55 protein-coding genes and 1 pseudogene are annotated in these 54,940 nt (G+C 71.3%); 43 read left to right on the top strand and 13 right to left on the bottom strand.

What is annotated here, in order from left to right; genetic code table 11:
* Positions 1–152: 152 nt before the first annotated feature.
* Positions 153–1,259, top strand: coding sequence for a substrate-binding domain-containing protein (locus AB0L56_RS05475; RefSeq protein WP_365419269.1), 1,107 nt, complete (start codon positions 153–155; stop codon positions 1,257–1,259).
* 221 nt (positions 1,260–1,480) lie between these two features.
* Complete coding sequence (locus tag AB0L56_RS05470) at positions 1,481–2,497, top strand: helix-turn-helix transcriptional regulator (RefSeq protein WP_365419267.1); 1,017 nt, start codon at positions 1,481–1,483, stop codon at positions 2,495–2,497.
* On the opposite strand, the gene AB0L56_RS05465 is transcribed toward AB0L56_RS05470, so the two are convergent.
* Positions 2,460–2,690 carry a hypothetical protein gene (locus AB0L56_RS05465; RefSeq protein WP_365419264.1) on the bottom strand — a complete coding sequence of 77 codons (231 nt, stop codon included), beginning with the start codon at positions 2,688–2,690 and terminating at the stop codon, positions 2,460–2,462. The two genes, AB0L56_RS05470 and AB0L56_RS05465, sit on opposite strands and share 38 nt — an antisense overlap.
* A 15-nt stretch (positions 2,691–2,705) precedes the next feature.
* Positions 2,706–3,650, bottom strand: a complete 945-nt coding sequence (locus AB0L56_RS05460) for a helix-turn-helix transcriptional regulator (RefSeq protein WP_365419261.1) — start codon at positions 3,648–3,650, stop codon at positions 2,706–2,708.
* A gap of 182 nt (positions 3,651–3,832) precedes the next feature.
* Between AB0L56_RS05460 and AB0L56_RS05455 the strand changes: the two genes are divergently transcribed.
* Positions 3,833–4,027 carry a hypothetical protein gene (locus AB0L56_RS05455; RefSeq protein ID WP_361036403.1) on the top strand — a complete coding sequence of 65 codons (195 nt, stop codon included), beginning with the start codon at positions 3,833–3,835 and terminating at the stop codon, positions 4,025–4,027.
* Positions 4,028–4,067: 40 nt separating this feature from the next.
* Positions 4,068–4,364, top strand: a complete 297-nt coding sequence (locus AB0L56_RS05450) for a (2Fe-2S)-binding protein (RefSeq protein ID WP_361036400.1) — start codon at positions 4,068–4,070, stop codon at positions 4,362–4,364.
* Between the two features lie 169 nt (positions 4,365–4,533).
* Here AB0L56_RS05450 and AB0L56_RS05445 read toward each other — a convergent pair whose 3' ends face one another.
* Positions 4,534–4,950, bottom strand: a complete 417-nt coding sequence (locus AB0L56_RS05445; protein WP_365419258.1) for a pyridoxamine 5'-phosphate oxidase family protein — start codon at positions 4,948–4,950, stop codon at positions 4,534–4,536.
* Positions 4,951–5,099: 149 nt separating this feature from the next.
* Here AB0L56_RS05445 and clpB point away from each other — a divergent pair, with 149 nt between their 5' ends.
* The 3 genes from clpB (at position 5,100) to AB0L56_RS05430 (ending at position 9,755) form a co-directional block, all read left to right on the top strand.
* Positions 5,100–7,697 carry an ATP-dependent chaperone ClpB gene (gene clpB, locus AB0L56_RS05440; protein ID WP_365419255.1) on the top strand — a complete coding sequence of 866 codons (2,598 nt, stop codon included), beginning with the start codon at positions 5,100–5,102 and terminating at the stop codon, positions 7,695–7,697.
* Positions 7,698–7,873: 176 nt separating this feature from the next.
* Positions 7,874–8,404, top strand: coding sequence for a YbjN domain-containing protein (locus AB0L56_RS05435; RefSeq protein WP_361036356.1), 531 nt, complete (start codon positions 7,874–7,876; stop codon positions 8,402–8,404).
* A 499-nt stretch (positions 8,405–8,903) separates the two neighbouring features.
* The gene (locus AB0L56_RS05430) at positions 8,904–9,755 is read left to right on the top strand and encodes a hypothetical protein (protein ID WP_365419252.1); all 852 of its coding nucleotides are present in this window, start codon (positions 8,904–8,906) and stop codon (positions 9,753–9,755) included.
* Between the two features lie 2 nt (positions 9,756–9,757).
* Here AB0L56_RS05430 and AB0L56_RS05425 read toward each other — a convergent pair whose 3' ends face one another.
* Together AB0L56_RS05425 and AB0L56_RS05420 are read right to left on the bottom strand one after the other, a co-directional pair.
* Positions 9,758–10,948 (bottom strand): pyridoxal phosphate-dependent aminotransferase, encoded by a 1,191-nt coding sequence (locus AB0L56_RS05425; protein ID WP_365419249.1) that lies wholly within the window; start codon positions 10,946–10,948, stop codon positions 9,758–9,760.
* A 65-nt stretch (positions 10,949–11,013) separates the two neighbouring features.
* Positions 11,014–11,229: a hypothetical protein gene (locus AB0L56_RS05420; protein ID WP_361036344.1), complete on the bottom strand. Its 216-nt coding sequence runs from the start codon at positions 11,227–11,229 to the stop codon at positions 11,014–11,016.
* Between the two features lie 972 nt (positions 11,230–12,201).
* On the opposite strand from AB0L56_RS05420, the gene AB0L56_RS05415 reads away from it, so the two are divergent.
* The 19 genes and pseudogenes from AB0L56_RS05415 (at position 12,202) to AB0L56_RS05325 (ending at position 32,543) form a co-directional block, all read left to right on the top strand.
* Complete coding sequence (locus AB0L56_RS05415) at positions 12,202–12,735, top strand: DUF2617 family protein (RefSeq protein ID WP_361036341.1); 534 nt, start codon at positions 12,202–12,204, stop codon at positions 12,733–12,735.
* A 59-nt stretch (positions 12,736–12,794) separates the two neighbouring features.
* Positions 12,795–14,462: a polyamine aminopropyltransferase gene (locus AB0L56_RS05410; RefSeq protein ID WP_365419246.1), complete on the top strand. Its 1,668-nt coding sequence runs from the start codon at positions 12,795–12,797 to the stop codon at positions 14,460–14,462.
* A gap of 86 nt (positions 14,463–14,548) precedes the next feature.
* Positions 14,549–15,397 carry an SRPBCC domain-containing protein gene (locus AB0L56_RS05405; RefSeq protein WP_365419243.1) on the top strand — a complete coding sequence of 283 codons (849 nt, stop codon included), beginning with the start codon at positions 14,549–14,551 and terminating at the stop codon, positions 15,395–15,397.
* A gap of 425 nt (positions 15,398–15,822) precedes the next feature.
* Positions 15,823–16,611, top strand: a complete 789-nt coding sequence (locus tag AB0L56_RS05400) for an aldose 1-epimerase (RefSeq protein WP_361036332.1) — start codon at positions 15,823–15,825, stop codon at positions 16,609–16,611.
* 10 nt (positions 16,612–16,621) lie between these two features.
* A complete protein-coding gene (gene pyrE, locus AB0L56_RS05395) occupies positions 16,622–17,170 on the top strand; it encodes an orotate phosphoribosyltransferase (protein ID WP_361036329.1) in 549 nt (182 codons plus the stop codon).
* Positions 17,171–17,351: 181 nt separating this feature from the next.
* Positions 17,352–18,383 carry a class II fructose-bisphosphate aldolase gene (gene fbaA, locus AB0L56_RS05390; RefSeq protein ID WP_361036326.1) on the top strand — a complete coding sequence of 344 codons (1,032 nt, stop codon included), beginning with the start codon at positions 17,352–17,354 and terminating at the stop codon, positions 18,381–18,383.
* A 62-nt stretch (positions 18,384–18,445) separates the two neighbouring features.
* Positions 18,446–19,915 (top strand): MFS transporter, encoded by a 1,470-nt coding sequence (locus AB0L56_RS05385; protein ID WP_365419240.1) that lies wholly within the window; start codon positions 18,446–18,448, stop codon positions 19,913–19,915.
* A 17-nt stretch (positions 19,916–19,932) separates the two neighbouring features.
* The gene (locus AB0L56_RS05380; protein WP_365419238.1) at positions 19,933–20,346 is read left to right on the top strand and encodes a DUF3151 domain-containing protein; all 414 of its coding nucleotides are present in this window, start codon (positions 19,933–19,935) and stop codon (positions 20,344–20,346) included.
* 147 nt (positions 20,347–20,493) lie between these two features.
* On the top strand, positions 20,494–21,324 hold the full coding sequence (locus tag AB0L56_RS05375) for a tryptophan 2,3-dioxygenase family protein (protein ID WP_361036316.1): 831 nt from the start codon (positions 20,494–20,496) through the stop codon (positions 21,322–21,324).
* The gene (gene kynU / locus AB0L56_RS05370) at positions 21,317–22,531 is read left to right on the top strand and encodes a kynureninase (protein WP_365419234.1); all 1,215 of its coding nucleotides are present in this window, start codon (positions 21,317–21,319) and stop codon (positions 22,529–22,531) included. The genes AB0L56_RS05375 and kynU overlap by 8 nt, the downstream gene beginning before the upstream one ends.
* Before the next feature lie 161 nt (positions 22,532–22,692).
* Positions 22,693–23,559: an alpha/beta hydrolase gene (locus AB0L56_RS05365; RefSeq protein ID WP_365419231.1), complete on the top strand. Its 867-nt coding sequence runs from the start codon at positions 22,693–22,695 to the stop codon at positions 23,557–23,559.
* 92 nt (positions 23,560–23,651) lie between these two features.
* Entirely contained in the window at positions 23,652–24,227 is a 576-nt protein-coding gene (locus AB0L56_RS05360) for an IS607 family transposase (RefSeq protein WP_365419228.1), read from the top strand.
* Positions 24,220–25,848, top strand: a complete 1,629-nt coding sequence (locus AB0L56_RS05355; protein WP_365419226.1) for an IS200/IS605 family accessory protein TnpB-related protein — start codon at positions 24,220–24,222, stop codon at positions 25,846–25,848. Before AB0L56_RS05360 ends, AB0L56_RS05355 begins: the two co-directional genes overlap by 8 nt.
* Positions 25,849–26,341: 493 nt before the next feature.
* Positions 26,342–27,073: pseudogene (locus AB0L56_RS05350) on the top strand (alpha/beta hydrolase); the annotation flags it as partial.
* Between the two features lie 185 nt (positions 27,074–27,258).
* Positions 27,259–28,665, top strand: a complete 1,407-nt coding sequence (locus AB0L56_RS05345) for a histidine kinase (protein WP_365419223.1) — start codon at positions 27,259–27,261, stop codon at positions 28,663–28,665.
* Positions 28,662–29,327, top strand: a complete 666-nt coding sequence (locus tag AB0L56_RS05340) for a response regulator transcription factor (RefSeq protein ID WP_361036292.1) — start codon at positions 28,662–28,664, stop codon at positions 29,325–29,327. Before AB0L56_RS05345 ends, AB0L56_RS05340 begins: the two co-directional genes overlap by 4 nt.
* Before the next feature lie 41 nt (positions 29,328–29,368).
* Positions 29,369–30,592: a cytochrome P450 gene (locus tag AB0L56_RS05335; protein WP_365419220.1), complete on the top strand. Its 1,224-nt coding sequence runs from the start codon at positions 29,369–29,371 to the stop codon at positions 30,590–30,592.
* Between the two features lie 118 nt (positions 30,593–30,710).
* Positions 30,711–31,910: a transposase gene (locus AB0L56_RS05330; protein WP_365419217.1), complete on the top strand. Its 1,200-nt coding sequence runs from the start codon at positions 30,711–30,713 to the stop codon at positions 31,908–31,910.
* 42 nt (positions 31,911–31,952) lie between these two features.
* Complete coding sequence (locus AB0L56_RS05325) at positions 31,953–32,543, top strand: Uma2 family endonuclease (protein ID WP_365419214.1); 591 nt, start codon at positions 31,953–31,955, stop codon at positions 32,541–32,543.
* A gap of 18 nt (positions 32,544–32,561) precedes the next feature.
* Here AB0L56_RS05325 and AB0L56_RS05320 read toward each other — a convergent pair whose 3' ends face one another.
* Together AB0L56_RS05320 and AB0L56_RS05315 are read right to left on the bottom strand one after the other, a co-directional pair.
* Positions 32,562–34,166 (bottom strand): ABC transporter permease, encoded by a 1,605-nt coding sequence (locus tag AB0L56_RS05320; RefSeq protein ID WP_365419211.1) that lies wholly within the window; start codon positions 34,164–34,166, stop codon positions 32,562–32,564.
* Positions 34,163–35,059: an ABC transporter ATP-binding protein gene (locus AB0L56_RS05315; RefSeq protein WP_365419210.1), complete on the bottom strand. Its 897-nt coding sequence runs from the start codon at positions 35,057–35,059 to the stop codon at positions 34,163–34,165. Before AB0L56_RS05315 ends, AB0L56_RS05320 begins: the two co-directional genes overlap by 4 nt.
* 114 nt (positions 35,060–35,173) lie before the next feature.
* Between AB0L56_RS05315 and AB0L56_RS05310 the strand changes: the two genes are divergently transcribed.
* A complete protein-coding gene (locus AB0L56_RS05310; RefSeq protein WP_365419207.1) occupies positions 35,174–35,671 on the top strand; it encodes a MarR family transcriptional regulator in 498 nt (165 codons plus the stop codon).
* 77 nt (positions 35,672–35,748) lie between these two features.
* Entirely contained in the window at positions 35,749–36,339 is a 591-nt protein-coding gene (locus AB0L56_RS05305; RefSeq protein ID WP_365419204.1) for a Uma2 family endonuclease, read from the top strand.
* Positions 36,340–36,357: 18 nt separating this feature from the next.
* On the opposite strand, the gene AB0L56_RS05300 is transcribed toward AB0L56_RS05305, so the two are convergent.
* On the bottom strand, positions 36,358–37,230 hold the full coding sequence (locus AB0L56_RS05300; RefSeq protein WP_365419201.1) for a diacylglycerol kinase family protein: 873 nt from the start codon (positions 37,228–37,230) through the stop codon (positions 36,358–36,360).
* Between the two features lie 185 nt (positions 37,231–37,415).
* Here AB0L56_RS05300 and AB0L56_RS05295 point away from each other — a divergent pair, with 185 nt between their 5' ends.
* Together AB0L56_RS05295 and AB0L56_RS05290 are read left to right on the top strand one after the other, a co-directional pair.
* A complete protein-coding gene (locus AB0L56_RS05295; RefSeq protein ID WP_361036268.1) occupies positions 37,416–38,699 on the top strand; it encodes an adenylosuccinate synthase in 1,284 nt (427 codons plus the stop codon).
* Between the two features lie 101 nt (positions 38,700–38,800).
* The gene (locus tag AB0L56_RS05290; protein WP_361036266.1) at positions 38,801–39,091 is read left to right on the top strand and encodes a hypothetical protein; all 291 of its coding nucleotides are present in this window, start codon (positions 38,801–38,803) and stop codon (positions 39,089–39,091) included.
* A gap of 15 nt (positions 39,092–39,106) precedes the next feature.
* On the opposite strand, the gene AB0L56_RS05285 is transcribed toward AB0L56_RS05290, so the two are convergent.
* From AB0L56_RS05285 to AB0L56_RS05275, 3 genes are all read right to left on the bottom strand, one after another.
* A complete protein-coding gene (locus tag AB0L56_RS05285; RefSeq protein ID WP_365419197.1) occupies positions 39,107–39,757 on the bottom strand; it encodes a hypothetical protein in 651 nt (216 codons plus the stop codon).
* A gap of 128 nt (positions 39,758–39,885) precedes the next feature.
* A complete protein-coding gene (locus tag AB0L56_RS05280) occupies positions 39,886–40,587 on the bottom strand; it encodes a GntR family transcriptional regulator (RefSeq protein ID WP_365419194.1) in 702 nt (233 codons plus the stop codon).
* Between the two features lie 159 nt (positions 40,588–40,746).
* A complete protein-coding gene (locus AB0L56_RS05275) occupies positions 40,747–42,102 on the bottom strand; it encodes an aspartate aminotransferase family protein (RefSeq protein WP_365419192.1) in 1,356 nt (451 codons plus the stop codon).
* 184 nt (positions 42,103–42,286) lie between these two features.
* Here AB0L56_RS05275 and AB0L56_RS05270 point away from each other — a divergent pair, with 184 nt between their 5' ends.
* The 3 genes from AB0L56_RS05270 to AB0L56_RS05260 all read left to right on the top strand — a co-directional run bounded on the left by AB0L56_RS05270 (position 42,287) and on the right by AB0L56_RS05260 (position 45,771).
* Positions 42,287–42,892: a type 1 glutamine amidotransferase family protein gene (locus AB0L56_RS05270; RefSeq protein WP_365419189.1), complete on the top strand. Its 606-nt coding sequence runs from the start codon at positions 42,287–42,289 to the stop codon at positions 42,890–42,892.
* Positions 42,889–43,359, top strand: coding sequence for a MarR family transcriptional regulator (locus AB0L56_RS05265; RefSeq protein ID WP_365419186.1), 471 nt, complete (start codon positions 42,889–42,891; stop codon positions 43,357–43,359). The genes AB0L56_RS05270 and AB0L56_RS05265 overlap by 4 nt, the downstream gene beginning before the upstream one ends.
* Before the next feature lie 105 nt (positions 43,360–43,464).
* Positions 43,465–45,771, top strand: coding sequence for a protein kinase (locus tag AB0L56_RS05260; protein WP_365419939.1), 2,307 nt, complete (start codon positions 43,465–43,467; stop codon positions 45,769–45,771).
* A gap of 176 nt (positions 45,772–45,947) precedes the next feature.
* On the opposite strand, the gene AB0L56_RS05255 is transcribed toward AB0L56_RS05260, so the two are convergent.
* The gene (locus AB0L56_RS05255) at positions 45,948–46,694 is read right to left on the bottom strand and encodes an SLATT domain-containing protein (RefSeq protein WP_365419184.1); all 747 of its coding nucleotides are present in this window, start codon (positions 46,692–46,694) and stop codon (positions 45,948–45,950) included.
* A gap of 307 nt (positions 46,695–47,001) precedes the next feature.
* Between AB0L56_RS05255 and AB0L56_RS05250 the strand changes: the two genes are divergently transcribed.
* The 3 genes from AB0L56_RS05250 to AB0L56_RS05240 all read left to right on the top strand — a co-directional run bounded on the left by AB0L56_RS05250 (position 47,002) and on the right by AB0L56_RS05240 (position 48,663).
* Positions 47,002–47,343, top strand: a complete 342-nt coding sequence (locus AB0L56_RS05250; RefSeq protein ID WP_361036243.1) for a YbaB/EbfC family nucleoid-associated protein — start codon at positions 47,002–47,004, stop codon at positions 47,341–47,343.
* 68 nt (positions 47,344–47,411) lie between these two features.
* Positions 47,412–48,011 carry a recombination mediator RecR gene (gene recR / locus AB0L56_RS05245; protein ID WP_365419181.1) on the top strand — a complete coding sequence of 200 codons (600 nt, stop codon included), beginning with the start codon at positions 47,412–47,414 and terminating at the stop codon, positions 48,009–48,011.
* The gene (locus AB0L56_RS05240) at positions 48,004–48,663 is read left to right on the top strand and encodes a DUF5063 domain-containing protein (protein ID WP_361036240.1); all 660 of its coding nucleotides are present in this window, start codon (positions 48,004–48,006) and stop codon (positions 48,661–48,663) included. Before recR ends, AB0L56_RS05240 begins: the two co-directional genes overlap by 8 nt.
* Positions 48,664–48,685: 22 nt before the next feature.
* Here AB0L56_RS05240 and AB0L56_RS05235 read toward each other — a convergent pair whose 3' ends face one another.
* Positions 48,686–49,090, bottom strand: coding sequence for a hypothetical protein (locus AB0L56_RS05235; protein ID WP_365419178.1), 405 nt, complete (start codon positions 49,088–49,090; stop codon positions 48,686–48,688).
* Positions 49,091–49,174: 84 nt separating this feature from the next.
* On the opposite strand from AB0L56_RS05235, the gene AB0L56_RS05230 reads away from it, so the two are divergent.
* From AB0L56_RS05230 to AB0L56_RS05200, 7 genes are all read left to right on the top strand, one after another.
* Positions 49,175–49,489: a helix-turn-helix transcriptional regulator gene (locus AB0L56_RS05230; protein WP_365419176.1), complete on the top strand. Its 315-nt coding sequence runs from the start codon at positions 49,175–49,177 to the stop codon at positions 49,487–49,489.
* Between the two features lie 12 nt (positions 49,490–49,501).
* Complete coding sequence (locus tag AB0L56_RS05225) at positions 49,502–49,984, top strand: DUF5753 domain-containing protein (RefSeq protein ID WP_365419936.1); 483 nt, start codon at positions 49,502–49,504, stop codon at positions 49,982–49,984.
* Positions 49,981–50,226 (top strand): DUF397 domain-containing protein, encoded by a 246-nt coding sequence (locus AB0L56_RS05220; protein ID WP_361036230.1) that lies wholly within the window; start codon positions 49,981–49,983, stop codon positions 50,224–50,226. Before AB0L56_RS05225 ends, AB0L56_RS05220 begins: the two co-directional genes overlap by 4 nt.
* Positions 50,227–50,511: 285 nt before the next feature.
* Positions 50,512–51,561: a hypothetical protein gene (locus AB0L56_RS05215; protein ID WP_365419173.1), complete on the top strand. Its 1,050-nt coding sequence runs from the start codon at positions 50,512–50,514 to the stop codon at positions 51,559–51,561.
* A gap of 50 nt (positions 51,562–51,611) precedes the next feature.
* Positions 51,612–52,190, top strand: coding sequence for a Uma2 family endonuclease (locus AB0L56_RS05210; protein WP_365419171.1), 579 nt, complete (start codon positions 51,612–51,614; stop codon positions 52,188–52,190).
* Positions 52,191–52,384: 194 nt separating this feature from the next.
* Entirely contained in the window at positions 52,385–53,662 is a 1,278-nt protein-coding gene (locus AB0L56_RS05205) for an aspartate kinase (protein WP_361036221.1), read from the top strand.
* The gene (locus AB0L56_RS05200) at positions 53,662–54,744 is read left to right on the top strand and encodes an aspartate-semialdehyde dehydrogenase (protein ID WP_361036218.1); all 1,083 of its coding nucleotides are present in this window, start codon (positions 53,662–53,664) and stop codon (positions 54,742–54,744) included. Before AB0L56_RS05205 ends, AB0L56_RS05200 begins: the two co-directional genes overlap by 1 nt.
* The last annotated feature ends 196 nt before the right edge of the window (positions 54,745–54,940 follow it).

Raw genomic sequence — 54,940 nt, 5'->3', positions numbered from 1 at the left:
CGCAGGGCCTGCACGAGTTAGCGCACCGTGCCGTGTCCCTCTCGTTAAGTGGCCGCCCTTGACTCCGATGGGGGCGGAAGCGTTGGCTTTTCAGGTCACATGGGTCGCAAAGCTGTGCCCACGTCCAAAACGCACCTGAAGTGAGCCCTCGCATGCGTCGTATCGCCATATCCGTGGCCGCCACCTCGATGTCCGTCATGCTCGCCGGCTGCGGCATGCTCAACGCGACGGAGAGCAGCGACGACGCAAGCCCGGCCAAGGGCAACGACATCACCCTCGGACTGCTGCTCCCGGAGAAGGCCAACACGCGGTACGAGGAGTTCGACTACCCCATCTTCAAGGCGAAGGTGGAGTCCCTCACCAACAGCAAGGGCAAGGTCGAGTACGCCAACGCGGAGGCGGACGCCGGCAAGCAGGCGAACCAGCTGCAGCGGATGATCGACGACAAGGTCGACGTCATCGTGCTGGACGCGGTCGACTCCCACGCCATCGCGGACGGTGTGCAGAAGGCCAAGGACGCGGGCATCCCGGTCATCGCCTACGACCGGCTGGCCGAGGGCCCGATCGACGCGTACATCTCCTTCGACAACGAGCTGGTCGGCGAGGTGCAGGCCCGTTCCCTGCTGGAGGTGTTCGGCGACGAGCTCAGCATCAGCGACAAGATCGTGATGATGAACGGCTCGTCGACCGACCCCAACGCCAAGCAGTTCAAGGCGGGCGCGCTCTCCGAGCTCAAGGGCAAGGTGACGATCGCCAAGTCCTACGACACCAAGGACTGGAAGCCGGAGAACGCCCAGGCCAACATGACCGAGGCGATCAACGCGATCGGCGCGGAGAACATCGAGGCGGTCTACTCCGCCAACGACGGCATGGCGGGCGGCATCGTCAAGGCCCTTGAGGCGGCCGGCGTGACCGACCTGCCCCCGATCACCGGCCAGGACGCCGAACTCGCGGCGGTGCAGCGCATCATCACCGGCGACCAGTACATGAGCGTGTACAAGTCCTACCCGGACGAGGCCGAGAGTGCCGCGGAGATGGCCGTGGCGAAGGTCCAGGGCCGGGACATCCAGTTCGACGCGCTGACCCGCGAACGGGTGGACAGCCCCACCGACAAGGACATCCCCGCGCAGCTCGTCCCCGTGGTCGCCCTGACGAAGGACAACATCAAGGACACCGTCATCGCGGACAACATCTACGAGGTGTCCGACATCTGCACGGCAGAGCTGAAGGCGGCCTGCGCGGAACTCAAGCTGAACTAGCCCCGCCCATCGCCTTCCAGCCACCCCCGGTCCCCGGACCGGCGGGTGGCTTTTTCACGCCATCAGCACCTCACCGCACACATCCAGCCGTGGTATTCCGGGGCGTGGGGCGGGTGCGGTCACGTTGCGGGAGCGGGGACGGTCCGCGCATAGTTGCGCCTGCGGAAAGCGCTGGCACTTGAGGCGGGCCGACCGACCGAGGAGCTGGAACCGGGGGTGGGATGGACGGGCATCCACACGGTGCTGACCGACTGTGCGAGGCCGGGGATCGCGTGTACTCCCGGGCCGTACGGCGCGGACGGCTGCCGCGCCGGGAGGCGGAACCGGTGCCGTGCCTGCTGGAGCTGGCCCTGCTGCACCCGGACCCGGACGACATGGACTGGCTCGTGCCGACCGCACCGCAGGAGGTCATGACCCGGCTGTTGCGTGGGATGTACGACGAGGTGAGCGCGAGCCAGCGCCGGGTCGGGTCCGCCGTGGAGGCGTTCGAGTGGTACGCCGGTCTGGGCCGCCAGCTGCCCGCGGCGCCGTCGGCGGCGGAGGGGCCGGCGATCCGGGTGCTGGACGGGCTCGCACGGATCCAGGCCGCCATGGACGAGGCGACCCAGGCGTGCACGAGCGAGGTGCTCACCGTCCAGCCCGGCGGCATCCGGCGGGAGGCGGAGCTGTCGGAGGGCCTGCACCGGGCGATGGCGCTGCGCGGGCGGGGCGTGCGGATGCGGGACCTGTACACCCATGTCGCCCGGCACGGGCACGGGCTGCTCTCCTACCTGGAGCTGATGGGCGACGCGGTGGAGGCGCGCACGCTGGACGAGGTGATCGAGCGGCTGATCCTCTTCGACCGCACGGTCGCCTTCATCCCCGCCAACGCCGAGCGCACGATGGCGCTGGAGCTGCGCCACCCGGCGCTGGTGGAGTACCTGGGCACGGTCTTCGAGCGGCTGTGGCGGCTCGCCATCCCGCTGACCGCCCCGCTGCCCGACACCGGCATCGAGGGCATCTCGCACCGGGAGCAGTCCATCGCGGCGCTGCTCGCGGAGGGCCACCAGGACGCGGTGATCGCGGAACGCCTGGGCATCAGCGTGCGGACGTGCCGGGCGCACATCGCCCGCCTCTCGGAGACGCTGGGGGCGGCCAGCCGTACGCAGCTGGGGGTGCGGATCGCACAGGCGGGGCTGGACGGCGCACGGCCGCCGGTGGTCATTCCCCCTGGTCGAGGATCCCCGACCGCCGGATGAGGTAGCCGAGCTGCCAGCACCGTGGCGAGCTTGGCGATGTGCTCCCGCGCGGGAGGAGGCCGAGGGGGAGCAGGAGGGGCGCCTGCGCGTCCGTCGCGGCGGGCAGGTGGCCCTCGTCCAGGGCGCGGGCGTACAGGTCCAGTGCCTCCGCCCGCACCGCCTCGGTGGCCTCGTGTGGCGCGTCGCCGCTCATGCTGGTCGCCGCCGGTCAGTGGTCCTGCTCGAGAATGCCCGACTGTGCGATCAGATACCCCAGTTGGGCACGGCTGCCGCTGCCGAGCGCGGTGGCCAGTTTCGCTATGTGCGCCCGGCACGTGCGGACGTTCATGCCGAGGCGGCGCGCGATGGCCTCGTCGACGTGTCCCTCGACGAGCAGTTTGGCTATCGAGTGCTGGATGTCGGTGAGGCCGTCCGGGGCGGTCTCGTACGGGGTGCCGGCGGTGAGCGGGACCGCCCGGCCCCACATGAACTCGAAGACCTTGATGAGGTAGCGGACCAGGCCGGGGTGGCGCAGTTCGAGGGCGACCTGGCGGTCGTCCCGGACGGGGATGAAGGCGACGGTGTCGTCGCAGATGATGAGGCGTTCCACGAGCTCGTCGATGGTGCGGTACTCCACCTTGCCGTCGGCGAACTGCTCGGTCCAGGCGATGCGTTCGGGGTTGTACCGTGCGGTGTGCTGGTAGAGCGTCCTGATGCGCACCCCGCGTTCGATGAGGGGCCGGTCGCGCTCCAGCGCCTCGATCAGGCGCTGCTGCGGGTGACGGTTCTTCGGCTGGACGGTGAGGACTTCGTGCCGGCACTGGGAGGTCGCGAGGTCGAGCGCCTCGTTGATGCGGTCGAGTCCTTCGAGCACAGTGATGGAGTGGACCGGTTCCGTCAGGGGCGCGCCGAGCCCTATGAAGGGCTCGAACGTCTCCGCCAACTCCATGGTCAGCCGCCTGCGTTCGGTGATCTCACGCTCGATCGGGTCGAGACGCTGGGCCAGGACGACGGAGGGCGGGACGGGGCGCAGCCAGTCGGGGTCGTCAGGGTCGGGGTGGAGCAGGGAGAAGTCGACCAGGCAGGGTGCGGCTTCGGCCTCCGCCCGGGGGATACGTCCCGTGCGCAGAGCGTTCGCGTACAGACGACTTCCTTCCGCACACAGCTCCGTCATGGGATGGGGATGTACGGCTTTGGTCTGATTCGTTGACAAATCTCCACCCCCCAGGCTCCTGAACATGCAGGAACATGATGCACCGATCGTGTGGCCATGACGTGCCGGAATGAGCCATCGTCTTACTTGACGGGGGAAAAGGGGACCTTCGAGTGAGGACGAAGCCGACTATGCGTAAGAGAATGCTTCGCTCGGTGCTTGTCGCCGCCTTCTCCGCCGTTGTGGCCTTCGGTGCGCTGAGTGGCCTTTCCGGCGCGCAGAGCGACGTGGAGGGCGACACCATATGGTCGAGTGGGGCCGTGGGCGCGGGTGACGGCGAGGACGTGGGTGACGGCGAGGACGTGGTCTACCTCCCGGCAGACACCGTCTGGAGCTGACGTGACCACCCCACCTGACGACCGTTCCTTCCGGCGCGAGATGGCGACCGCCTACCGGTCCGGATGGCACTTCATCGACCTGGTCACCGCCATCCCCCACAGCGGTGACTCGTTGATGGTGACCGTCTTCGGTGAGCCCGTGGTCGTCACCCGGGACGAGGACGGCGACGTGCGGGCGTACCGGTGCCTGCGCCGGCCCAGGGGGGCGCCGAAGCCCGTCCGGTGTGCCATCCGGTACGGAATGATCTTTGTGAACCTGGACCAGCGGGACCATCGGCAGGTGGAGTCCGACTCCCCCGCCTCCCGGACCATCTCAGCCACCCCCCGCAGTGCCTGACGCGATTCCCCCGTCGTAACAGATCGCGCAGGTGCTTCCCCCCGCAGCGGCGTCACCGTGACCTGAACACGGTGACGCCGCTGCAGTTTTGGGGGACATTTCCGGGTATCGGACGGATCGGGCGATGGCCGGAAGCCGTCGCTCGGCGGTGCGTACGGCGCCGCCCCTCTCATCCGCGTCCCATCGCCCGTGTGAGCGCGATCTCGATGACCACCCGGGAGGGGTTCGGCGACGGCGTCCGTCCGTAGCGTTCCGCATAGCGCCGCTCCGCCTCCGCCACGTGTTCCCGCTCCGTGCGGACCACCGCGCGTCCCTCCAGCGTGGCCCACCGCCGCCCGTCCACCTGGCAGGCCGCGACGGGCGCGCCCTCCGCCCCCGCCGCCAGTACGTGGCGCACCTTCGCGCTCGCCTTGTTCGCGATCACCCGAGCAAGCCGCGCCTCGGGGTCGTATGTCACTCCGACGGGTACCAGGTGCGGGGTGCCGTCCGGTCGGAGGGTGGTCAGTGTGCACAGGTGCTTTTCGCGCCAGAAGCTGAGGTACGACGCGTCCGGATCACCCGGATCTACCGCATACGTGGTGGCCATGGACCGGAACCTAGCCCCGCCGCCACCCCGGGCACTAACTTGAGTGAAATGGACTCAAGTTTGTGTACGCTGTTCGAGGCAGCCTGACCGAGTCAGCCACGAAGACCGCTGAGGGTCACTGAAGGGTCATCGAGAAGGAGAACGGACACGTGGACGCCGAGCTGACCAACCGGAGCCGGGACGCACTGGCCGCCGCCGGCAATCGGGCCGTGACCGAGGGCCACCCCGACCTCACCCCGGCCCATCTGCTGCTCGCCCTGCTCGCCGGGCAGGAGAACGAGAACATCACGGACCTGCTCGCCGCGGTCGACGCCGACCAGGCGGCCGTACGCTCCGGGGCCGAACGCGTCCTCGCCGGCCTCCCGAGCGTCACCGGGTCCACGGTGGCGCCGCCCCAGCCCAACCGGGAACTGCTCGCCGTCATCGCGGACGCCCAGGCGCGCGCCCGCGACCTCGGCGACGAGTACCTGTCCACCGAGCACCTCCTCATCGGTATCGCCGCCAAGGGCGGAGCCGCCGGCGAGGTGCTCTCCCAGCAGGGCGCCACCGCGATCAAGCTGCAGGACGCCTTCCAGAAGACGAGGGGAGGCCGCCGGGTGACCACCCCCGACCCCGAGGGCCAGTACAAGGCCCTGGAGAAGTTCGGCACCGACCTGACCGCCGCCGCCCGCGAGGGCAGGCTCGACCCCGTCATCGGACGGGACCAGGAGATCCGGCGCGTGGTGCAGGTGCTGTCCCGCCGCACCAAGAACAACCCCGTGCTGATCGGTGAGCCGGGCGTAGGCAAGACCGCCGTCGTCGAGGGCCTCGCCCAGCGCGTCGTCAAGGGCGACGTCCCCGAGTCGCTGAAGAACAAGCGGCTGGTCGCCCTGGACCTGGGCGCCATGGTCGCGGGCGCCAAGTACCGGGGCGAGTTCGAGGAGCGGCTGAAGACCGTGCTGGCCGAGATCAAGGACTCGGACGGGCAGATCATCACCTTCATCGACGAGCTGCACACCGTCGTCGGCGCGGGCGCCGGCGGCGACTCCGCCATGGACGCCGGCAACATGCTCAAGCCCATGCTCGCGCGCGGCGAACTGCGCATGGTCGGCGCCACCACCCTCGACGAGTACCGCGAGCGGATCGAGAAGGACCCGGCGCTGGAGCGCCGCTTCCAGCAGGTCCTCGTCGCCGAACCGTCCGTCGAGGACTCCATCGCCATCCTGCGCGGCCTCAAGGGCCGCTACGAGGCCCACCACAAGGTCCAGATCGCCGACAGCGCCCTGGTGGCCGCCGCGACCCTCTCCGACCGCTACATCACCTCCCGCTTCCTGCCCGACAAGGCCATCGACCTCGTCGACGAGGCCGCCTCGCGGCTGCGCATGGAGATCGACTCCTCTCCGGTGGAGATCGACGAACTGCAGCGCGCCGTCGACCGGTTGCGGATGGAGGAGCTGGCGATCGGCAAGGAGACCGACGCCGCCTCCCGCGAACGTCTCGACAAGCTCCGCCGCGACCTCGCCGACAAGGAGGAGGAGCTGCGCGGGCTCACCGCCCGCTGGGAGAAGGAGAAGCAGTCCCTCAACCGGGTCGGTGAGCTGAAGGAGAAGCTCGACGAACTGCGCGGCCAGGCCGAACGCGCCCAGCGCGACGGCGACTTCGACACCGCCTCCAAGCTGCTCTACGGCGAGATCCCCACCCTCGAACGCGACCTGGAGGCCGCCTCCGAGGCCGAGGAGGAGGTCGCGAAGGACACCATGGTCAAGGAGGAGGTCGGCGCCGACGACATCGCCGACGTAGTCGCCTCCTGGACCGGTATTCCGGCCGGGCGCCTGATGGAGGGCGAGACGCAGAAGCTGCTGCGCATGGAGGACGAGCTCGGCAAGCGCCTCATCGGCCAGACCGAGGCCGTCCGCGCGGTGAGCGACGCCGTACGGCGCTCCCGGGCCGGGATCGCCGACCCCGACCGCCCCACCGGTTCCTTTCTCTTCCTCGGACCCACCGGTGTCGGCAAGACCGAGCTCGCCAAGGCGCTCGCCGACTTCCTCTTCGACGACGAGCGGGCCATGGTCCGTATCGACATGTCGGAGTACGGCGAGAAGCACTCCGTCGCCCGTCTCGTCGGCGCGCCCCCCGGCTACGTCGGCTACGAGGAGGGCGGCCAGCTCACCGAGGCGGTGCGCCGCCGCCCGTACAGCGTCGTCCTGCTCGACGAGGTGGAGAAGGCCCACCCGGAGGTCTTCGACATCCTGCTCCAGGTGCTCGACGACGGCCGGCTCACCGACGGCCAGGGCCGCACCGTGGACTTCCGCAACACCATTCTGGTGCTGACGTCCAACCTGGGCAGCCAGTACCTGGTCGACCCGGTCAGCACCGAGGCGGAGAAGCGGGAGCAGGTGCTGGAGGTGGTCCGGGCCTCCTTCAAGCCCGAGTTCCTCAACCGCCTCGACGACCTGGTCGTCTTCTCGGCCCTGACCAAGCCCGAGCTGGAACGCATTGCGCGGCTCCAGATCGAGAGCCTGGCCCGCCGCCTCGCCGAACGCCGGCTCAGTCTGGACATCACCCCGGAGGCGCTGGCCTGGCTGGCCGAGGAGGGCATGGACCCGGCCTACGGCGCCCGCCCGCTGCGCCGTCTCGTCCAGACGGCCATCGGCGACCGCCTCGCCAAGGAGATCCTGGCCGGAGAGGTCAAGGACGGCGACACGGTTCGGGTGGACCGCTTCGAGGACGAGCTGCTGGTGGGTCCGGCGACCGGCCAGTCACTGTGAGCGAGGATTCCGTTTTCCGGGCCCGATGTCCCTCCGGGGCGTTGGGCCCGGGCCGCACCGGGTACTTCGGGATTGACCGGATCGAGTCAGCCCTCGGCTGACAGGCCCGTCGGGGCTTGCCACCCCCCTCCCCGCATGGGGGAGGATGGCGGGATCCGTACGAAGGGAAATTCACGGTGACCATCGACCCGTCCTCGATTCCGAATTTCGGGGGCCAGCAGCCCGAGCCGCAGCCCCAAGGGCCGGCGGGCCCCGTCGTCCCGGATCAGGACCTCGTGAAGCAGCTCCTCGACCAGATGGAGCTGAAGTACGTCGTTGACGAAGAGGGTGACCTCGCGGCGCCGTGGGAGCAGTTCCGCACCTACTTCATGTTCCGCGGGGAGGGCGACCAGCAGATCTTCTCCGTCCGGACGTTCTACGACCGGCCGCACAAGATCGACGAGAAGCCGCAGCTGCTCGAGTCGATCGACGACTGGAACCGGCGCACGCTGTGGCCCAAGGTCTACACCCACACCCATGACGACGGCACGGTTCGTCTCATCGGTGAGGCGCAGATGCTGGTCGGCATGGGCGTCAGCCTGGAGCACTTCGTCTCGTCGACGGTGAGCTGGGTGCGCGCCGCGATCGAGTTCGACAAGTGGCTCGTCGAGCAGCTCGGCCTGGAGCAGGAGATCAACGACGCGGACAAGCCCGACGACGACGCGTAAGCGCCCTCCCGCGCGAGCGGCGGCGCCGGCCAGGCGCACGCCGTAGGGGACCCCCAGCCCCCCAGCCCGGCCCGCAGACCGGCCCACCCGGCCGGTCACGGTGCCGGGCTCTCTCATGCCCGCTTTCTCGATCGCTTGGGAGAAGGCGGGGTCTGGCCCTCAACGAGGCGGTGCTCCGGCGCCCGGTCGGCGGCCGTTCGGTGATGCACGGGCAATTGGACCGGCTTAAGTCCCGTCGTCCCTGATCGGCCGAGCCCACCGCTTCCTCGTCCGCGAGGGTGCGGTGGGCCGCTGACCTCCCTAAAGAACCGGGAGAAAGAACTACCCACCCGCCCACCCTCCCCGCCGGACGGCGCGCTTCACTCGTGCGAGTGACCGGCTTGCAGGTGCGGGACACGGGCCGTTACGTTCGCCGCGACAACCGCAAACAGATACGGCCCCCGGCCGGGACTGGCATCCCGAACGAGGGCCTGACCGATCAGGAAGCTACACCTTCCCAATGGCTGACTCGCAGTCTAACGCGCGCCTGCGCGCCGACGCCGGGGCTCCGACCACCGGCGTGATCCACGTCCGCACCCGTCTCACGGCCGACTTCACCGTCGTCGCCAACGCCCTCGCGCAGCGGCGCGGCAGCGCGGTCACCGTCGGCGTCGCGGTGTACATCCTGTCCCTGCCCAGCGGCACTCCCGTGACCATCGCCGCCCTGTGCGCGCACTTCACCGAGGGCGAGATCCTGATCTCGCGGGCGCTGAGGGAGCTGGAGGCCGCCGGGTACCTGGAGCGCCGCCGCGAGCGCATGCCGTCGGGGCAGATCCGTACGCGGACCTACTTCTACGACGTTCCCGGTGGGACCCCGCAGCCGGACCCGGACGGTCCGCCGGACCCGCCCCGCCCTCGTAAGCCGCCCGCAGCCGAGCAGACCCCTGCCGTGGTCGCGCGAGAGGAGTCGCCGGTGGCACTCGCCGAAGCGGACCCGCAGGCGGTCGCCGTCCTGGCGTCCCTCCGGCACGTCGATGCACGCCTCGTGCTGTCCCAACGGGAGGCCGTGAGGCTGGCGCCCGCCGTCACGGCGTGGCTGGCGGCCGGTGTCGCCCCCGCCCAGATCACCAGAACGCTCACAGCGGGGCTCCCCGACCGCTTCCTGACCCGCCCGGCGGGCCTCCTCGCCTTCCGCCTCCGCGAGACCCCACTGCCCGCCCCGCCGCCCCCGGAGCCCGTCGGCCGCCCGGCCGTACCGCCCTTCCAGACCTGCGACGGCTGCGACCGCGCCTTCCGCGCACCGCAACCAGGCCGCTGCCGCGACTGCCGCGACCACCACCGGGCCGGGGAACTCCTTCTGGCAGCGGGCTGACGTCAGCGCCCCGCGCTCTTGAGACGGGCGGCGGCCTCCTCCAACACGTGTCGCTGCTTGCAGAAGGCGAAGCGGACGAAGGGTGCGCCCATGTTCTGGTGGTCGTAGAAGACGGCCGTGGGGATGGCGACGACGCCCGCGCGTTCCGGGAGGGCGCGGCAGAAGGCGATGCCGTCGGACTCGCCGAGGGGGCGGATGTCGGCGGTGATGAAGTAGGTGCCGGAGGGGCGGTAGACGGTGAGGCCGGCTTCCTCCAGGCCCGCCGCAAGGACGTCGCGCTTGGCGTGCATGTCCGCGCGGAAGTCCTCGAAGTACGACTCGGGCAGGGCGAGGGCCTCCGCGACCGCGTACTGGAAGGGGCCGGCCGAGACGTAGGTCAGGTACTGCTTGGCGGAGCGGACCGCTGTGACCAGTTCCGGGGCGGCGGTGACCCAGCCGACCTTCCAGCCGGTGAAGGAGAAGGTCTTGCCCGCGCTGGAGATGGTGACCGTGCGGTCCCGCATGCCGGGGAAGGACGCCAGGGGGATGTGCTCGGCGTCGTCGAACACTAGGTGCTCGTAGACCTCGTCGGTCACGACGAGAAGGTTCCGCTCCACGGCCAGCTCGGCGATCGCGGTCAGTTCCTCACGGGTGAGGACCGTGCCGGTCGGGTTGTGCGGGGTGTTGATCAGCAGCAGGCGGGTGCGGTCGGTGACCGCGTCGCGCAGCTCGTCGAGGTCGAGGCGGAAGCGGCCTTTGCTGGGACGGAGCGTGACGGGGACGCGGGTGCCGCCCGCCATGGCGATGCAGGCGGCGTAGGAGTCGTAGTACGGCTCCAGGGCGATCACCTCGTCGCCGGGCTCGACGAGCGCCAGCAGGGAGGCGGCGATCGCCTCGGTGGCGCCGGCGGTGACCAGGACCTCGGTGTCGGGGTCGACGGACAGGCCGTAGCGGCGCTGCTGGTGCGCGGCGACAGCGGTGCGCAGCTCGGGGATGCCGGGGCCCGGCGGGTACTGGTTGCCGCGGCCGTCGCGCAGGGCCCGTACGGCGGCCTCCCTGACCTCCTCGGGGCCGTCGGTGTCGGGGAAGCCCTGGCCCAGGTTGATGGAGCCGGTCCGCAGGGCCAGGGCGGACATCTCGGCGAAGATCGTCGTCCCGAACTCGGCGAGCCGGCGGTTCAGGAGAGGGCGCGCGCTGGAGGTCATGGCGGCCATCCTGCGCCGGAGCCCCGGGGTTCCTCAACTCGCCTTCGTGTACGGGCGCCCGCCGGGAGGGTGGGTCAGGGGGCGAGGCACGTCGTCACGGGCCCTTCGGCATGGAAGAGGTCCGCCGGATCGAGGAGAGTCGCCGGGTCGGCGGGCTCAACCCCGGCGGCATCGGTCAGGCAGGTGATCGTCGCGATGGGGTCGGGCACCGCGGTGGCGGGAGCCGTCGAGGCCATCGCACCGGCGACGGCGAGCAGGACCGGGGCGATCAGGCGCAGGGGGACGCGCATGAGGGGTTATCCGTTCTCTTCGGCACGCGGGCATCAGGGGACACCCGTAGATGGATAACCCCGCGGTGCCGGGCAGGCCACACACCCCACCCCAACAGCGGAGTCCCGGACCGGCCCGGTGAGACCAGGACGGTCCACCCTCAGAAGTTCCTCAACTCTGCTTTGGGCCGCGCGGGCGGGGGGCATCTCCCGGTCACGCACGTGAGCGAGGTGCCCACGGGGGGTGCTTCGGGGGATCACGGGGGACGGAAGGGGAGTGGGGCCATGGGCATCGGCGTCATCTCGATCGGGCTCGCTGTGCTGTTTTTCGGGGTCGGCTGGTTCGGCGTACGCAACTCGGCCCGCAGGGCGGAGCGGAAGCCGGCCGGCAGGTCCGGACGCCGCCGCGGCAGGAACGGCGGCGAGGGCTTGTCGGCCGGTGGGCACGGGGGCGGCGGCGAGGGCTGGTGGGCCGGCGCACTCGGGGGCGGCGGGGGTGCCGGCTGTGGATCGTCCTCCGGTGGAGGCTCGTCCTGCGGAGGCGGGTCGTCCTGCGGAGGGGGCGGATGCGGCGGTGGAGGCGGCTGACACGGGGCAGCGCGGCTCCACTTCGGGAGATGACGCATCCGCGACGGCGGGGCCCGCACCTGGGGCGGGCCCCGCTCCGGCGTGGAGCGGTGGCGCGCAGTCCGGTTCCGGTTGGCATCGGGGGGTGGTGCGGGGTGGGGCGTACGCCGTCACTCGGGGGCGTATTCACGGGTTGAACAGTTGAGCTGGGGAGCCCCCGAGGGGATGGAAAGCCCACGAAGTTGGGTAAAAACGCTGTGGTGGCGCCACAGTTCATGATTCCCTATAAATCACCAGTGCAGCCCTCGGACCCCCCGCGGACCCTTCTTCCGGCCGGGCGACCGGGCTGACGGGCCGAGTTCTCCGGTGCGGCCGGGGTGCGCGGACCCTTATCTCCCTCTCCTTGTGTGCTTGCGGAGCCGATCCATGCTCACGACCCTGAACACCGCCTATTCCGACACCCGCGCGGCCGACCTCGCCTGGGCGCTGGGGCGTGAGCCGCTTCCCGCGCTGGCCACGCTCGACCTCGAACTGAGCGGCGCCAAGCTCCAGTTGCGGCTGCTGGGCGCGTCCCACCAGGTGCTGGTGGAGGAGGAGCGGGGCCTGTGTTCCGAGACGGTGGCATGCATTCCGGACAGCAGCACGCCGCTTCCGCTCGGCGTGGCCAAGCGGGTGGGGGACTGGGAGTACGAGTTCGCCGCCCGGGTCGAGGTGCTTCCCCCGGGGTCCTTCGCCGGGCGCGCCCAGGAGCTGCTCGCCCTGGTCTCCGACCATCCGCAGGGCCTGGCCGGTGTCTTCCCCGGCAATCCGCACGCGTTCACGGCGATGCTCGCCCAGCGGCACGAGGGCCAGGTGCACTGGCGGACCTGGCACGCCTACCCGCAGGACGGGCAGTTGGTGGCGACGCGGACGAAGGTGGGGGTGCGGGAGTTGGCGCATGTCAACGGCGGCCGGGTGTAAACAAGAATCACGCGTGTGGGTGACGCTGCGCGGTGAAGGCGTGACGTAACGTCGCTGAGGTGATCGAACCGCAGGCCCCCGCACCGCCCGGCTCCGCGCAGTCCGGGGACGGGCCGGGCGGCGACGCGGGGAGCGCGGTGCGGCTGCCCGTCCGGCCGGGCACTGGGCGGTTCCTGGTCCTCGCGGGAGTGTTCGTCTGCGCGGCCTGCGGTCTGGTGTACGAGCTGGAACTGGTCGCGCTGGCCACGTACTTGATGGGGGATTCGGTCACCCAGGCGTCCGTCGTGCTGTCCGTGATGGTCTTCGCGATGGGCATCGGCTCCCTGGCCGCCAAGCGGCTGCGGCGGCACGCGGCGGCCGGTTTCGGCGCCGTGGAGGCGGCCCTGGCCCTGGTCGGCGGGTGCAGCGCGATGGTGCTGTACGCCGTGTTCGCCTGGACGGGCGACTGGGGCGGGATGTGGGCGGACGGCCCCCGTGCGCTGCTGGTGGCGTTCTCCCTCGCCACCGGGCTGCTGATCGGGGCCGAGGTGCCGCTGCTGATGGAGCTGATCCAGCGGATCCGCCGGCAGGACGCGGGTGGCGCGGTGGCCGATCTGTCCGCCGCGGACTACGTCGGCGCCCTCGTCGGCGGGCTCGCCTTTCCCTTCCTTCTCCTGCCGCTGCTCGGCCAGTTGACCGGTGCGCTGATCACGGGTGCCGTCAACGCGGTGGTCGGCGGCGCGCTGGTGCTCGGGCTGTTCCGGCGGGACCTCACCCCCCGCGCCCGCCGGATGCTGGTGACCGCCAACGTGTGCGTGCTCGCGGTCCTGGGCACCGCCGCCGTCCTGGTCGACGACTTCGAACGGGCCGCCCGGCACGCCATGTACGGCTCGGACGTACGCGTGGCCCTGCAGACGGACGTACAGGAGGTGCTGCTCACCGGCGGGAGCGACGGGCGGCCGCTGAACCTGTTCCTGGACGGGCGGCTGCGGGTCAGCGGCCAGGACGAACGGCGGTACCACGAGGCGCTGGTGCACCCCGCGATGAACGGGCCCCACGCGCGCGTGCTCGTCCTCGGCGGCGGCGACGGGCTGGCCGTGCGGGAGGTGCTGCGCCACGGCGGTGTGCGCCGGATCGACGTCGTCGAGCTCGACGCGGGCGTGGTGCGGCTGGCCCGCCGCGACCCGGCGCTGTCCGCGCTCAACGGACGCTCCCTCGGTGACCCGCGCGTGCGCGTGACCACCGCCGACGCCTTCGACTGGCTGCGGCGGGCGCCCCGGGCCGGGTACGACGTGGTGGTCTCCGATCTGCCGCATCCCGGGATCGCCGCGAGTACCAAGCTGTACTCGCAGGAGTTCTACGGGCTGGCCCGGCGGGTGCTGGCGCCCGGCGGGCGGCTGGTGGTGCACGGGGGTGCGGTGGCATCCCGCACGCGTGACTTCTGGACCGTCGACTCGACGCTCCGCGCGGCGGGTTTCGGCACCGCCGCCTACCGCGTGCGCGGGCGGCTGGCTGGTTTCGCCGCCGGACCCGACCGCAGTTCCGCGGACAGCGCCCATGTCCATCGCGACTGGGGGTTCGTGCTGGCCGCCGCCCGACACGCCCCCGAAGCGCGCCTGGACCCGGCCGGGCCCCGCCCGCGCACGCTCACCGGCGCCTCCCTCGCGGCGGACGTCCTTGCCGCCGAGGACACCCGGGTGCGCGGTCTGCCGCCGTCCACGCTGGTCCACCCCCGCTACACCGGCTGAGCCCCCTGCCGCGTTCCGCACCGACGCGCCGCGACTTCTCGCGGACGGGGGTGCAGCCCGGCGCCGGCTGGGTAGGCTCCGCATTCATGGAGCACGAGGTGTTCGTTCCGGTCGAGGAGGAGCGGCTCAGGGAGGTGCTGGACGACCCCGCGCGGGTCGCCCGGGCGGTCCCCGGGCTCCAGCACGACGCCGGCGCGGACCCCGTCGCCGGCCGCCTGAAGGTCCGCGTCGGCAGCCATTCCGTCACTTACCGCGGCGCGGTACGGGTGTCCTCGCGGAACGACGGCTCCTACGCCCTCGACGGTGACGCGACCGAGGCCCGGGGCAGCGGCACGGTGAAGCTCGCGCTCCGGCTGCGCCTGCGGCCCGCCGACGCCGGCACCACCGTGCGGATCACCGGTACGGCGACGGCCGACGGGCGCGTCAAGGAGCTGCCGCCCGACGCGGTGACAGTGGCGGTGACCCGCCTGCTGAACCGGTTCGCGGAGAACCTGGGGAGCGTCGCGGCCGAGTCGCCCGGACCGGCCGAAGACCAGGAGCCCGAGTCCCCGGAGCTCCTCTCCACGGGGGACTTCGAGCCCCCGGCCACCACCGACTTCGAGACCACCCCGGACGCGGACGATGCCCCGCCGCCCCCGCCCACACCGGACGCAGACGACGAAAGCCGGTCCGTCTTCGACTCGGAGATCCCGCACGACGAGGATGACGAAGAGGCCGACGAGGACTCCGTCGCCGAGGCGGCCCACGCCCGGCGGACGATGATCGGCCGCAGCGCCGAAGAGGTGGACCACGCCCCGCCCCGCGGCCGCTACGCCCCCGTCCCCGCCCCGCAGACGATCTCGTCCTCCCCCTCCCTGCGCTGGGCCGCACCCGCGGCGGCCCTCGCCGTGGCCTCGGCGGTCGTGGCAATCCGAGCCCTCCGCAGACGCCGCTGAGCACGGCATCCGCGGTGCCCCGCGAGCCGCCTCCGGGTGCCCGGGATGCGGGCGCCCTGTGTCCGGGAGGGATTCCCGTGTTCCGCGAGGTGTCGGCGCCCGGGGTGGTGGTGGCGACCGGTCCCTGGGCGGACGCCGCTGAGTAAGGCCGGGCGATCCGCAGTGCCCCGGGAGCCGCCTCCGGTTGGCCTAGGATGCGGGCGCCTTGTGTCCTGTGAGGGGTTCCCGTGTTCCTCGAGGCGTCGGCCGGGCGTCGGCGCCCAGGGGTGGTCGTGGCGATCGCGCCTTCGGCGGACGCCGTTGTTACGGCCGGGTCCCCGGTGTCCTGCGAGTCCCCGCGGGTGCCCCACGCGTGGTCGCCCCCCTGGCCCGCCCAGCCCCGCCGCCACGCGACGCCCTCTTGATCGTCCCAGTAGGGTCGTTACGTGAGTAACGAACAGATCACGCTGACCGCGGCGGACGCGGAAGTGGACGTACTGCCGGGGAACGGCGGGCGGATCGGTGGGCTGCGGGTCGCGGGCGTCGAGTTGCTCCGGCAGGGGCAGCGGTACGGGTGCTTCCCGATGGTGCCCTGGTGCGGACGGATCCGTGAGGGACGGTTCCGGGACGGCGCCGCCGTCCGGCAGATGCCGCTCAACGCCCCGCCGCACGCCATCCACGGCACCGCCCGCAACGCCGCCTGGCGCACCGCCCGCAAGAGCACCGACGAGGCCGTGCTGACGTACGACCTCGCCGAGCCGTGGCCGTACCCCGGGCGGGTCACCCAGCAGGTCGCGCTGACCGAGGGCGCCCTGACGCTGACGATGAGCGTGGAGACGTACGGATCGTCCTTCCCCGCTCAGATCGGCTGGCACCCGTGGTTCAACCGCACCCTCGGCGGCGACGACGTGACGATCGGCTTCACGCCCGCCTGGCAGGAGGAACGCGGGGAGGACCATCTGCCGACCGGGCGGCGGACCGACCCGAAGCCGGGCCCCTGGGACGACTGCTTCGGCATGCCCGGAGGCGTGGACGTCACCCTCACCTGGCCGGGGCAGCTGGAGCTGAGGGTGACCAGCCGCGAGGAGTGGGTCGTGGTGTACGACGAGCAGCGCGAGGCCGTCTGCGTGGAGCCGCAGACCGGGCCGCCCGACGGGCTGAACACCCACCCGCGCCTGGTCACCCCCCTGGAGCCGCTCGAGGCCTCGACGACCTGGAGCTGGACCCGGCTTTAAGCTGGCTGGCATGACGGACACACGCGGCGCGCTGCTGCAGCAGATCAAGGACAAGGCCGTGGTGCACGGCAAGGTGACCCTCTCCTCCGGTCTGGAGGCCGACTACTACGTCGACCTGCGCCGCGTCACCCTCGACGGCGAGGCCGCCCCGCTGGTCGGGCAGGTGCTGCTGGACCTGACCGCGGAGCTGGAGTTCGACGCGGTGGGCGGGCTGACCATGGGCGCCGACCCGGTCGCGGCCGCCATGCTGCACGCCGCCGCCGCACGCGGACGGAAGCTGGACGCCTTCGTCGTGCGCAAGGCCGCCAAGGCGCACGGGCTGCAGCGGCGCGTCGAGGGCCCGGAGATCAAGGGCCGGCGCGTGCTCGTCGTCGAGGACACCTCCACCACGGGCGGCTCCCCGCTGACCGCCGTGGAGGCCGCGCGCGAGGCCGGCGCGGAGGTCGTGGCCGTGGCGACCATCGTCGACCGGGCGACCGGTGCCGCCGAGAAAATCCAGGAGGGCGCCGGAGTGCCGTACCTGTTCGCCTACTCCAAGGACGAACTCGGCCTCGACTGAGCCCCACGGGCGCGACAGGGCACCCCGTGCCGGACATCGCCCGACATAACGACTCGACCTGCACCGTCGACCAGCCGGGCAAGTCTGGGAAGATGGGCCCGACAATGACGTCGCATCCAAGGTTCCAGGTCAGGGCCGACCGTACGCAGTACGCCACACCGCACGCATAAGGAGCGGACAGATGCCCATCGCAACCCCCGAGGTCTACAACGAGATGCTCGACCGGGCGAAGGCGGAGAAGTTCGCCTACCCGGCCATCAACGTCACCTCGTCCCAGACCCTGCACGCGGCACTGCGCGGCTTCGCCGAGGCGGAGAGCGACGGCATCGTCCAGATCTCCACGGGCGGTGCCGAGTTCCTCGGCGGCCAGTACCGCAAGGACATGGTGACCGGCGCCGTCGCGCTGGCCGAGTTCGCGCACATCGTCGCCGAGAAGTACGACGTCAACGTCGCCCTGCACACCGACCACTGCCCGAAGGACAAGCTCGACGGGTATGTGCGTCCGCTGCTGGCGATCTCCGAGGAGCGCGTCAAGGCCGGCCGCAACCCGCTGTTCCAGTCCCACATGTGGGACGGCTCCGCGGAGACCCTCGCCGACAACCTCTCCATCGCGCAGGAGCTGCTCGAGCGCGCCCGCGCCGCGAAGATCATCCTCGAGGTCGAGATCACCCCGACCGGCGGCGAGGAGGACGGTGTCTCGCACGAGATCAACGACTCGCTCTACACCACGGTCGACGACGCCGTCCGTACGGCGGAGGCCCTCGGCCTCGGCGAGAAGGGCCGCTACCTGCTCGCCGCGTCCTTCGGCAACGTGCACGGCGTGTACAAGCCGGGCAACGTCGTCCTCCGTCCCGAGCTGCTGAAGGAGCTCAACGAGGGCGTCGCCGCCAAGTTCGGCAAGCCGGCCGGCTCCAAGCCGTTCGACTTCGTCTTCCACGGCGGCTCCGGCTCCACCCGGGAGGAGATCCTCACCGCGCTGGAGAACGGCGTCGTGAAGATGAACATCGACACCGACACCCAGTACGCGTTCACCCGTCCGGTCGCCGACCACATGTTCCGCAACTACGACGGCGTGCTGAAGGTCGACGGCGAGGTCGGCAACAAGAAGGCCTACGACCCGCGCACCTGGGGCAAGCTCGCCGAGGCGTCCATGGCCGCCCGTGTCGTGGAGGCCTGCCGGAACCTGCGCTCCGCGGGCACCCGCCTCAAGTAACACCTGCGGGAGTGCGAGCCCGGCACCCGCCACGGTGCCGGGCTCTTCCGTATGCTCGCCGCATGCCCGACGTCCGGCTGTCCTCCCCGCAGGGCAAGTGGATTCTGTTCACCACGGTCCTCGGCTCCAGCATGGCCCTGCTCGACTCGACCGTGGTCAACGTCGCCCTCCCGCGCATCGGCCGCGACCTCGACGCCGACCTCGCCGCACTGCAGTGGACCGTCAACGCCTACATGGTCACGCTGGCCGGACTGATCCTGCTGGGCGGGGCGCTGGGCGACCGGTTCGGGCGGCGCAGGGTGTTCGTCATCGGGGTGCTGTGGTTCGCCGTGGCGTCCCTACTGTGCGGCCTCGCCCCGAACGCCGGCATCCTCGTCGCCGCCCGGGCGCTCCAGGGGGTCGGGGGCGCGCTGCTCACGCCGGGCTCGCTCGCGCTCATCCAGGCGTCCTTCCACCCCGACGACCGGGGCCGCGCGGTGGGTCTGTGGTCCGGCTTCGGCGGGATCGGCGCGGCCGTCGGCCCCTTCGTCGGCGGCTGGCTGGTGGACGGACCCGGCTGGCGATGGGTATTCCTCCTCAACGTGCCGCTCGCGCTGCTCTGCGCCCCCGTCGCCGTACGCCATGTGCCGGAGTCGGCGGGCGGGGAGGCCGAGGGCCGGTTCGACGTCCTCGGCGCGGCGCTCGGCGCGGTCGCCCTCGCGCTGGTGACGTACGCGCTGATCGAGGCCGACGAGGGCTCCCTCCTCGTCGCCGTCTCCGCGGTCGCGGGTCTGGCCGCCGCGGTCGCCTTCGTCCTTGTCGAGAAGCGCCGCCCGGCCCCGATGATGCCGCTCGGCATCTTCGCCTCCCGCCAGTTCTCGGCGGTCAACGTGGTCACCCTGTGTGTGTACGCGGCCTTCGGCGGCTTCTTCTTCCTCGCCACGCTCCAGCTCCAGGTCGTCGTCGGCTGGTCCGCGCTGGCCGCCGGCACGGCCCTGCTGCCCACGACCGCGCTGATGCTGCTGCTCTCCGCCCGCTCCGGCGCACTGGGCGACCGGATCGGCCCGCGCATCCCGCTCACCGTCGGGCCGCTGCTGTGCGCGGCCGGGATGCTGCTGATGCTCCGGGTGGGGCCCGGCGCCTCGTACGCCACCGAGGTGCTGCCCGCGCTGCTGGTGCTCGGCCTCGGCATGGTCACCCTGGTGGCGCCGCTCACCGCGACGGTCCTCGCCTCCGTGGACACCTCCCGGGCGGGCCTGGCCAGCGGCATCAACAACGCCGCCGCCCGTGCGGCCGGTCTCGTGGCGGTGGCCGCGCTGCCGCTGCTCGCCGGCATGGGGCCCGAGGCGTACCGGCTGCCGGACGCCTTCGACGACGCGTTCGGCCGGGCGATGGTCCTGTGCGCGGGCGTCCTGGTCGCCGGGTCCGCCATCGCCCTCGCGACGGTACGCCGCCCGGCCCCGGACTGCAGCAGGCCGGAGTGCCGTACTCATGGCAGCGTGGCGGTGCCCCCGCTGGAGGCGGGGAGGGAGCGCGGCGGCGAGGCACGCTGATGTACGAGACTGGACCCATGTCCATTCACGAAAACCTCCTCGGGGGCCCGCCCCCGACCCACCTCCCCGACGACCCCGGCCCGCGCGAGCTGCTCGCGTCCGGCACCTCGCCCGCCGACGTCGCCGCCCAGCACCCCACCTCCTCGCTGGCCTGGGCGCGGCTGGCCGACGAGGCGTTCGAGCGGAGCAGCGTCGTGGAGTCGTACGCGTACGCCCGGACGGGCTACCACCGCGGACTGGACGCGCTGCGCCGCAACGGCTGGAAGGGCCACGGCCCGGTGCCGTGGGAGCACGAGCCCAACAGGGGCTTCCTGCGCGCCCTGCACGCCCTGGCCCGCGCCGCGCAGGCGATCGGCGAGCAGGAGGAGTACGAGCGCTGCTCGCAGTTCCTGAAGGACTCCTCCCCGACGGCGGCCCAGGTCCTGGGCTGAGCCGTTGTTTGCCCGAGGCCCGCCTGTGAGCAGGCGGGCCTTGCGGTTTCGGGGGACGATACGCAGGATGCCCCGTGGGGACCGGGGCCCCCGTGCCGGTAACGGCAGGGGCGGACCGCTACCCGGAGTACATTTCAGGAGACAGCGATGTCCCACGAGGCTCACGAGCCCGAGACCCCGCATCTCGACTTCAACGGGACCACCCCGTACGAGGACTACGTCAAGGCCGACGTCCTCACCCACCTCCAGCACACCCTCTCCGACGATCCCGGAGAGATGGTCTTCCTGGTCACCACCCAGGTGATGGAGCTGTGGTTCACCGTCATCGTCCACGAGTGGGAGACCGCGGCGAAGGCGCTGCGCGAGGACGACGTACCGACCGCGGTCGACGCGCTGCGGCGGTCGCGGCGGGAGCTGGAGGCGCTGAACGCCTCCTGGCGGCCGCTGAGCGGCCTGACCCCCGCCCAGTTCAACTCCTACCGCGGCGCCCTCGGCGAGGGGTCCGGCTTCCAGTCGGCGATGTACCGGCGCATGGAGTTCCTGCTCGGCGACAAGTCCGCGTCCATGCTGGTCCCGCACCGGGGCGCGCCGCGCGTGCACGCCGAGCTGGAGAAGGCGCTGCACGAACCGAGCCTCTACGACGAGGTGCTGCGGTTCCTGGCGCGGCGCGGGCACGCGATCCCGGACGAGGTGCTGCGGCGCGACGTGTCGCAGAAGTACGAGCCGTCGGCGCAGGTGGAGGCGGTGTGGACGGCCGTCTACGCGGGCGACGAGCGGGACGAGGTCGCCCGCCTGGGCGAGGCCCTGACCGATGTCGCCGAGCTGGTGTGGCGCTGGCGCAACGACCACCTGGTCGCCACACGTCGCGCGATGGGCGCCAAGACCGGTACCGGCGGGTCCGCCGGGGTGGCCTGGCTGGAGAAGCGGGCGCAGAAGAGCGTGTTCCCCGAGCTGTGGACGGCGAGGTCCTATGTCTGAGCTGGCGCTGAGGGCGGAGAAGCTGGACGCCGCCGATGAACTGGCCGCCAAGCGGCAGGAGTTCACCCTCGACGACGTGGTCTACCTTGACGGCAACTCACTGGGCGCGCTCCCCGTGGCCGTCCCCGGACGGGTCGAGGACGTCGTACGCCGGCAGTGGGGCGAGCTGCGGATCCGGTCCTGGACCGAAGGCGGCTGGTGGACGGCGCCGGAGCGGATCGGTGACCGGATCGCGCCGCTGGTCGGCGCGGCGGCCGGGCAGATCGTGGTCGGCGACTCCACCAGTGTGAATGTCTTCAAGGCACTCGTGGGCGCGGTGCGGCTGGCGCGGTCGGCGCGGTCGGCCGGTCCCGGGCGGGACGAGATCCTGGTCGACGCGACCACGTTCCCCACGGACGGCTACATCGCCGCTTCGGCGGCCCGGATGACCGGCTGCACGCTGCGTCCGGTCGCGCCGTCCGAGGTCCCGGACGCGCTGGGCGACCGCACGGCGGCGGTGCTGCTCAACCACGTCGACTACCGCACCGGACGGCTGCACGATCTGCCGTCGCTGACGGCCACCGTGCACGCGGCGGGGGCGCGGGTCGTCTGGGACCTGTGCCACAGCGCGGGCGCGCTGCCGGTCGGGCTGGACGAGCACGGCGTGGACCTGGCGGTCGGCTGCACCTACAAGTACCTGAACGGTGGCCCCGGTTCACCGGCGTTCCTGTACGTGCGCGCCGATCTGCAGGACCGTTTCGACTCCCCGCTGCCCGGCTGGAACTCCCACGCGGAGCCCTTCGGGATGCGTGCGGACTACCAGCCGGCGGCGGGCGCGCTGCGCGGGCGCGTCGGCACGCCCGACATCCTCTCCATGCTCGCCCTGGAGGCGGCCCTGGAGGTCTGGGACGGCGTGACGGTCGACGCGGTGCGGGCCAAGTCGCTCGCGCTGACGGACTTCTTCCTGGAGTGCGTCGGGGAGTACGTGGCCGAGGGCCGGGTCGAGTGCGTGACGCCGCGGGCGCACGGGGAGCGGGGGAGCCAGGTCGCGTTGCGGTGCGAGGACGCGGGTGAGGTGATGAAGCGGTTGATCGAGCGGGGCGTGGTCGGCGACTTCCGTCATCCGGATGTGCTGCGGTTCGGGTTCACTCCGCTGTACGTCGGGTTCGCGGAGGTGGAGCGGGCGGCGGGGGTGCTGGCGGAGGTGTTGGCGGAGGTGCTGGCGTGATCGGGGGCCGGGGGGTGACGTCGTACGGGGTCGCCTCCCGGCCCGCTGACCGAGCGTGACATCCCCATGTCGGGGCACGTGGCCGCCCTGATACCGTCCGGCCGAACGGCCGCGTTCCCGCCCGGTCCGTCACCCACGTTGTATCGCTGAGAGGTTGGAGCATGACGGACGACGTCGCAGCCGCCCGGGCCGCCGCCGAGGAGCAGTCGGCGCTCTCCCATCCGCCCGTCGAACCCGACGCCACGGTGACGTACGGCGACGATCCCGACCAGCTGATAGACCTCTACGCGCCGCGCGGGGCGGACGGGCCCGCGCCCGTCGTCGTGGTGCTGCACGGCGGTGCCTGGCGGGCGCCGTACGACCGGCGTCACATCAGCCCGTTCGCGGCCTTCCTGGCCGGGCGGGGTTTCGCCGTGGCCAGTGTCGAGTACCGGCGCGGTGCGGGGGAGGCGGGCGGTTCCGCGGTCGCCGGGCGGTGGCCTGACACGTTCGACGATGTCGCCGCCGCGATGGATGCCCTGCCGGCGTTGATCCGGGCGCAGCTGCCGGGGGCTGATCCGCGGCGGGTCGTCCTGACCGGTCACTCGGCCGGTGGTCATCTGGCGCTGTGGGCTGCCGCGCGGCATCTGCTGCCTGCCGACTGCCCCTGGCGCACGGATGCTCCTCCGCCGCTGCGGGGTGTTGTCGCGCTCGCGCCGATTGCCGACCTTGCGGTTGCCGACAAGCTTGGTGTGTGCGGTGATGCGGTGCGTCAACTCCTTGGTGGTGACGATCAATTCGCCGAGCGGCGGGTCAGTGCGGATCCTGCGCTGCTGCTTCCCACTGGTATCGCCACGACCCTGGTGCAGGGGCGCGCCGACGTGGACGTGCCGCAGGCGGTTGCTGAGGCGTATGCGGAGGCGGCGGCGAAGGCGGGGGAGGTGGTGGGGGTGACGTTGCTGGAGGACGTGGGGCACTTTCCGCTGATCGATCCGGCGGCGGATGCGTGTGCTGTGGTGGCGGAGGAGATCACCCAGCTGGCGTGGTGAAGCGCCGGTGCGGTCGAGGGGTCTCCACCTGCTGGTCCGCGAAGTCGGGTAAGTGAGCGTAACCATGTGTAGGTGAGTGTCGTTGTCAGGGTATGAATCTGACGGAATGGGCGAAGACGCAGGGCGTGCATCCGCAGACCGCGTATCGCTGGTTCCGTGAGGGGACGCTGCCGGTACCGGCTCAGCGGGTCGGGCCGCGCACGATCCTGGTGAACATCGACGCGAACATCACGCCCGAGGCCATCGGCGGTCTGGGCCTGTATGCCCGGGTGTCCTCGCACGATCAGAAGACCGATCTGGAACGCCAGGTCGCCCGGCTGTCGGCGTGGGCGGCGCAGGCCGGTCACCGAGTCGTTCGTGTCGAGGCGGAGATCGCTTCCGGGATGAACGGCTGCCGGTCCAAGGCCCGGCGTCTGCTGGCCGACCCGAACGTGACCACCGTGGTGGTGGAGCACAAGGACCGGCTCGGCCGGACGAACGTCGAACTTGTCGAGGCCGCCTTGTCCGCGACGGGCCGTCGCCTGGTGGTGGTGGACGACGGCGAGGTCGAAGACGACCTGGTGCGGGACATGGTGGAGGTACTGACGTCGTTCTGCGCCCGTCTGTACGGGCGCAGGTCGGCGAAGAACCGCGCCCGCAAGGCACTGGAAGCGGCCGAACATGGCTGACCTCCGCCCGATCGCCGCGCCGTTCGTCGCTCTCGGCCCGTCCGGTGTGGCGGTACGTACCCGGCTGAGGGACCTCACGCCCGCGGATGAGAAGGCTCTGCGCGTGGTGGGTGCACACCTGGGCTCGCTCGCCTCGAAGGACCTCAAAGCGCGTTGCGCGCACGGCCTGGAGCACTCCACCGAGTCATGGGCAGCCCGTAAGCGGGACCTGACGGCTGAGTCGTCGTCCAGGTGGGCCGGGTCGATCACACGGGCCACGCACGACCAGTGGGCGCTCGCCCGGCGCGGCCAGGCCGCGCACGTCCAGTCCCTCGAAGCCGGTATCACGACGATCCGCCACCGGCTGTCGCTGCCGGTCGGCCAGAAGGGCACCAAGCGGACTCCGGGCGGCTACCGCTGCGCGCACGAGTGGTTTAACAAAGCACGCCGCCTGCATGTGCTGGAGGACCGGCTCGACCAGGTCCGGGCTGACCGGGAAGCGGGCCGGGTGCACGTCGTGCGTGGCGGTAAACGTCTGCTGGCCACCCGTGACAACCTCGACACCGCGCAGCTCACCGAGGCCGAGTGGCGTGAGCGGTGGGAAGCGGGGCGCTGGTTCCTCCAGGCGGACGGCGAGTCGGGGAAAAGGTTCGGCAACGAGACGATCCGCATCACCCCCCAGGGCGAAGTGTCGATCAGGCTCCCGGCCCCGCTCGCCCACCTGGCGAACGCCAAGCACGGCCGGTACGTACTCGCCGCAAAGGTACGCTTCCCCCACCGGGGGCAGGAGTGGGCCGACCGCGTGGAGGCGAACCGGGCCGTGGCCTACCGTATCCACTACGACACGGGACGCGGGCGCTGGTACGTGGACGCCTCCTGGCAGATCCCACCCACCCAGACCATCTCACTCAAAGCCGCCCTCGCCGATGGCGTGATCGGCGTGGACACCAACGCCGACCACCTCGCCGCATGGCGCCTCGATACGCACGGCAACCCGACTGGCCGGCCGCGCCGGTTCTTCTACGACCTGTCCGCAGGCGCCCAGCACCGCGACGCCCAGGTACGGCACGCCCTCACGCGGCTGCTGAACTGGGCCAAGACCTGCGGCGTCAAGGCCATCGCGGTCGAAGACCTCGACTTCCAGACCGAGAAGACCAGAGAGAAGCACGGGCGCAAGCGCCGATTCCGACAACTCATCTCCGGCATGCCCACCGGCAAGCTCCGCGCCCGGCTGACCTCCATGGCCGACGCCACAGGTATCACGATCATCGCTGTGGACCCGGCCTACACCAGCAAGTGGGGCGCCCAGCACTGGCAAAAGCCGATGGCCGGCCCCACCCGTAGGACCACCCGGCACGATGCGGCGAGCATCGCGATCGGACGACGCGCCCAGGGACACCCGATCCGGCGACGGACGACACCGCCCCGTGCACACCAGAGCGATGTGCACGGGCATCGGACCGTCCAGGCCGACCGGCATGCCCCTGGGCGTGAGGGACCCCGCCCCCGCATCCCCGGACCACGGACACGATCCGTGCCGCCGGACGCGGCGAGTACGCGGGCAACCAGGACATCCAAAACCGTTCGGGGTGTCCGCAGTGACCAGGAATGGGTCCAAGACTCACTCCTGCTCACTGATTAGGAGCGGTGTCATACCCCTGGTACCTGAGAGTTACCCCGTGAGTGAGTCCCTCGGCGGGACGCGCGTTACCTGCGGTGATCCGTAACTTCCCTTCCTGAACGGCCCGATGGGCGGGCCGACGGGGAGGGTGGCGATGGCGCGCCGGGGTGGGACGGGGAGCACGGGTGCGTGGGGGTGGGCCGGGGGGTGGTTGCGCAGCCCGGCGCTTGCGGGGTGCCGTCGCGCCCACCCGTGCCGCCCCAGCGGCACGACTGCCCGCGGAAACGGGGGGAGCGGTGGGGACGGTGGGGCGGCTGGCCGCGGGAACGGGAGCGGTGGGGACGGTGGGGCGGCTGGCCGGGGGAGCGGTGGGGCGGCTGCCTGCGGGAGCGGGGGGAGCGGCGGGGACGGTCGCGCGGGTGGCCGCGGGAACGGGGGGAGCGGCGGGCGCGGTGGGGCGGCTTGCCGCGGGAGCGGCAGGGGCCGCGGCACGGCTGGCCGCGGGGGTGGGCGGTTGCGGCGGGGGGTGTTGGCGTTGGGGGTGGCGGGGGCGGTTGTACTGCCGTTGGGTGGGGCCGGGCGGGGGCAGGTGCCTGCGCCGGTGCCCGTTGTGGTTGCGGCGCCCTCCGTGGACACCCTTCAGGCGACCTACGCCGCTCACCGGGCGGGTGCTGAGGAAGCCGCGCGGATGGCTGCCGCGTATGGGGATCGACGGCGGGCCGGTGCCGAGCGGGCGCTGGCCGGGCGGCAGTTGCTGTACTTCGACGGGCGTGGGGCCGGGCTGGTCACCGAGGTGCTCGGTGATCTCGCGGGCGCCGGCCGTGTCGCCGTCCTGGCGCCCGGATCCGACACCTCGATCGACACCTACGGCCGGTTCCGTGCCGCCGCCCTCACCCTGAACGAGCGGCTCGGTGAGCGTGCCGCGGTCGTGGCCTGGCTCGGCTACGAGACGCCCGGCACCTTCAGCACCGCCGTCGCCACCACCGGCCGCGCGGAGGAGGCCGCGCCCGGACTCCGGGCGCTGGTGGACGACGTGCGTGCCGTCGCCGGACAGCGGGCCCGTGTCTCCCTCCTGTGCCACTCCTACGGCTCCGTCGTCTGCGCCCGCGCCGCCGACGGCCTCGACGTCGACGACATCGCCCTCCTCGGCAGCCCCGGCACCAGCGCCGACACCGCCGCCGATCTGCACACCCGGGCCAGGATCTGGCCCGCCCGGGGCGCCGAAGACTGGGTCGAGAACGTCCCGCTGCGGGACCGCACCCAGGCCGCGGTGTTCGCCTACGAGTCGGGGCTGGTACGGCCGTCCGGGTACTGACCAACTCCGTACTGACCGGTAACCCGTGTGTGGCCTGCGTAGTACCTGAGAGGGACGCCCGGGAACCCGTCTCGGCGGGGACGACCGCCACCACCCGGTCGGCCTACCGTGTGAGCGTGACCGAGACAACTCACCAGCAGACCCCCGCCGCCCCGCACGGCGACGGGGCCGGGACGCGCAGCCCGGAGTACCGGCTGGCCCAGAACGCCCTGCGGGGACTGCGCCAGGACCTGTTCCAGGACCCCTTCGCCTACCGCCCGCTGCCGCCCCGGCGCACGGACGGCCCGTTCGTCCGTCGGCTGCCCGGCCCGCTGCGGCAGGCCGCGCAGCACCTTCCGCACGCGGTGGTGGCGGGGGCCGCGCTGCTCGCGCTGTGCGTGGGCGCGGTGAGCGGTGGCCTGCCCGGCGGTGACGTGCCGGCCCTGCTCTCGGGCCTCCTGTGCGCGCTGCCGATCGTGGCCACGCTGGTGCGGCCGATCGGCGCGTTCTGGCTGTCGCTCGCCGTGACCCCGGTGATCGCGGTGATCAACGGCAGCGGATGGGACTGGCCGTGGATGCCCGGCGCGTTCATCTGCCACCTGACGGTGCTGGTCGTCGTGGCACTGCGCACCCGGCCCCGCACCGCCGCCTGGATGTGGGTGCTGACCGCCGCGTACGCCTTCCTCTCGGACGTTTTCTTCGGCGGGTCGTACTACTACACCAACAGCGGCCCCATGATGGTGACGTCTGCCTTCGCCCTGCTCGTGGTCTCCCTGTGGCACGTCCGGCACACCGCCCAGCAGGAGGTGACTGCCCAGCAGACGGTGACGGCGCACGAGCGGTCCCGGCGCACGGCGCTGGAGGAGCGCACCACCATCGCCCGCGAGCTGCACGACGTGGTGGCCCACCACATGTCGGTCGTCGCCATCCAGGCCGAGGCCGCGCCCTACCGGGTGGAGAACCCGCCGCCCGAGCTGGAGCGCGCCTTCGCCACCATCCGGGAGAACGCGGTGGCCGCCCTCACCGAGCTGCGCCGCATCCTCGGCGTGGTCCGCGCCGAGGACTACGAGGCCCCGGACGCCCCCCAGCCCACCCTGGCCGACCTGGACGCCCTGCTGGTCAATGTGCGCGGCGCCGGTCTGGACGTGGAGAAGGCGGTGACCGGGGCGGTGCGGGAGCTGCCGCAGGGCGTGGAGCTGTCGGCGTACCGGATCGTGCAGGAGGCGCTGAGCAACAGCCTGCGGCACGCGCCCGGCGCGAGCGCCCGCGTGGAGATCGGGTACGTCCTCGGCGGGCTCGGTCTGCGCGTCGTCAACGGCCCCGCGCCCGAGCCGAACCTCGTCAAGCCCGCCCGTCACCCGGCCACCACCCCTGAAGGAGGGCTTCGCCCGCACCCTTCGATGGGCGCCGGTCACGGCATCACCGGCATGCGCGAGCGGGTCACCATGCTGAACGGCGAGATGACGGCCGGCCCCACCGGCGACGGCGGCTACGAGGTCGCGGTGTTCCTGCCGGTCGCCACGGCGGACGAGGGTGACGCATGACGATCCGTGTGCTGATCGCGGACGACCAGATGATGGTGCGCGAGGGCTTCTCGGTCCTGCTGGGCGCGATGCCCGACATCGAGGTCGTCGGCGAGGCCGTCAACGGCCGGGAGGCGGTCGAACGGGTCCGCGAGCTCGCCCCCGACGTCGTCCTGATGGACATCCGCATGCCCGAGCTGAACGGCATCGAGGCGACCCGGGAGATCGTCGCCGCCGACGGCGGCGCGAAGGTCCTCGTCCTGACCACCTTCGACCTCGACGAGTACGTCTACCAGGCGCTGCGCGCGGGCGCCTCCGGCTTCCTGCTCAAGGACGCCTCCGCCCGCCAACTCGCCGACGGCGTCAGGGTCGTCGCGTCCGGCGAGGCGCTGCTCGCCCCCACCGTCACCCGGCGCCTGATCACCGAGTTCTCGAAGCTCTCCGAGGCGCCGCGGCTGATGCCGTCCGCGCAGGAGGCGTACGGCGACCTGACCGAGCGGGAGACGGAGGTGCTGGTGCTGATCGCGCAGGGCCTGTCGAACGCGGAGATCGCCGGGCGGCTGGTGGTCGCCGAGTCGACGATCAAGACACACGTCAGCCGCATCCTGGTGAAACTCGGTCTGCGGGACCGCACGCAGGCGGCGGTGTTCGCGTACGAGGCGCGGCTGGTCACGCCGGGCTGACCCCCTGGTCAGAGGGCCGGGTGCCGGGCTACCGTCCGTTCATGACAGCGCTTGACCGCCTCACGTTCAACCCCTGGGACCCCGCGTTCCTCGCCGACCCGTACCCCGCCTACGCCGAGCTGCGGCAACAGGGCCGGGTGCGGTACTTCGAGCCGACGGACCAGTGGCTGGTCGCCCATCATGCGGACGTCTCCGCGCTGCTGCGCGACCGCCGTCTGGGACGGACCTACCAGCACCGCTTCACCCACGAGGAGTTCGGCCGCACCGCCCCGCCGCCGGAGCACGAGCCGTTCCACACCCTCAACGACCACGGGATGCTGGACCTCGAACCGCCGGACCACACCCGCATCCGCCGCCTGGTGTCGAAGGCCTTCACCCCGCGCACGGTCCAGCAGCTGCGGCCGTACGTCGAGCGGCTGGCCGGTGAGCTGGTCGACGCCCTGGTGGCGGCGGGCGGCGGTGACCTGCTCAGGGACGTGGCCGAGCCGCTGCCGGTCGCGGTGATCGCCGAGATGCTGGGCATCCCGGAGGCGGACCGCGCCCCGCTGCGCCCCTGGTCGGCGGACATCTGCGGGATGTACGAGCTGAACCCGCCGGAGGAGACGGCAGCGAAGGCCGTACAGGCGTCCGTCGAGTTCTCCGACTACCTGCGCGAGCTGATCGCCGAGCGCCGCAAGAACCCGGGCGACGACCTGATCTCCGGCCTGATCGCCGCCCACGACGAGGACGACGACCGGCTCACCGAGCAGGAGATGATCTCCACCTGCGTGCTGCTGCTGAACGCGGGCCACGAGGCCACCGTGAACTCCACGGTGAACGGCTGGTGGGCGCTGTTCCGCCACCCCGACCAGCTCGCCGCCCTGCGCGCGGACCACTCCCTGGTCCCCTCCGCGGTCGAGGAGCTGATGCGCTACGACACCCCGCTCCAGCTCTTCGAGCGCTGGGTGCTCGACGAGATCGAGATCGACGGCCAGGTGATCCCGAGGGGCGCGGAGATCGCGATGCTCTTCGGCTCCGCCAACCACGACCCGGCCGTCTTCACCGACCCGGAGCGCCTGGACCTCACCCGCCGCGACAACCCCCACATCTCCTTCAGCGCCGGCATCCACTACTGCATCGGCGCCCCCCTGGCCCGCATCGAACTGGCGGCCTCGATGACGGCCCTCCTGCAGAAGGCCCCGACCCTACGCCTCGCGGCGGAACCCCGACGCAAACCGAACTTCGTGATCAGGGGACTGGAGGGACTGCCCGTGGAACTGGGCTGATCACCCGTTCGGCTGATCACTGGTCGATTCCGGGCGAGGGACGTGAAGGGCTCGTCAAACTGGTGCCCGCCTGCGGAAGACCTGCGAGCTGAAACCAAAAAAGAAGGGGGAGGGCCGGATGATTCGGACGTACAAGTTCCTCATGCGGCCCACGGTCCGTCAGACGATCGCACTGCGCGAGATGCTGGCCGACCACTGCTCCCTGTACAACGGCGCACTCCAGGAACGCCGCGATGCCTACCGGCACGCCTCGAAGACCACCGTCCGATACGGTGGCCAGTCTGCCCAACTCAAGGACATCCGGGCATTCGACCCCGAGCGCCAGGGCCGCTGGTCGTTCTCCAGCCAACAAGCGACCCTCCGGCGTCTGGACAAGGCGTTCGCCTCGTTCTTCCGGCGTGTGCAGGCTGGCGAGAAGCCGGGCTATCCGCGGTTCCGGTCAGGCAAGCGGTTCGACACCGTGGAGTTCCCGAAGGACGGCGACGGCTGCCGATGGGACTCCACCCCGCACGACCCCGTCACCCGCGTCCGCCTTCAAGGCGTCGGGCACGTCAAGGCGCACCAGCACCGGCCCGTGGCCGGCAAGGTCAAGACGATCTCGGTGAAGAGGGAGGGGCACCGCTGGTACATCATCCTCACCGCCGAGCAGACCGCGCCCGAAGCGCTCCCGGCGACCGGTTCGGTGGTCGGCATCGACATGGGCTTGGCCAACTTCCTCGCCGACTCGGGCGGCGGATTCGTACCCAACCCACGTTATGGACACAAGGCCGCCGCGAAGCTGGAAGCCGCACAGCAGGCGCTCAGCCGGTGCAAGCGCGGCAGCAAGCGACGCCGCAAGGCCGTGGAAGCCGTGGCCCGGCTGTACCGCAAGGTCCGCCGTCAGCGTCTGGACCACGCGCACAAGACCGCGCTCGATCTTGTCCGTGAGCACGACTTCATCGCGCACGAAGACCTCAAGATCCGCAACATGAGCAAGGCCCCCGAGCCGAAGCCGGACCCCGAACAGCCAGGCAGCTTCCTGCCCAACGGGGCCGGCGCGAAAGCAGGACTCAACCGCTCGATCGCCGATGCCGGATGGGGGGTGTTCCTCGCGATCCTGGCCGTCAAGGCGGAAGGAGCCGGACGGCAAGTGATGGCGGTGGACCCCCGCAACACCTCCCGGCGGTGCCCCGAATGTGGGCACACCGCCGAAGAGAACCGGCCCACACAGGAGAAGTTCCACTGCGTCGCCTGCGGCCACCACGCGCACGCGGACACAGTAGGCGCCCTGAACGTTCTACGGGCCGGGCTGGTCCGCCGCGAAGCCACACCGGCATAGCGAGAAGCCCCTCGTTCATGAAGGGGAGGAGTCACGACGGTTATGGCGGAGCGGCGGCGCGCGTCATCCCAGTTGTCCGTGGACATGTTCGAGAGGATCGTCGAGTTCGCCGAGCGTGAGGACGAGACCGTCAGGTGCGAGTTCATCAACGGACGGATCGCGCTCAGGAAAGGGACCAACGGCAATCACGGCGCGATCATCATGTGGCTGGTCCGTCAGTGCATGCAGTCCAGGCCCGAACTCGATCTCAGCCCGGTACAGGGGCTGAAGGTGGAGTCCTACTGCAAGGGCCGGGCCCGGCCGGACGCGGTGCTCGCGCCCGTCGCCCACTTTGCCGGGCAGGGGGACTGGGCGGAGCCCGAAGGCGTGCTGATGACGGTGGAGGTCACCTCCTTCGACTCGGACACGCACGATCGCGACCGTGTGGAGAAGCCCCAGGCCTACGCCGAGTCCGGGATCCCCGTCTACCTGCTGATCGACCGCGACCATCGCTCCGTCCTCGTGCACAGCGACCCGGACCCGGTGGTCGGCTACCGGAATGTCCAGAAGCGCCGGCTGGGCCAGAAGGTCGTGCTTCCGCCCCCCGTCGGCATCACGTTCGACACCGACGACCTCAAGCCGTACATGGACTGACCACCCAGCCGGCCCCTGTCACGCCACCATGTCCCTGCGCCGCAACCCGGCCAGCCCCGCTGCTACCAGCGCCGTCGCGAGCGCCGTGAGGATCAGTGCCGGGGGCCATTCCATGTCCCCGCCCGGCAGCTTCGGCAGATGGCCGAAGGGCGACAGATTCAGCACCGCCCGGGGGGCGTCGAGGGCCGGGCCGATCCAGCCGATCAGCAGCACCGCGCCGGCCACACCCCACGCGCCTCTCGCCGCCCCGGGCACCAGCCCGTACAGCAGCACCGCGACCCCGCCGACCGCCCAGACCGCCGGGACCTGCACCAGACACGCGCCCAGGATCGGGCCCGCCTGCTCGCCGTGGCCGAGGGCGAGCCCCACTCCCCCGAGCAGCATCAGCAGCACCGCCCCGCCGAACGCCACCGCCAGGTGCCCGGCGGCCCAGCGCATCTGCCCGACCGCCCCCGCGAGCACCGGTTCGGCGCGGCCCGAGGTCTCCTCTCCGTGCAGCCGCAGTACCGACGCCACGACGTACAGGGCGGCCACCAGCCCGAGGATGCCGACCATCGCGGCGAGGAACGCGTCCGTCAGCCCCGACTGCCCGCCCATCCGCCGGAAGATCTCCCGCGCGCTCTCGTTGTCGGCGACGAGATCGGCCGCCCCCTCGGCCATCCCGCCGTACACCAGCCCCGCCAGCAGGAACCCGATGCCCCAGCCGAGCACACCGCCCCGCTGCAGCCGCCAGGCCAGCGCGCCGGCGCTGCCCAGCCGCCCGGCGGCCGGCCCCGGACGGCTGGGCAGGAAGCTCATGCCGAGGTCCCGGCGCCCGGCGAGCGCGTACGCCACCGCCGCCTGGAGCAGCACCGCGCCGGCGAACAGGCCCAGCACCCACCACCGTTCGTCGGCGAAGGCCCGCAGGTTGGTCAGCCATCCGAGCGGTGACGCCCAGGTCAGCGGGGACGAGCCGTCGACCGTCGCGGAGTCGCCCGCCGCCCGCAGCACGAACGCGGCCCCCAGCACGGCCGCCGTCAGCCCCCGCGCGAGCCGCGCGCTCTCCGTCAGCTGCGCCAGGATCGCCGCCGTCGTCGCGAAGAGCATCCCCGTACCGGCGAGCCCCAGCCCGAACGCCAGCGCGCCCGCAGCGCCCTGCCCGGCAAGGCCGGCCGTCACCAGCAGCGCCAGCGCCCCGTTGGCGACGGCCGCCGCGAGCAGCGCCGCCGTCAACGCGGCCCTGCGGCCCACCATCCCGGACGCCACCAGCTCCTGACGCCCGCTCTCCTCCTCGTCCCGGGTGTGCCGTACGACCACCAGCAGACCGGCCACGGCGGCCAGCGCGCCCGCGTACAGCCCGACCCGCCATGCGGTCAGTGCGCCGAGGGAGTCGCCGAGGACGGGGCCGATCATGGCCCGCAGGGAGGAGTTGGCGGCCATCTGCGCGACCAGGTCGGCGCGCTCGGCGGGAGTGCCGTACAGCCCCTCCAGCGTGCTCGGCATGGACAGCACCATCAGGGCGTTCACCCCGACCCAGATAGGGATCATCACCCGGTCCCGGCGCAGCGCGAAACGCAGCAGGACGCCGGTGCCGGCGAACTGGCGTGCGCTCGCGGGCCGTACGGCGTAGGCGGCGGCGCTCATCGGACGGTCACCTCGTCCTGGTAGTGCCGCAGGAACAGCTCCTCCAGCGTCGGCGGAGTGGACGTCAGCGAGCGCACGCCCGACGCGCTCAGCGAGCGCAGCACCGCGTCGAGCCCGTCGGTGTCGACCTGGAGCCGCACCCGGTGGCCCCGTATGTCGAGGTCGTGCACGCCGGGTAGTGCGGCGAGTCCGTTCGGCGGGCCGGCGAGTTCGGCGCTCACGCTGGTCCGGGTCAGATGGCGGAGCTCGGCGAGCGAGCCGGTCTCCACGGTCCGTCCCTTGCGGATGATGCTGACCCGGTCGCACAGCTCCTCCACCTCGCTGAGGATGTGCGACGACAGCAGCACGGTCCGCCCGCGCTCCCGCTCCTCGGCGACACAGCGCCGGAAGACCTCCTCCATCAGCGGGTCGAGGCCGGACGTCGGCTCGTCGAGGATCAGCAGGTCGACGTCGGAGGCGAACGCGGCGACCAGGGCGACCTTCTGCCGGTTGCCCTTGGAGTACGTGCGCCCCTTCTTCGTCGGGTCCAGCTCGAACCGCTCGGTCAGCTCGGCGCGGCGGTGCCGGTCCAGGCCCCCGCGCAGCCTCCCGTACAGGTCGATGACCTCGCCGCCGGAGAGGTTCCGCCACAGCGTCACGTCACCGGGGACGTAGGCGATACGGCGATGGATCTCCACGGCGTCCGTCCAGGGGTCCCGGCCGAGCACCTGGGCGGCACCGGAGTCGGCGCGCAGCAGGCCGAGCAGGACCCGGATGGTGGTGGACTTGCCGGAGCCGTTGGGGCCGAGGAAGCCGTGGACCTCTCCGGACTCGACACTCAGATCGAGCCCGTCCAGTGCGTGGGTCCGGCCGAACGCCTTGTGCAGTCCGGACACGGTGATGGCCTTCGTCATGCTTCGGAACGTACGCTAACTTCAGAAATTTGTGAAGTTAAGGAAGCGTATAAAACGCTGGTTAGACTTGATCCGCCGGACCCATGGCGCTTGAGCAGGGGAGATGATCGGATCATGACGGAGCCGAGCGGGGCGGCCCGGGATCCCGAGGCGGTCTCGCGGTTCGTCGAGAGCTTCGCGGCGCAGCTGGTGGAGGCCGGGCTGCCGCGGATGCCCGCCCGTGTCTTCGCGGCCCTGCTGGCCTCCGACACCGGGGTGCTGACCTCCGCCGAACTGGGCGAACGCCTCAGGATCTCACCGGCCGCCGTGTCCGGGGCGGTGCGCTATCTCGCGCAGCAGCACATGGTCTCCCGCGAGCGCGAACCCGGCTCCCGGCGGGAGCGGTACCGGGTCCACGGCGACCAGTGGTACGAGGCCCTCACCAACCGCGAGGCCGTCATCAGGCGCTGGGAGGACGCCCTCCGCGAGGGCGTCACCAGCCTGGGCGAGGACACCCCGGCGGGCCGCCGGCTGGCGGAGACGCTGGCCTTCTTCGAGTTCGTGGAGAAGGAGGTCGAGGCGATGATGGGGCGCTGGCGGGTGTATCGCGAGGAGCGGTTCGGGCGGGGGTGAGGGGTGACAGGGTACGGGTGAGTGACTGATCGGTTACACTGAGTGGTGACTGGTCCGCATCACGGGGAGGGCGCATCATGACAGTCATGGCAGAGCGACCGATGACAAGCGGCACCGAGTCCGACAGCTTCGAGGACCTGCTGAGGACCCTCGACGAGCTGGACGTGCCCGACGGCTACAAAGCCGAGATCATTAGGGGGAACATCGTCGTGTCGCCGTGGTCCAAGGGCTACTACCTCGACGTCATGGAGCTGGTGTGCGAACAGCTGCGGCCGTACCTTCCCGCAGAGCACCGGATCAGCTATGGCCCGTTCCTGTACGTGTTCCCGGGCTCCGAGCGTGCGTACGGCCCTGACATCCACGTCGCCCACCGTCGCGCCAGCCGGATCAGCAGCACGCACTTGGACGGCGAGGCCCTGTCCTTCGTCGCCGAACTGACCTCCTCGTCCACCCGCGACGACGACATGACGGACAAGGTCGAGGTCTACGGAAGGGCGGGCGTCCCCGTCTATCTGCTGCTCGACATGCAGGAGGAGTGCGCCACGGTCTTCTCGATGCCCTCGGCCAAGGGCTACAAGTCCAGCGACACCAAGCCCTTCGGCGAGAAACTGGCCATCCCCGCCCCGTTCGACTGTGCGCTGGACACGACCGACTTCACGGCCCCCTGAACCGACGCGCCCCTACCCCTAGCGCGTAGGCAGTACCAGCCCCCAGGCCCCCTCCCGCACCTCCCACGTCCGTGTTCGCACCGGGCCCGACACCACCGCGTCCGCGCGGTAGCGGAAGTGCGCGCCCGACACGGTCACCGTGTGTCCCTCCGCCGACAAGGGGGACGCCTCCGCCCCCACCGACGCCGGACGCACCTCCACCTGGGCCCGGCCGGGCGCGCCCGGCATGACCGAGACGCCCTCCACCGGCTGCCCGAGATCGACCAGCGTCTCCCCGTCCACCTCCACCCGCAGCCGCGCCGGCCCGCCTTCCGGCACGGACACGGTCCCGGACGGCCGCGCCGGCACCAGGGTCCGCACCAGTGACCGGTATGTCCGCAGCCAGGGGCGCCCCGTCCCGTCGGCAGCCTCCCGCACCGGCGTCACACCCCCGACCGGCGGGATCCGCAGCGTGCCGAGCACCACCCCGTCGCTGTCGTCGACGAGGAGGTCCATCCGCCGCTCCGCCCCGTCCAGCACCGCCCGCGCCGCCGCCACCGCCCCCGCGGGGACCCCGAGGGACCGGGCGAGGGAGACCGCGCCGCCCACCGGCACCAGGGACAGCGCACATCCGGCCAGCTCCCGCCGCCGGTGCAGCAGCGTCACCGCCCGCACCAGGGCCCGGTCGTCGCCGACCACCACCGGCCGTCGCGACCCGCGCCGTGCCAGCGCCCGCGCGAACTCCTCCGGATCGTCCGGCAGACACACCTTCGCGCCCGCCGCACCCGCGCTGAGCACGTCCTTCGCGATCCGGACGGACTCGCCGTCCGTCCGCCGGGCGACCGGATCGATGACCACCAGGAGCTGATCGGACGTCGCGGAGAAGGTCCTGGAAGTCGCCACCTCGGCCATGCCTCGCTTCCTCGGGTAGCATCTTTGTGCAAGAGCCCCTTGCGCTATTGCGCCAGGGGCTTCGTCTATTCCGGGGCATCCGGTCCGACGGTTGGCGGCCAACGGTGGTCGCGGTGCACGCGGCGGTGATCCTCCGTGTGCGCCCCTGACCTTGGACATGCCCCGCCCGGAAGGGGTGTACGCGCGTGCCCGCACTTGTGCTGCTCGGTGCTCAGTGGGGTGACGAAGGCAAGGGAAAGGCGACGGACCTGCTGGGTGGTTCCGTCGACTATGTGGTGCGCTACCAGGGCGGCAACAACGCCGGCCACACGGTAGTCGTGGGCGACCAGAAGTACGCCCTTCACCTGCTCCCTTCCGGAATCCTGTCTCCCGGCTGCACGCCGGTCATCGGCAACGGCGTCGTCGTCGACCCGTCGGTCCTGCTCTCCGAGCTGAGCGGTCTGAACGAGCGCGGCGTCGACACGTCGAAGCTCCTGATCAGCGGAAACGCTCACATCATCACGCCGTACAACGTCACCGTCGACAAGGTGACGGAACGCTTCCTCGGCAAGCGCAAGATCGGCACCACCGGCCGGGGCATCGGCCCCACCTACGCCGACAAGATCAACCGCGTCGGCATCCGCGTCCAGGACCTGTACGACGAGTCGATCCTCACCCAGAAGGTCGAAGCGGCCCTCTACGTGAAGAACCAGATGCTCACCAAGCTCTACAACCGGCGCGCGATCGCCGTGGACCAGGTGGTCGAGGAGCTGCTGGGCTACGCGGACAAGCTCGCCCCGTACGTCGCCGACACCGTGCTGGTGCTGAACCAGGCGCTGGAGGAGGACAAGGTGGTCCTCTTCGAGGGCGGCCAGGGCACCCTGCTCGACATCGACCACGGCACGTACCCCTTCGTCACCTCCTCCAACCCGACCGCGGGCGGCGCCTGCACGGGCTCCGGCGTGGGCCCGACGAAGATCAGCCGGGTCATCGGCATTCTGAAGGCGTACACGACCCGCGTCGGCGCCGGCCCGTTCCCGACCGAGCTCTTCGACGAGGACGGCGAGGCCCTGCGCCGCATCGGCGGCGAGCGCGGTGTCACCACCGGCCGTGACCGCCGCTGCGGCTGGTTCGACGCGGTCATCGCGCGGTACGCGACCCGGGTCAACGGCCTCACGGACTTCTTCCTCACCAAGCTGGACGTCCTCACCGGCTGGGAGCAGATCCCGGTCTGCGTGGCGTACGAGATCGACGGCAAGCGCGTCGAGGAGCTGCCGTACTCGCAGACGGACTTCCACCACGCGAAGCCGGTCTACGAGATGCTGCCGGGCTGGAGCGAGGACATCAGCAAGGCGAAGTCCTTCTCCGACCTGCCGAAGAACGCCCAGGCGTACGTCAAGGCGCTGGAGGAGATGTCCGGCGCCCCGATCTCCGCGATCGGCGTGGGCCCGGGGCGTGACGAGACGATCGAGATCAACTCGTTCCTGTAGAGCCCTGCCGCTGTGCCCCGTCGCCCGCGCGGGCGACGGGGCACAGGCATAGCCTGAGGGTGTACGCGGCCGCGTGCGTCGACCACGAGAAGGTGAGTGCGATGCGCGTGATGATCAAGGCGACCCTGGACACCGAGAAGTCCAACGAGCTGCTCCGCAGCGGGAAGATGGCCGAGGAGGTCAAGGGGATCCTCGACCGGCTGCAGCCGGAAGCCGCCTATTTCGGTCCGCTCGGAGGGCGGCGGACGATGGTGCTGGTCCTGCACATGCAGGACAGCTCGGAGGTGCCTCCGGTGGGTGAGCCGTTCTTCGTCCACATGAACGCGGAAGTCGAGATGTGCCCCGTCATGAACGCGGAGGACATGGAGAAGGGGCTTGCCGCACTGCAGTGAGCCTGAGCCTGAGCCTCAGCTGAAGACGATCATCGATCCCTGCGCCAGGCTCCGTGTCGCCGCCGCGTGCAGCCCCAGCCACACATGGCGTTCGCGGGCGAAGGGGCTGGGGTCGTACGGGGCCGCGACCGCCGGCTCCTCCAGTTCCGTCGGGCCGAGCGGAGGCTCGGGAGCCGCCGGGGGGTTCGCCGGGTCGATGCCGAGGGACGGGGCGACCAGCTCCAGTTCGCGCAGCAGTGCGTGGGAGGAGCCCAACGGGCCCCCGCCGGCGAGGAGTTCGTCGCTGGAGAGGGGGTCCGGGAAGTCGAGCGGGACGTATGCGCCCGCGTGGTCGTAGTGCCAGACCAGGTGGGACTGCTGGGCCGTCGTCTCGAACATCTCCAGCAACTGCTCGTAGTCACCGCCCAGTTCGTCCACCGGCGTGACCGGCAGCCCGCACACCTGGAGCAGATACACCCGGCGCAGGAAGTGCAGCGCGTCGTAGTCGAACCCCGCGACCGGAGCCACCTCGCCGTTCAGTCCCGGCATGTACTGGTACACCGGTACCGGTGGCAGCCCCGCGTCGGCCAGCACCGCGTTGTACTGCGCGAGTTCCTCGGCGAACGGATTGTCGGGCGTATGGCACAACACATCGACGAGCGGTACCAGCCACAGGTCACAGGCCAAAAGAGGGCTCCTCGCATCGCGCGGTCGTCGGGATGGTCGTCCTGGTCAGGGAAGCGTATCCGCGCCCGTCCGGGGCGGCTCCCCCGGTGCGGAGCGTTGTGCAGGTCCCTTACCCATCCCACCGGCCGTCAGGCCCTCGACGAGGCCTCGACGAGGGAGAGCGAGTGCGCGTTGTACGCCTCGACGATCGCGCGGGCGGAATCGGTGTCACGGCGCACCAGCGCATCGACCAGATCGGTGTGTTGGGACCATAGCCGCCCCCGCAGATCGGGAAGCCCCCGCAGCTGCTGCACCGCGTACACCCACCCCTGGACGCGGAGCCGGTGCAGAAAGTCGGTGAGATAGGGGTTGCCGAACACGGACGCCAGTTCGCGCCAGAAGCGCAGGTCGTAGCCGATGAGCACGGTGACCTCGCCGGCGAGGGCGGCACGCTGGGCCTCCTCGCCGCGTCTGCGCACCCCCGCGAGGGCGGCGGCGACCCGGGGCTCGTCCGGCCGGAGCTGGGGAAGGCGGCCCTCGGTCAGCGCCTGGAACATGCCGTCGATCACCAGACTGCGGGCCTCGACGATGCCGCGGAAGTCGTCGGCGGAGTACTCGTGCACGCGGAAGCCCCGGTGCTGATCGGCGTCGAGCAGCCCTTGCGCCGACAGGTCGACCAGGGCCTCCCGCACAGGGGTCGCGGAGACGCCGTACTGATCGGCGATCTCCTTGACGGTGAACTCCTGCCCGGGCTGGAGCCGCCCGCCCAGCACCTCGTCACGGAGCGCGTCCGCGATCTGCTGCCGCAAGGTGCTGCGGGTCACGGCACCAGTGCCGCTGCTGCCGGGCATGTTCGGGGCGTCTCCCTCTGCGCGTTCGAGTGCCGTGCACGTATGTCTGCGGCACGCCACCTTACGCGGTCGGGTGGAGAGGCGGGACGTTCGAACGGGCGCGAGGAGAAGGCCGCCTCGCGCCCGTTCCGGCCGGGTCACGCCGACCCGCCCACACGGTTACTCCACGTAGCCGTCCGCCACCGTGAGGGCCGCGTCCAGCACCGCCAGCCCTTCCTTCAGCTCCGACTCGCTCGCGTTGCACGGCGGCACCACATGGGTGCGGTTCATGTTCACGAACGGCCAGATGCCGCCCTCCTTCGCGGCGGCGGCGAAGGCGGCCATCGGGGCGTTCGCCTCACCGGCCGCGTTGTACGGCACCAGCGGCTCCCGGGTCTCCCGGTTCCGCACCAGCTCCAGCGCCCAGAACATGCCGACGCCGCGGACCTCGCCCACGCAGGGGTGCCGCTCGGCCAGCTCCCGCAGTCCGGGTCCGACGACCGAGGCGCCGAGGGAGGCCGCGTTCTCCACGACGCCCTCCTCCGCCATGACGTTGATGGTCGCCACGGCGGCGGCGCAGGCCAGTGGGTGTCCCGAGTAGGTCAGCCCGCCCGGGTAGGGCCGCTTGGCGAAGGTCTCGGCGATGGCTCCGTTGATGGCGACGCCGCCCAGCGGCACATAGCCGGAGTTCACGCCCTTCGCGAAGGTCATCAGGTCCGGCACGACGTCGTACAGGTCCGCCGCGAACCACTTCCCGGTCCGCCCGAACCCGGCCATGACCTCGTCGAGCACCAGGACGATGCCGTACTTGTCGCACAGCTCGCGGACACCGGCCAGGTAGCCGGCGGGCGGCAGCATGATGCCGGCCGTTCCCGGGATGGTCTCCAGGATGATCGCGGCGATCGTCGAGGGCCCCTCGAAGGCGATCGTCGTCTCCAGGTGCTCCAGCGCCCGCGCGCACTCCTGCTCCTCGGTCTCGGCGTAGAAGCGCGAGCGGTACAGGAAGGGCGCCCAGAAGTGCACGACCCCGGCCGTGCCGCTGTCGGAGGCCCAGCGGCGGGGGTCGCCGGTGACGTTCACGGCCTGCTGGGTGCCGCCGTGGTACGAGCGGTAGGCGGAGAGCACCTTGGGGCGCCCGGTGTGCAGCCGCGCCATGCGCAGGGCGTGCTCGACGGCGTCGGCGCCGCCGTTGGTGAAGAAGATCTTGTCCAGGTCGCCCGGGGTCCGCTCGGCGATCAGCCGGGCCGCCTCCGAGCGCGCCTCGACGGCGAACGCGGGCGCGAACGTCGTCATCCGGGCCGCCTGCTCCTGGATCGCGGCGACGACCTTCGGGTGCTGGTAGCCGATGTTCGTGTAGACGAGTCCGCTGGCGAAGTCGAGATAGCGTCTGCCGTCGTAGTCCCAGAAGTACGACCCCTCCGCCCCGGCGACGGCGAGCGGGTCGATGAGCTCCTGCGCGGACCAGGAGTGGAACACATGCGCACGGTCGGCGGCCTTGACGGCGGCGCCGGCCTCGGGGTTCGGCTGAGGGGTCATGCCGCAGAGGGTAGGCGGGGGCGGCGGGTCCGCGACATCGGCGGCCTGTCTGTGGTCGGGGGGTTTCCGCGACATGTTGTCGACGGCCGCGGGGAGGCGATGGACAGCTCGCTGTCGTAATGACAGACTGCTGTCATATTCAGAGGCCCGGCACCCGGCACTCGCCACCGACAAGGGAGCGGTCATGACCCGCAAACCCGTGCACCTCGCCCTCTACGACACCTACGCCGACTGGGAGACCGGTCACACCACCGCACACCTCGCGCGCGCCGGCTACCAGGTGCGCACCGTCACCCCGTCCGGAGAGCCCGTCACCAGCGCCGGCGGACTGCGGGTGCTGTCCGACCTGGCGCTCGGCGAGCTGCGCCCCGAGGACAGCTCGCTGCTGATCCTCACCGGCGCCGCCCGCTGGGACGAGGGCGACGACCTCGCCCCCTTCGCCCGCACCGCCCGCGCCTTCCTCGACGCCGGTGTGCCCGTCGCCGCGATCTGCGGGGCCACCGCCGGGCTCGCCCGGGAAGGACTGCTCGACGACCGGGCGCACACCAGCGGCGCCGCCCCCTACCTCGCCATGACCGGATACGCGGGCGCCGGGCGGTACGTCGAGGCCGACGCCGTCACCGACGGCGGACTCGTCACCGCGGGACCCACCGAGCCCGTCGCCTTCGCCCGTGAGGTCTTCCGGCTGCTCGGCGCCTACGACGACACTGTGGCCGACGCCTGGTACCGGCTGTTCCACGACTCGGACCCGGAGGCGTACGCCGTGTACGAGGAGGCGCTGAGCCGGTGAGCCGTGAACGGCAGGACCTGCTCAGCCGGGGCGCGCTCGGCGCCTTCCGGCTGAACGGCCAGTTCCTCGCGGTCGCCGAGCAGCTGGCCCGCCCCGCCGGGATCACCGCCGCCTGGTGGCAGGTGCTCGGCGCGGTCCTCGACGAGCCGCTGCCGGTCTCCGGGATCGCCAGGGCGATGGGCATCACCCGGCAGAGCGTGCAGCGCGTCGCCGACCTGCTGGTGCGGCGCGGACTCGCCGAGTACCGGCCCAACCCCGCCCACCGCCGCGCCAAACTCCTCGCGCCCACCGAGGAGGGCCGCGCCGCGATCCGCCGTATCGACCCCGGTCACGCGGCCTTCGCGGAACGGCTCGCCCAGGCGTACGAGACGACGTACGGGGAGGAGGAACTCGCCCACGCGGTGACGGCGCTGGAACGGCTGTCCCAGGTGCTGGACGCCCTCGGCCCGCCTGTTACGGAACCGTAGACAACGCCCCTGCTCCCGGGCACCGGCCCGCCACTATCCTCGATCTGTTGCTCACTGCATGGGGGAGGCGGCGCAGCGATGGACAAGCTCGGGGCCGGGGATCCGATGGAGGTCCCCCCAGGCGTTCAGCTCTCGGGGAGCGTCGGGGCGTACCGGCTGCTGGCGCGGCTCGGTGGCGGCGGCATGGGGCAGGTCTACCTCGCGCGGTCCGACCGGGGGCGCACGGTCGCCGTGAAACTGGTCCGCGCGGAGCTGGCCCGGCAGGAGGAGTTCCGGGCACGCTTCCGCCAGGAGGTGCGGGCGGCCCGGCAGGTCGGCGGCGACTGGACGGCGCCCGTGCTGGACGCGGACACCGAGGCGCCCGTGCCCTGGGTGGCCACCGGGTATGTCGCCGGGCCCAGCCTCCAGCAGGTGGTCGGGCACGATCACGGGGCACTGCCCGAGCGTTCGGTGCGCATCCTCGGCGCCGGTCTCGCGCACGCCCTGAAGGACATCCACGCCGCCGGGATGGTCCACCGCGACCTCAAGCCGTCCAACGTGCTCGTCACCATCGACGGTCCGCGGGTCATCGACTTCGGGATCGCGCGGGCGCTGGAGACGGTGACCGACGGCGGGCTCACCCGCACCGGTGCGCTCGTCGGTTCGCCCGGCTTCATGGCCCCGGAGCAGGTGCGCGGTGACCGCATCACACCCGCCTGCGACGTGTTCTGCCTCGGCTCGGTGCTCGCGTACGCCGCGACCGGCGCGCTTCCGTTCGGCACCGCCAACAGCGGGGTGCACGCCCTGATGTTCCGCATCGCCCAGGAGGAACCCGACCTGGAGCGGGTGCCCGAGGGACTCGCCGAGCTCGTCCGCGACTGTCTGCGCAAGGACCCGGCCGCGCGGCCGACCCTGGACCAGGTGCTGCAACGCACCGGCGCGGAGGACACCGTCGCCGACGGCCGCTCCCGCGATCCCTGGCTCCCAAGCGCCCTGGTAGCCCAGCTCGGCCGCCATGCCGTACGCCTGCTGGACGCGGAGGACCCGGAGATGCCGGAGCCGGGGGCGAGCGGGCAGCAAGGGGCGGTTGGCGCACCGGGGGCGTACGGGCCGGGCGGTGCTGCTGCGGCGCCCGGCGCCGGGCAGCGGGGTGTTCCTGCCGGACCGGGTGCGGGGCAGCCGGGTGTTCCTGCCGGACCGGCGGCCGGGCAGCCGGGTGCGGCTGTTCCGGGTCTGCCGGCGGGATGGCAGCCGGGCGGTGATTCTGCCCCGCCTGCCGACGGGCAGCCAGGCGGTGGTTCTGCGGCGCCCGCCGACGGGCAGTCGGGCGCGGCTGGGCCGTCCGGTTCTGGCCCCGGCGCCGGGCAGCCGGCGGCGCCCGTTGCGCGGCATGAGGGGCCGCCGGTGCCGGAGAAGTCCGATGCCGGGCAGCCGGCAGCACCACCCGGGGCACCGCCTGCGGGGCAGCCAGGTGGCGTGCCCGCGGGGCAGCCCGGTGTGCCCAGGCCGTCCGGGGACGGTCCCGGCGCCGGAGCGGACCGCACCGGGGAACCCGGAGCGGAGTTGCCGGGCGGCACCCCGGAGCACGCCCGCGCCGCCGACGACTCTGCCACGCCTCCCACACCCGCCCACGCCCCACCGCCGCCGGGACAGCCGGGCGTGAACCACCTCCCCACCCTGGTCGCCGGCCAGAACCTCCCCACCCCGCCCCCCGGCCCCACCCCCGGCGGCGGGTACGGCCATGCCCAGCAGCACCCCCAGCCCCCCGCGTACGGCTACCCGTACCACGGCTACGGCGCGGGCCAGACCCCGCCGTACGGCCCACCGCCGTTCGGACCGGCGTCCGAGCCGCGCAGGGATGGCCGGTCCACCGCGCTGCTCGTCGTGATCGCGCTGGTCGTCGCCCTCGCCGCGGGCGGCACCGTGTACGCGCTGATGAGCGGCGACGACGGCGACCGGCGGGCCAGCGGCGACCCCTCGTCCTCCTCCTCGCAGAGCGGCGCGCCCCAGAACACGGGGCCGAGCATGCCCGACACCGGGCAGCCGGACGACACCCGGCCACCGAGCACCTCCGCACCGGCGGACGGGACCGTCCCCACGGAGTTCCTGGGCAGCTGGTCCACCACGATCGACAACGCGAGCGGGCAGCACAGCCGCCGGCTGACCCTCCAGCAGGGCGAGGTCGGCGACACGGTGCTGTCCCTCGTCGCCGACGGGCCCACCGGAAACGGCACCTACCACTGCGTCTTCGAGGCCCGGCTCACCGGCAGCTCCGGCGGCCGGCTGGACATCGGCCCGTCCTCTGTCACGGTCGGCCAGCCGCGCAGCGCCTGCACCCCGGGTTCCGCGAGCCAGATCACCCTGCTCCCCGACGGCTCCCTGAACCGCGTGAACACCGGCAACGGCGAACAGCTCACCTACACCCGCGACTGACGGGACCTGAGTAGCGTCCGGTATGGCCGGGGCCTGTCCGGCGGATCATCCGTGGCGTTGTCGTCGGTCGCCGACGCTGCACTCCCTCTCCGCCTTGCAGCCGGACGCACCAGACCCCGCGCACCTGGGTTGCACGGCGTCCCCCCTTTTCCCCGACTCGATCCGCCGGACAGGCCCTACCGGGGCTCGGGCGGGCGCTGCCTCGGCATGTTCGGGCGTGCCGGTGCCGGCGGGGACTGGAAGCGGCCGTGCGGTACGGAGCTCTCCGGGCGCCCCGCGCCCGTCAGCGCCGTCTGGACGCCCAGCGGCGCACCGCCGCTGCGGAACTCCACCATCCAGTCCGCCGTCTCGACGCGCACCAGCTCCGTCACGTCGTCCGAGAAGCGCCGCAGCACCGACAGACACCGCTCGGCCGCCTCACTCGCCGTGCCCTCCGTGGGGCCCAGCACCTCGCGGATGCACTCCGACGCCCAGTCGAACTGGAACGTCCGCAACCGCCGGTGCACGGCCTGCGCTGTCGCCACGTCCCGCATCCAGCCGGACGTCATTCCGAAGAACCGGTCCCCGGCGACGCACGCCACCGCGAGCAGCAGCGCCAGATACCCCCAGGGCGCGGCACCGTCGGCCGCCCCGGTCAGATCGAGCAGCGGCAGCGCGGCCCCGGTCAGCGCGCCCGCCGCGGTCCCGGCCCGCAGCGCCCACGCGCACCGCCGTTTCCACGCGCGGTCCTCGAGATACCAGGCGGCGGTCTCCAGCGCGCCGCGCTCCACCCACCGGTACAGCTCGTCCAGCCGGGCCGCCGGTTCGCCCCAGTCCCCGAGCGGGAACTCCCGCCCGGTCGGATCGCCCGGCCGCAGTGCGGCCGCCCCCTCGCCCCGCCGGTCCTGAGGCCGACCCTCGGGCTGCATCTCCGGCTGACCCACCCGGCATCTCCCTACTGAGCTGACCCCTGCTGACCCCTGCCGACCCTGACCACTACGCTCCGTGCCTATGCTGTGACACATCGTGTCCGCCGCGTCGACCCTTCCTACCGCCCAATGGGTGGCCGCGTCGGGGGTTCGGGTCTTCTTTCCCCCGGAAGAAGGCCGTGATCAGGTATAGGGCCCCCAGCCGGACTCACCCGAAAGAGTGCTGGGGCGACGGCTGTCCGGACCACGTAGGCTCGTGCCGAACGGCAAAACCATGAGAATCCCCGAAGCACGGACCGACGGACCGACAAGGAGCTCAATCGTGATCCCCGGTGGTGGTCAGCCCAATATGCAGCAGCTGCTCCAGCAGGCCCAGAAGATGCAGCAGGACCTGGCCAAGGCGCAGGAGGAACTGGCGCGCACGGAGGTCGACGGCCAGGCGGGCGGCGGTCTGGTGAAGGCCACCGTCACCGGCTCCGGCGAACTGCGGGCGCTGAAGATCGACCCGAAGGCGGTGGACCCGGAGGACACCGACACCCTCGCGGACCTGGTCGTCGCGGCGGTCCAGGCGGCGAACGAGAACGCCCAGGCGCTGCAGCAGCAGAAGCTCGGCCCGCTGGCCCAGGGGCTGGGCGGTGGCGGTATCCCCGGTCTCCCCTTCTGACCTTTCTAAGACGGCCCGCGGGCCTCTACGGTACGTACTGAAGACACATCAGGAAGGACGGCAGTCCGTTGTACGAAGGCGTGGTCCAGGACCTCATCGACGAGCTGGGGCGGCTGCCCGGCGTCGGGCCCAAGAGCGCGCAGCGGATCGCCTTCCACATCCTGCAGGCGGAACCGACGGACGTGCGGCGCCTCGCGCACGCGCTGATGGAGGTCAAGGCGAAGGTCCGCTTCTGCGCGACCTGCGGGAACGTCGCGCAGGAGGAGCAGTGCAACATCTGCCGCGACACCCGCCGCGACCCGGCCCTCATCTGCGTCGTGGAGGAACCGAAGGACGTCGTGGCCATCGAGCGCACCCGTGAGTTCCGCGGCCGCTACCACGTCCTCGGCGGCGCGATCAGCCCGATCGACGGGGTGGGCCCCGACGATCTGCGCATACGGGAACTCCTGGCCCGCCTGGCCGACGGCACGGTCACGGAGCTCATCCTGGCCACGGACCCGAATCTCGAGGGCGAGGCCACGGCGACGTACCTCGCCCGCATGATCAAGCCCATGGGCCTGAAGGTCACCCGCCTGGCCAGCGGCCTCCCGGTGGGCGGCGACCTGGAATACGCGGACGAGGTGACCCTCGGTCGCGCCTTCGAGGGGAGACGACTCCTAGATGTCTGACGCCACGCTGCACGCGACGCACCAGAACCCGGACGACTTCGCGGTCCAGATCGCCGACCAGATCGAGAGCTTCCTGGTCGCCGTCACGGAGGTCGCGAAGGGCGACGAGCCGGACTCGGCGATCCCCTTCCTGCTCCTGGAGGTCTCGCAGCTCCTTCTGGCCGGCGGCCGCCTGGGCGCGCACGAGGACATGGTTCCCGACGAGCGCTACGAGCCCGACCCGGGCCCCGAGCCCGACGTGGACCAGCTCCGCGAGAACCTCGCCCGCCTGCTGGAGCCGATCGACGTCTACTCCGAGGTCTTCGACCCGTACGAGCCCCGCAAGGCGCCCGTCCCGGCCCGCATCTCCGACGACCTCACCGATGTGATCACCGACCTCCGCCACGGCATGGCCCACTACCGCGCCGGCCGCACGTCGGAGGCCCTGTGGTGGTGGCAGTTCTCCTACTTCTCCAACTGGGGCTCCACCGCGTCCGCGACCCTGCGCGCACTGCAGTCGGTGGTCGCCCACGTCCGCCTCAACCAGCCCCTCGCCGAACTCGACGGCCTCGACACCGACCAGGACATGGGCGACGACACCCTGGAAGTCGAGGCGGGCAAGGTCATGGCGGAGGAGCTGGGGGAATCGCTGGGGGCACGACCCGGTCGATGAGGGCAACTGAGACCGACGAGGATCAATCCCGCACTACGGCCGTGTGCAGCGCCACCGCATCCACGTGCGGTGCGGTTAGCGTGGGCGCGCTGTACCAGCGCAGGGGCCAGGTGTTGCCGTCCAGCGCGGGGATGCCGATGTAGGTGACCGTGCGGTCGCCCCGGCCGGCGAGTTGCTGCACCCCAGGTGGCCAGTCGTACCGCCGTGCGGCTCCCGTCGGGAGCAGGAAGTACACCCAGCGGCCCCGGGCACGCGACGCCTCGCACACGATCGGCCCCGCGTCCTCGTCCGTCGCCCCGATCAGATGGTCGGCCACCAGCTCGCCGTGCAGGCCCTCGATCCGTACGGCGTCGAAGTGCACCCCGGTGACGTGGAGTTGGTGGCCGGAGAGGGGCACCCACCCGGGTCGGTGATTTGCGCTCGTCATGGTCACACGATGGCGCCCGTGTCACTACGTTCAGTAGTGACCGTGTGGATACACGCCGTGGTGTATCAGTGGAGGTGCCTGCCCGTGTCCGGAAACAACAACTCCCAGCCGCCCGTCGCCTGGCGCTACAGCGGCAACCAGATGAAGCGCCGGCGCACGAAGGCGAACATCAGCCGCGAGCAGCTCGCCGAAGCCGCCAACTACTCCCCGGACACCATCAAGTCGATGGAGCAGGGGGTACGGATGCCGACGCCGCGCGTCCTCGATGTGGCCGATGAGCTGTGCCGTGCCGAGGCGTTGTTGAGCGCGGCGAAGGAGTATGTGAGCAGGGAGCGGTACTCCGCGCGGGCGGTGGACTTCATTGAGCGGGAGCGGGAGGCGACGAGTCTCTGGTCGTAGGGGGTCGCGTTGGTGCCGGGTCTGTTGCAGACCCGGGCGTACCCTCGGGCGCTCATTGACAACCGCATTCCGCCGCTGGACGAGGAAACGGTGGGGGAGCGGGTGGCAGCTCGGATGGAGCGGCAGGCCATCCTCACGGACCGCAAGCCGCCCGTCGGGTTGAGCTTCGTTCTCTATGAGGCCGCACTGCGCAGCCCGTTGGCGGACAGGGAGCAACTGCGGCGGTTGCTGGAGGTTTCTCGGCTGCGCCATGTCGCGTTGCAGGTGCTGCCGTTCGATCGGGCGTTCAGTGACGCGCTGATGGGGCCCATGGTCCTGGTCGAGGGTCCTGATCATGAACGATTTGCCTTCATGGAAGGCGCGTTCGCCAGCGAGCTTTCGGCCGATCCTGGGGTTGTGAGCCGCGTGACCGAGCGGCTTAGCATGATCCGTACGCAGGCCCTCGACCCCGACGAGTCGGCCCGTCTCATCGAGCGGATGGTGAATCAGCCGTGAGCGATCAGCTGAAGTGGTTCAAGTCCAGCTACAGCGACAACGAGGGCGGCGACTGCGTCGAGGTCGCTGTGGCGTGGTTCAAGTCGAGCTACAGCGACGACGAGGGCGGCGACTGTGTCGAGGTCGCTGTGGACGGTGCCGTCCACGTCCGTGACTCCAAGACCGTCCCCTCGGGAGCCGAGCTCCGCATCGCGCCGTCCGCCTGGGCGGCGTTCGTTTCCGCAGTTCAGCCCGGAGCTTGAGCCCCGGGACCCGAGCTCTTCCCCTGGGTTGTCTGGTTTGGTTGAAATACCCAACCAACCAAGTCTGAACGTGAGTTGAGTTGGCGTACCTCGAATGGGTGACGTTCCGTGATCGGCTTGCTTCGCTGTGTAAAGCGGCTTTAGGTTCGCGGCAAACGACCAGCACATGAGTCGGCCCCGGCGGTGCGCCAACACCACTCCGGGGCCTGACCTACGGATCGAATCGAGGCTTCGACCGTGGCTTACGCCCACCCTAGTCCCGCCCTGCCGTCTCCGTCCCACCCGATGGCCAATTCGGGGTACGGAAAGCGCCCCGTAGGTGACGAAGACCCGCACGCGGACGCGGACTTCGCACATCTGCTCCCGCGGGACGCCGAGGTCGCCGTCTTCATCGACCACCTCGACACCGGCCACGCAATGGGCCACAAAGTGCTTGCGGCCGAGCACCCGCGCTACGGCCAGCAGGCGATGCGTACCTCGCTGAACCGGATCACCGAGGCCGGCCACCTGCGCTGGATCAAGGAGCACATCACCGTCGAGGACGGCACCATGCGGTGGGTCACGCGCACCTACTGGTCGCGTACCCGGCGGTCGGCGGAGTGGTGGGCGCGGTTCGCGCGGGAGCGCCACGGCAAGGACGTGACCCGGGACCACCAGTCGGGCCTGGCCCGGGTCGAGGAGCAGCCGGCCGCCGTGGAGCCGTCCGCCCAGCAACCCGCCGTACCGGACGCGCCCGAGCCCGAGCCGGACGCGCCCGAGTCCGAGCCGGAGAGCGCCGCGTACCGCATCCTCACCGGCCTGCGTGCCGCCGATCCCCGTATGCCGCTCAGCGACAGTGACTGCCGTTCACTCGCGCCGCTTGCCGACGAGTGGCTGTCGCGCGGGGCGACCCCCAAGGACCTCATCCGGGCCCTCACCGAAGGGCTGCCACCCACTGTCAGCAACCCGGGCGGTCTCGCCCGTCGACGACTGGAGTCGAAGATGCCTCCGCAGAAGAGGGAACCGCGCGCGAAGGTCACCCGCGCGATCATGGCCTGTGCCACCTGTGACCAGGACGAACGCACGGTGGAGATCGACCGCGGCATCTGCGTGGACTGCCGCAGGGAGGACGAGGCCAATCCCATGTCGGACGAGGACATCATCAAGGGCTTCGAGGAGATCGCCCACCTCGGCACCGCGTCGGCGTACTTCCTGAGGAAGAAGCTGGAGCGGAGCACGGGTGGCCCCGTGCCCGACACGTTCCGCCCCGTGCCCATCGAGGACCGCGTCTTCTACCACTACCGCGACAACCGCGACCGCATCGCGAACGGCATTCCGCCGAGGCGCTGGAAGTGAGCGTGCAGGAGATGCCGGTCGGGGCACCATGGTGTCGAGGAGGCGACGCCATGACCCCCACCACCGAACACCGGCCGCAGATGTCCGTCGAGGAGTTCGAGGAGCTCGAACGCCATGCCCCGGAGACCGTGCGGCTGGAGTTCATCAACGGGAAGGTCCAGGTCAAGGCAGTGACCGACGGCAACCACGACCAGATCGTGGCCTGGTTGCAGAGGCTGTGCATGCAGCACCGTCCAGAACTGTGGCTCTACGCCGAGCGTGGCATGAAGGTGGAGGCCTACCGGAGGGGGAGGGCTCGCCCCGACGGCGTACTGGCTCCCTTCGGCTTCGCCAAGGGACACGGGGACTGGTCGGAGGCGGAGGGCGTGCTCATGACCGTGGAGGTCACCTCTCATGACGCCGACACCCACCAGCGTGACCGCGTGGAGAAGCCCGGTGGGTACGCGGCTGCCGGCATCCCCGTTTGTCTCCTCGTCGACCGGGAGGACCGCACCGTCACCGTCTTCTCCGATCCTGAGGACGGCCGTTACCGTTTGCAGGTGAACAAGCCGTTCGGCGCCGTGATCGACCTTCCCGACCCTGTGAACATCACCCTCGACACCGAGCCCCTCGAGGACCTCGCCACGTGAGTTCACTGTGACGCGGGGCACTTTTCCGAGTGGGTCGGGGTGGGATGGGCATGAGCCTCCCTGCAAGAGCGCCGGGGAGTCTCACCATGCGATATCGCGGAGGGGTTTTTCGGACGCTCGATAGACTGAGCCGACCGCAGCAGACACATATGTGTGCAGACTGTGGAAAACGACGGACTGAGCGAGGAGCGCACGTGGGCCTTGTCGTGCAGAAGTACGGAGGCTCCTCCGTAGCCGATGCCGAGGGCATCAAGCGCGTCGCCAAGAGGATCGTGGAAGCCAAGAAGAACGGCCACCAGGTGGTCGCCGTGGTTTCCGCGATGGGCGACACGACGGACGAGCTGATCGATCTCGCCGAGCAGGTTTCCCCCATCCCTGCCGGGCGCGAGCTCGACATGCTGCTGACCGCCGGAGAGCGGATCTCCATGGCCCTGCTGGCCATGGCGATCAAAAACCTGGGCCACAACGCCCAGAGCTTCACCGGCAGCCAGGCAGGTGTCATCACCGACTCGGTCCACAACAAAGCCCGCATCATCGATGTCACGCCGGGCCGGATCAAGGCCTCGGTGGACGAGGGCAACATCGCCATCGTCGCCGGTTTCCAGGGCGTCAGCCAGGACACCAAGGACATCACCACGCTCGGCCGCGGCGGCTCCGACACCACCGCCGTCGCCCTCGCCGCCGCGCTCGAGGCCGAGGTGTGCGAGATCTACACGGACGTCGACGGTGTGTTCACCGCCGACCCGCGCGTGGTGAGCAAGGCCCGGAAGATCGACTGGATCGCGTTCGAGGACATGCTCGAGCTCGCGGCCTCCGGGTCCAAGGTGCTGCTCCACCGCTGTGTGGAGTACGCCCGCCGGTACAACATCCCGATCCACGTCCGCTCGTCCTTCAGCGGACTGCGGGGCACGTGGGTCAGCAGCGAGCCGATGAAGCAAGGGGACAAGCAGGTGGAGCAGGCTCTCATCTCCGGTGTCGCGCACGACACCTCCGAGGCCAAGGTCACGGTCGTCGGTGTGCCGGACAAGCCCGGCGAGGCGGCCTCGATCTTCCGCACGATCGCCGACGCCGAGATCAACATCGACATGGTCGTGCAGAACGTGTCCGCCGCCTCCACGGGTCTGACGGACATCTCCTTCACGCTGCCCAAGACCGAGGGCCGCAAGGCCATCGACGCGCTGGAGAAGAACAAGGGCGCCATCGGCTTCGACTCCCTGCGCTACGACGACCAGATCGGCAAGATCTCCCTGGTCGGCGCGGGCATGAAGACCAACCCCGGCGTCACCGCCGACTTCTTCACCGCGCTCAGCGACGCCGGCGTGAACATCGAGCTGATCTCGACCTCCGAGATCCGCATCTCGGTCGTCACGCGCAAGGACGACGTGCCCGAGGCCGTCCGTGCCGTGCACTCCGCCTTCGGCCTGGACTCCGACAGCGACGAGGCCGTGGTCTACGGAGGCACCGGCCGCTGATGGCCGAGACAGCGCAACCCGGACGTTGCGGACGTTCCGGTCGGCCGACGCTCGCGGTCGTGGGAGCGACCGGGGCCGTCGGCACGGTCATGCTCCAGATCCTGTCCCAGCGGGCGGACGTCTGGGGCGAGATCAGACTCATCGCCTCCCCGCGCTCGGCCGGCCGCAAGCTGGCCGTGCGCGGCGAGGAGGTGGAGGTCGTCGCGCTCACCGAGGAGGCCTTCGACGGGGTGGACGTCGCGATGTTCGACGTGCCCGACGAGGTCGCCGAGCGGTGGGCGCCGGTCGCCGCCGCGCGGGGCGCGGTGGTGGTGGACAACTCCGGGGCGTTCCGCATGGACCCGGACGTGCCGCTCGTCGTCCCCGAGGTCAACCCGCACGCGGTACGGCGTCGTCCGCGCGGGATCGTCGCCAACCCGAACTGCACCACCCTGTCGATGATCGTCGCGCTGGGCGCGCTGCACGCCGAGTTCGGGCTGCGCGAGCTGGTCGTCTCGTCGTACCAGGCGGTCAGTGGCGCAGGCCACGCGGGCGTGCGCACGCTGCGCGAGCAGCTGTCCCTGGTCGCCGGCACGGAGCTGGGGACGAACCCTGGCGACGTGCGGCGGGCCGTGGGGGACAACACCGGGCCGTTCCCGGAGCCGGTCGCGCTGAACGTCGTACCGTGGGCCGGGTCGCTGCGCGAGGACGGCTGGTCGTCCGAGGAGATGAAGGTCCGGGACGAGTCCCGCAAGATCCTGGGCCTGCCCACGCTGCCCGTGGCGGTCACCTGTGTCCGCGTCCCCGTCGTCACCACGCACTCCCTCACCGTGCACGCCCGCTTCGAGGGCGAGGTCACCGTCGACAAGGCGCGCGAGATCCTCGCCACCGCCCCCGGCGTGGTCCTGTTCGACAACCCGGCCGCCGGGGAGTTCCCCACCCCCGCCGATGTCGTCGGCACCGATCCGACCTGGGTCGGACGGGTACGGCGGGCCCTGGACGACCCCACGGCGCTGGAGCTCTTCGTGTGCGGGGACAACCTGCGCAAGGGGGCCGCGCTCAACACCGCGCAGATCGCCGAACTCGTGGTCGTTGAACAGTAAAAAGTTCTGGATCACACAGGATTCGTTTGTAGGATCTGTGTAAGTCTTGCGCGCCGGGGATTGCACGAGGACTGCACGAGGACTGCACGAGGATTCACCTCCCCGCCCTCCGCAACCAAACGGAGGGCGGGGAGCGTCTTTGCGGTCACCCTTTCCGGTGCGTGGGGACGCTGCCTTTCGGACGTGGGGACGTCTG

This window comes from Streptomyces sp. NPDC052079 (genome assembly GCF_040680275.1).
Classification (GTDB): domain Bacteria; phylum Actinomycetota; class Actinomycetes; order Streptomycetales; family Streptomycetaceae; genus Streptomyces.
This window is presented reverse-complemented; position numbering and strand designations above follow the sequence as displayed.

Excerpts from the sequence above, each read along its gene's own strand:
- AB0L56_RS05450 (WP_361036400.1), top strand. The coding sequence starts at position 4,068 with ATGGCGACCGCCTACCGGTCCGGATGGCACTTCATCGACCTGGTCACC.
- AB0L56_RS05335 (WP_365419220.1), top strand. The coding sequence starts at position 29,369 with ATGACAGCGCTTGACCGCCTCACGTTCAACCCCTGGGACCCCGCGTTC.
- AB0L56_RS05415 (WP_361036341.1), top strand. The coding sequence starts at position 12,202 with ATGCTCACGACCCTGAACACCGCCTATTCCGACACCCGCGCGGCCGAC.
- AB0L56_RS05260 (WP_365419939.1), top strand. The coding sequence starts at position 43,465 with ATGGAGGTCCCCCCAGGCGTTCAGCTCTCGGGGAGCGTCGGGGCGTAC.
- AB0L56_RS05375 (WP_361036316.1), top strand. The coding sequence starts at position 20,494 with ATGTCCCACGAGGCTCACGAGCCCGAGACCCCGCATCTCGACTTCAAC.
- AB0L56_RS05380 (WP_365419238.1), top strand. The coding sequence starts at position 19,933 with ATGTCCATTCACGAAAACCTCCTCGGGGGCCCGCCCCCGACCCACCTC.
- AB0L56_RS05470 (WP_365419267.1), top strand. The coding sequence starts at position 1,481 with ATGGACGGGCATCCACACGGTGCTGACCGACTGTGCGAGGCCGGGGAT.
- AB0L56_RS05280 (WP_365419194.1), bottom strand. The coding sequence starts at position 40,587 with ATGCCCGGCAGCAGCGGCACTGGTGCCGTGACCCGCAGCACCTTGCGG.
- AB0L56_RS05425 (WP_365419249.1), bottom strand. The coding sequence starts at position 10,948 with ATGGCCGCCATGACCTCCAGCGCGCGCCCTCTCCTGAACCGCCGGCTC.
- AB0L56_RS05475 (WP_365419269.1), top strand. The coding sequence starts at position 153 with ATGCGTCGTATCGCCATATCCGTGGCCGCCACCTCGATGTCCGTCATG.
- AB0L56_RS05320 (WP_365419211.1), bottom strand. The coding sequence starts at position 34,166 with ATGAGCGCCGCCGCCTACGCCGTACGGCCCGCGAGCGCACGCCAGTTC.
- AB0L56_RS05275 (WP_365419192.1), bottom strand. The coding sequence starts at position 42,102 with ATGACCCCTCAGCCGAACCCCGAGGCCGGCGCCGCCGTCAAGGCCGCC.
- AB0L56_RS05325 (WP_365419214.1), top strand. The coding sequence starts at position 31,953 with ATGGCGGAGCGGCGGCGCGCGTCATCCCAGTTGTCCGTGGACATGTTC.
- AB0L56_RS05215 (WP_365419173.1), top strand. The coding sequence starts at position 50,512 with ATGGCCAATTCGGGGTACGGAAAGCGCCCCGTAGGTGACGAAGACCCG.
- kynU (WP_365419234.1), top strand. The coding sequence starts at position 21,317 with ATGTCTGAGCTGGCGCTGAGGGCGGAGAAGCTGGACGCCGCCGATGAA.
- AB0L56_RS05290 (WP_361036266.1), top strand. The coding sequence starts at position 38,801 with ATGCGCGTGATGATCAAGGCGACCCTGGACACCGAGAAGTCCAACGAG.
- AB0L56_RS05420 (WP_361036344.1), bottom strand. The coding sequence starts at position 11,229 with ATGCGCGTCCCCCTGCGCCTGATCGCCCCGGTCCTGCTCGCCGTCGCC.
- AB0L56_RS05340 (WP_361036292.1), top strand. The coding sequence starts at position 28,662 with ATGACGATCCGTGTGCTGATCGCGGACGACCAGATGATGGTGCGCGAG.
- AB0L56_RS05200 (WP_361036218.1), top strand. The coding sequence starts at position 53,662 with ATGGCCGAGACAGCGCAACCCGGACGTTGCGGACGTTCCGGTCGGCCG.
- AB0L56_RS05300 (WP_365419201.1), bottom strand. The coding sequence starts at position 37,230 with ATGGCCGAGGTGGCGACTTCCAGGACCTTCTCCGCGACGTCCGATCAG.
- AB0L56_RS05305 (WP_365419204.1), top strand. The coding sequence starts at position 35,749 with ATGACAGTCATGGCAGAGCGACCGATGACAAGCGGCACCGAGTCCGAC.
- AB0L56_RS05460 (WP_365419261.1), bottom strand. The coding sequence starts at position 3,650 with ATGACGGAGCTGTGTGCGGAAGGAAGTCGTCTGTACGCGAACGCTCTG.
- AB0L56_RS05455 (WP_361036403.1), top strand. The coding sequence starts at position 3,833 with ATGCTTCGCTCGGTGCTTGTCGCCGCCTTCTCCGCCGTTGTGGCCTTC.
- AB0L56_RS05210 (WP_365419171.1), top strand. The coding sequence starts at position 51,612 with ATGACCCCCACCACCGAACACCGGCCGCAGATGTCCGTCGAGGAGTTC.
- AB0L56_RS05465 (WP_365419264.1), bottom strand. The coding sequence starts at position 2,690 with ATGAGCGGCGACGCGCCACACGAGGCCACCGAGGCGGTGCGGGCGGAG.
- pyrE (WP_361036329.1), top strand. The coding sequence starts at position 16,622 with ATGACGGACACACGCGGCGCGCTGCTGCAGCAGATCAAGGACAAGGCC.
- AB0L56_RS05330 (WP_365419217.1), top strand. The coding sequence starts at position 30,711 with ATGATTCGGACGTACAAGTTCCTCATGCGGCCCACGGTCCGTCAGACG.
- AB0L56_RS05360 (WP_365419228.1), top strand. The coding sequence starts at position 23,652 with ATGAATCTGACGGAATGGGCGAAGACGCAGGGCGTGCATCCGCAGACC.
- AB0L56_RS05385 (WP_365419240.1), top strand. The coding sequence starts at position 18,446 with ATGCCCGACGTCCGGCTGTCCTCCCCGCAGGGCAAGTGGATTCTGTTC.
- AB0L56_RS05235 (WP_365419178.1), bottom strand. The coding sequence starts at position 49,090 with ATGACGAGCGCAAATCACCGACCCGGGTGGGTGCCCCTCTCCGGCCAC.
- AB0L56_RS05310 (WP_365419207.1), top strand. The coding sequence starts at position 35,174 with ATGACGGAGCCGAGCGGGGCGGCCCGGGATCCCGAGGCGGTCTCGCGG.
- AB0L56_RS05240 (WP_361036240.1), top strand. The coding sequence starts at position 48,004 with ATGTCTGACGCCACGCTGCACGCGACGCACCAGAACCCGGACGACTTC.
- AB0L56_RS05405 (WP_365419243.1), top strand. The coding sequence starts at position 14,549 with ATGGAGCACGAGGTGTTCGTTCCGGTCGAGGAGGAGCGGCTCAGGGAG.
- fbaA (WP_361036326.1), top strand. The coding sequence starts at position 17,352 with ATGCCCATCGCAACCCCCGAGGTCTACAACGAGATGCTCGACCGGGCG.
- AB0L56_RS05355 (WP_365419226.1), top strand. The coding sequence starts at position 24,220 with ATGGCTGACCTCCGCCCGATCGCCGCGCCGTTCGTCGCTCTCGGCCCG.
- AB0L56_RS05270 (WP_365419189.1), top strand. The coding sequence starts at position 42,287 with ATGACCCGCAAACCCGTGCACCTCGCCCTCTACGACACCTACGCCGAC.
- AB0L56_RS05430 (WP_365419252.1), top strand. The coding sequence starts at position 8,904 with ATGGCTGACTCGCAGTCTAACGCGCGCCTGCGCGCCGACGCCGGGGCT.
- AB0L56_RS05365 (WP_365419231.1), top strand. The coding sequence starts at position 22,693 with ATGACGGACGACGTCGCAGCCGCCCGGGCCGCCGCCGAGGAGCAGTCG.
- AB0L56_RS05315 (WP_365419210.1), bottom strand. The coding sequence starts at position 35,059 with ATGACGAAGGCCATCACCGTGTCCGGACTGCACAAGGCGTTCGGCCGG.
- AB0L56_RS05445 (WP_365419258.1), bottom strand. The coding sequence starts at position 4,950 with ATGGCCACCACGTATGCGGTAGATCCGGGTGATCCGGACGCGTCGTAC.